General features: G+C 62.7%; 60 protein-coding genes (2 of these 60 only partly in view). 36 read left to right on the forward strand and 24 right to left on the reverse strand.

Translation table 11 applies throughout. The features are described from left to right. Both HHL25_RS16570 and HHL25_RS16575 read right to left on the reverse strand, forming a co-directional pair. Window positions 1–71: the beginning of a LysE family translocator gene (locus tag HHL25_RS16570; RefSeq protein ID WP_169593607.1), read on the reverse strand. 574 nt of this gene lie to the left of the window's left edge; 71 of the gene's 645 nt are visible here — the first part of the coding sequence; the start codon lies at window positions 69–71; the stop codon falls past the left edge of the window. A 129-nt stretch (window positions 72–200) separates the two neighbouring features. After that, window positions 201–1,115 (reverse strand): polyprenyl synthetase family protein, encoded by a 915-nt coding sequence (locus HHL25_RS16575; RefSeq protein WP_169593610.1) that lies wholly within the window; start codon window positions 1,113–1,115, stop codon window positions 201–203. A 172-nt stretch (window positions 1,116–1,287) separates the two neighbouring features. On the opposite strand from HHL25_RS16575, the gene mtgA reads away from it, so the two are divergent. The 4 genes from mtgA (at window position 1,288) to HHL25_RS16595 (ending at window position 3,611) form a co-directional block, all read left to right on the forward strand. After that, window positions 1,288–1,992, forward strand: a complete 705-nt coding sequence (gene mtgA / locus HHL25_RS16580) for a monofunctional biosynthetic peptidoglycan transglycosylase (RefSeq protein WP_390624521.1) — start codon at window positions 1,288–1,290, stop codon at window positions 1,990–1,992. A 76-nt stretch (window positions 1,993–2,068) separates the two neighbouring features. Next, window positions 2,069–2,716 carry a glutathione S-transferase family protein gene (locus HHL25_RS16585; protein WP_169593614.1) on the forward strand — a complete coding sequence of 216 codons (648 nt, stop codon included), beginning with the start codon at window positions 2,069–2,071 and terminating at the stop codon, window positions 2,714–2,716. 160 nt (window positions 2,717–2,876) lie between these two features. Next, entirely contained in the window at window positions 2,877–3,062 is a 186-nt protein-coding gene (gene rpmF, locus HHL25_RS16590) for a 50S ribosomal protein L32 (protein WP_169593616.1), read from the forward strand. 141 nt (window positions 3,063–3,203) lie between these two features. Further along, a complete protein-coding gene (locus HHL25_RS16595) occupies window positions 3,204–3,611 on the forward strand; it encodes a hypothetical protein (RefSeq protein WP_169593618.1) in 408 nt (135 codons plus the stop codon). A gap of 91 nt (window positions 3,612–3,702) precedes the next feature. Here the strand turns inward: HHL25_RS16595 and phaR are convergent, their stop codons facing one another. After that, a complete protein-coding gene (phaR, locus tag HHL25_RS16600) occupies window positions 3,703–4,278 on the reverse strand; it encodes a polyhydroxyalkanoate synthesis repressor PhaR (RefSeq protein WP_169593620.1) in 576 nt (191 codons plus the stop codon). Between the two features lie 228 nt (window positions 4,279–4,506). On the opposite strand from phaR, the gene HHL25_RS16605 reads away from it, so the two are divergent. Beyond that, on the forward strand, window positions 4,507–5,688 hold the full coding sequence (locus HHL25_RS16605; RefSeq protein WP_169593622.1) for an acetyl-CoA C-acetyltransferase: 1,182 nt from the start codon (window positions 4,507–4,509) through the stop codon (window positions 5,686–5,688). A gap of 142 nt (window positions 5,689–5,830) precedes the next feature. Then, window positions 5,831–6,556, forward strand: a complete 726-nt coding sequence (phbB, locus tag HHL25_RS16610) for a beta-ketoacyl-ACP reductase (RefSeq protein ID WP_169593624.1) — start codon at window positions 5,831–5,833, stop codon at window positions 6,554–6,556. A gap of 316 nt (window positions 6,557–6,872) precedes the next feature. Here phbB and HHL25_RS16615 read toward each other — a convergent pair whose 3' ends face one another. From HHL25_RS16615 to HHL25_RS16625, 3 genes are read right to left on the reverse strand one after another with little or no spacing between them, the layout of a single operon-like run. Continuing rightward, complete coding sequence (locus HHL25_RS16615; protein WP_169593626.1) at window positions 6,873–7,127, reverse strand: glycine zipper domain-containing protein; 255 nt, start codon at window positions 7,125–7,127, stop codon at window positions 6,873–6,875. Window positions 7,128–7,158: 31 nt separating this feature from the next. Further along, on the reverse strand, window positions 7,159–7,314 hold the full coding sequence (locus HHL25_RS16620; protein WP_115670414.1) for a DUF3309 family protein: 156 nt from the start codon (window positions 7,312–7,314) through the stop codon (window positions 7,159–7,161). Further along, a complete protein-coding gene (locus tag HHL25_RS16625) occupies window positions 7,244–8,323 on the reverse strand; it encodes an alpha/beta fold hydrolase (protein WP_169593628.1) in 1,080 nt (359 codons plus the stop codon). Before HHL25_RS16625 ends, HHL25_RS16620 begins: the two co-directional genes overlap by 71 nt. A 408-nt stretch (window positions 8,324–8,731) precedes the next feature. Here HHL25_RS16625 and HHL25_RS16630 point away from each other — a divergent pair, with 408 nt between their 5' ends. The 5 genes from HHL25_RS16630 (at window position 8,732) to HHL25_RS16650 (ending at window position 15,092) form a co-directional block, all read left to right on the forward strand. Further along, entirely contained in the window at window positions 8,732–11,764 is a 3,033-nt protein-coding gene (locus HHL25_RS16630; RefSeq protein WP_169594040.1) for a helicase-related protein, read from the forward strand. Between the two features lies 1 nt (window position 11,765). Then, a complete protein-coding gene (locus HHL25_RS16635; protein WP_169593630.1) occupies window positions 11,766–12,179 on the forward strand; it encodes an RNA-binding S4 domain-containing protein in 414 nt (137 codons plus the stop codon). 194 nt (window positions 12,180–12,373) lie between these two features. Next, a complete protein-coding gene (gene fdxA / locus HHL25_RS16640; RefSeq protein ID WP_169593632.1) occupies window positions 12,374–12,712 on the forward strand; it encodes a ferredoxin FdxA in 339 nt (112 codons plus the stop codon). Window positions 12,713–13,100: 388 nt separating this feature from the next. Next, the gene (locus tag HHL25_RS16645) at window positions 13,101–13,670 is read left to right on the forward strand and encodes a CarD family transcriptional regulator (RefSeq protein ID WP_169593634.1); all 570 of its coding nucleotides are present in this window, start codon (window positions 13,101–13,103) and stop codon (window positions 13,668–13,670) included. Between the two features lie 255 nt (window positions 13,671–13,925). Then, window positions 13,926–15,092, forward strand: a complete 1,167-nt coding sequence (locus HHL25_RS16650; protein WP_169593636.1) for a polysaccharide biosynthesis/export family protein — start codon at window positions 13,926–13,928, stop codon at window positions 15,090–15,092. Window positions 15,093–15,220: 128 nt separating this feature from the next. On the opposite strand, the gene HHL25_RS16655 is transcribed toward HHL25_RS16650, so the two are convergent. From HHL25_RS16655 to HHL25_RS16665, 3 genes are all read right to left on the reverse strand, one after another. Further along, a complete protein-coding gene (locus HHL25_RS16655) occupies window positions 15,221–15,964 on the reverse strand; it encodes a Bax inhibitor-1/YccA family protein (protein WP_169593638.1) in 744 nt (247 codons plus the stop codon). Window positions 15,965–16,155: 191 nt separating this feature from the next. Next, complete coding sequence (locus HHL25_RS16660; protein ID WP_169593640.1) at window positions 16,156–18,702, reverse strand: ABC transporter permease; 2,547 nt, start codon at window positions 18,700–18,702, stop codon at window positions 16,156–16,158. Further along, window positions 18,699–19,412 (reverse strand): ABC transporter ATP-binding protein, encoded by a 714-nt coding sequence (locus tag HHL25_RS16665; RefSeq protein ID WP_169593643.1) that lies wholly within the window; start codon window positions 19,410–19,412, stop codon window positions 18,699–18,701. Before HHL25_RS16665 ends, HHL25_RS16660 begins: the two co-directional genes overlap by 4 nt. Window positions 19,413–19,492: 80 nt before the next feature. Between HHL25_RS16665 and HHL25_RS16670 the strand changes: the two genes are divergently transcribed. Beyond that, entirely contained in the window at window positions 19,493–20,134 is a 642-nt protein-coding gene (locus tag HHL25_RS16670) for an arylesterase (RefSeq protein ID WP_169593645.1), read from the forward strand. Window positions 20,135–20,206: 72 nt separating this feature from the next. Next, window positions 20,207–20,794, forward strand: coding sequence for an RNA 2',3'-cyclic phosphodiesterase (gene thpR, locus HHL25_RS16675; protein ID WP_169593648.1), 588 nt, complete (start codon window positions 20,207–20,209; stop codon window positions 20,792–20,794). On the opposite strand, the gene HHL25_RS16680 is transcribed toward thpR, so the two are convergent. Then, on the reverse strand, window positions 20,707–21,207 hold the full coding sequence (locus HHL25_RS16680; RefSeq protein ID WP_169593650.1) for a low molecular weight protein-tyrosine-phosphatase: 501 nt from the start codon (window positions 21,205–21,207) through the stop codon (window positions 20,707–20,709). The two genes, thpR and HHL25_RS16680, sit on opposite strands and share 88 nt — an antisense overlap. A 32-nt stretch (window positions 21,208–21,239) precedes the next feature. Between HHL25_RS16680 and HHL25_RS16685 the strand changes: the two genes are divergently transcribed. The 7 genes from HHL25_RS16685 (at window position 21,240) to HHL25_RS16715 (ending at window position 27,173) form a co-directional block, all read left to right on the forward strand. Continuing rightward, window positions 21,240–21,542 (forward strand): 4a-hydroxytetrahydrobiopterin dehydratase, encoded by a 303-nt coding sequence (locus HHL25_RS16685; protein ID WP_169593652.1) that lies wholly within the window; start codon window positions 21,240–21,242, stop codon window positions 21,540–21,542. Between the two features lie 57 nt (window positions 21,543–21,599). Beyond that, window positions 21,600–21,986, forward strand: coding sequence for a YkvA family protein (locus tag HHL25_RS16690; RefSeq protein WP_169593655.1), 387 nt, complete (start codon window positions 21,600–21,602; stop codon window positions 21,984–21,986). 349 nt (window positions 21,987–22,335) lie between these two features. After that, on the forward strand, window positions 22,336–22,839 hold the full coding sequence (locus tag HHL25_RS16695) for an invasion associated locus B family protein (protein WP_169593658.1): 504 nt from the start codon (window positions 22,336–22,338) through the stop codon (window positions 22,837–22,839). Between the two features lie 252 nt (window positions 22,840–23,091). Beyond that, the gene (gene rlmN, locus HHL25_RS16700) at window positions 23,092–24,318 is read left to right on the forward strand and encodes a 23S rRNA (adenine(2503)-C(2))-methyltransferase RlmN (protein WP_205927904.1); all 1,227 of its coding nucleotides are present in this window, start codon (window positions 23,092–23,094) and stop codon (window positions 24,316–24,318) included. 128 nt (window positions 24,319–24,446) lie between these two features. Then, window positions 24,447–25,400, forward strand: a complete 954-nt coding sequence (locus HHL25_RS16705) for an ABC transporter substrate-binding protein (RefSeq protein WP_169593662.1) — start codon at window positions 24,447–24,449, stop codon at window positions 25,398–25,400. 100 nt (window positions 25,401–25,500) lie between these two features. Then, window positions 25,501–26,382 carry an ABC transporter permease gene (locus tag HHL25_RS16710; RefSeq protein WP_169593665.1) on the forward strand — a complete coding sequence of 294 codons (882 nt, stop codon included), beginning with the start codon at window positions 25,501–25,503 and terminating at the stop codon, window positions 26,380–26,382. After that, window positions 26,379–27,173 (forward strand): ABC transporter ATP-binding protein, encoded by a 795-nt coding sequence (locus HHL25_RS16715; protein WP_169593667.1) that lies wholly within the window; start codon window positions 26,379–26,381, stop codon window positions 27,171–27,173. The genes HHL25_RS16710 and HHL25_RS16715 overlap by 4 nt, the downstream gene beginning before the upstream one ends. A 75-nt stretch (window positions 27,174–27,248) precedes the next feature. On the opposite strand, the gene HHL25_RS16720 is transcribed toward HHL25_RS16715, so the two are convergent. Further along, complete coding sequence (locus HHL25_RS16720) at window positions 27,249–27,890, reverse strand: LysE family translocator (protein WP_169593670.1); 642 nt, start codon at window positions 27,888–27,890, stop codon at window positions 27,249–27,251. Between the two features lie 87 nt (window positions 27,891–27,977). After that, the gene (locus HHL25_RS16725; protein WP_169593672.1) at window positions 27,978–28,829 is read right to left on the reverse strand and encodes an SDR family NAD(P)-dependent oxidoreductase; all 852 of its coding nucleotides are present in this window, start codon (window positions 28,827–28,829) and stop codon (window positions 27,978–27,980) included. Between the two features lie 208 nt (window positions 28,830–29,037). Here HHL25_RS16725 and HHL25_RS16730 point away from each other — a divergent pair, with 208 nt between their 5' ends. After that, window positions 29,038–30,261: an argininosuccinate synthase gene (locus HHL25_RS16730; protein WP_169593675.1), complete on the forward strand. Its 1,224-nt coding sequence runs from the start codon at window positions 29,038–29,040 to the stop codon at window positions 30,259–30,261. 61 nt (window positions 30,262–30,322) lie between these two features. Here the strand turns inward: HHL25_RS16730 and HHL25_RS16735 are convergent, their stop codons facing one another. Beyond that, complete coding sequence (locus HHL25_RS16735) at window positions 30,323–31,516, reverse strand: multidrug effflux MFS transporter (RefSeq protein ID WP_246701856.1); 1,194 nt, start codon at window positions 31,514–31,516, stop codon at window positions 30,323–30,325. Between the two features lie 258 nt (window positions 31,517–31,774). On the opposite strand from HHL25_RS16735, the gene HHL25_RS16740 reads away from it, so the two are divergent. Continuing rightward, window positions 31,775–33,838 (forward strand): M3 family metallopeptidase, encoded by a 2,064-nt coding sequence (locus HHL25_RS16740; RefSeq protein WP_169593677.1) that lies wholly within the window; start codon window positions 31,775–31,777, stop codon window positions 33,836–33,838. A gap of 31 nt (window positions 33,839–33,869) precedes the next feature. Here the strand turns inward: HHL25_RS16740 and HHL25_RS16745 are convergent, their stop codons facing one another. Further along, window positions 33,870–34,340: a YiiD C-terminal domain-containing protein gene (locus HHL25_RS16745; protein WP_246701857.1), complete on the reverse strand. Its 471-nt coding sequence runs from the start codon at window positions 34,338–34,340 to the stop codon at window positions 33,870–33,872. 188 nt (window positions 34,341–34,528) lie between these two features. On the opposite strand from HHL25_RS16745, the gene typA reads away from it, so the two are divergent. Beyond that, complete coding sequence (gene typA / locus HHL25_RS16750) at window positions 34,529–36,361, forward strand: translational GTPase TypA (protein WP_169593679.1); 1,833 nt, start codon at window positions 34,529–34,531, stop codon at window positions 36,359–36,361. A gap of 203 nt (window positions 36,362–36,564) precedes the next feature. Further along, the gene (locus tag HHL25_RS16755; protein ID WP_169593682.1) at window positions 36,565–37,071 is read left to right on the forward strand and encodes a GNAT family N-acetyltransferase; all 507 of its coding nucleotides are present in this window, start codon (window positions 36,565–36,567) and stop codon (window positions 37,069–37,071) included. Window positions 37,072–37,098: 27 nt separating this feature from the next. Here HHL25_RS16755 and HHL25_RS16760 read toward each other — a convergent pair whose 3' ends face one another. Continuing rightward, window positions 37,099–37,725: a hypothetical protein gene (locus HHL25_RS16760; protein WP_246701858.1), complete on the reverse strand. Its 627-nt coding sequence runs from the start codon at window positions 37,723–37,725 to the stop codon at window positions 37,099–37,101. 185 nt (window positions 37,726–37,910) lie between these two features. Here HHL25_RS16760 and ppa point away from each other — a divergent pair, with 185 nt between their 5' ends. Further along, the gene (gene ppa, locus HHL25_RS16765) at window positions 37,911–38,444 is read left to right on the forward strand and encodes an inorganic diphosphatase (RefSeq protein WP_154720346.1); all 534 of its coding nucleotides are present in this window, start codon (window positions 37,911–37,913) and stop codon (window positions 38,442–38,444) included. 2 nt (window positions 38,445–38,446) lie between these two features. Here the strand turns inward: ppa and HHL25_RS16770 are convergent, their stop codons facing one another. Together HHL25_RS16770 and HHL25_RS16775 are read right to left on the reverse strand one after the other, a co-directional pair. Beyond that, entirely contained in the window at window positions 38,447–38,761 is a 315-nt protein-coding gene (locus HHL25_RS16770) for a DUF167 domain-containing protein (protein ID WP_169593685.1), read from the reverse strand. Then, window positions 38,758–39,078 (reverse strand): YggT family protein, encoded by a 321-nt coding sequence (locus HHL25_RS16775; RefSeq protein WP_169593687.1) that lies wholly within the window; start codon window positions 39,076–39,078, stop codon window positions 38,758–38,760. Before HHL25_RS16775 ends, HHL25_RS16770 begins: the two co-directional genes overlap by 4 nt. Window positions 39,079–39,192: 114 nt before the next feature. On the opposite strand from HHL25_RS16775, the gene HHL25_RS16780 reads away from it, so the two are divergent. Beyond that, the gene (locus tag HHL25_RS16780; RefSeq protein WP_169593690.1) at window positions 39,193–40,437 is read left to right on the forward strand and encodes an MFS transporter; all 1,245 of its coding nucleotides are present in this window, start codon (window positions 39,193–39,195) and stop codon (window positions 40,435–40,437) included. Here the strand turns inward: HHL25_RS16780 and HHL25_RS16785 are convergent. The 6 genes from HHL25_RS16785 to hemC all read right to left on the reverse strand — a co-directional run bounded on the left by HHL25_RS16785 (window position 40,425) and on the right by hemC (window position 46,250). Next, window positions 40,425–41,153 carry a glutamine amidotransferase gene (locus tag HHL25_RS16785; RefSeq protein ID WP_169593693.1) on the reverse strand — a complete coding sequence of 243 codons (729 nt, stop codon included), beginning with the start codon at window positions 41,151–41,153 and terminating at the stop codon, window positions 40,425–40,427. The two genes, HHL25_RS16780 and HHL25_RS16785, sit on opposite strands and share 13 nt — an antisense overlap. Next, entirely contained in the window at window positions 41,146–41,625 is a 480-nt protein-coding gene (locus HHL25_RS16790) for a tellurite resistance TerB family protein (RefSeq protein WP_169593695.1), read from the reverse strand. The genes HHL25_RS16785 and HHL25_RS16790 overlap by 8 nt, the downstream gene beginning before the upstream one ends. Window positions 41,626–41,635: 10 nt before the next feature. After that, a complete protein-coding gene (locus tag HHL25_RS16795) occupies window positions 41,636–43,234 on the reverse strand; it encodes a heme biosynthesis protein HemY (RefSeq protein ID WP_169593697.1) in 1,599 nt (532 codons plus the stop codon). Window positions 43,235–43,246: 12 nt separating this feature from the next. Beyond that, window positions 43,247–44,500 (reverse strand): COG4223 family protein, encoded by a 1,254-nt coding sequence (locus HHL25_RS16800; RefSeq protein WP_169593700.1) that lies wholly within the window; start codon window positions 44,498–44,500, stop codon window positions 43,247–43,249. A gap of 90 nt (window positions 44,501–44,590) precedes the next feature. Then, window positions 44,591–45,316, reverse strand: a complete 726-nt coding sequence (locus tag HHL25_RS16805) for a uroporphyrinogen-III synthase (protein ID WP_169593702.1) — start codon at window positions 45,314–45,316, stop codon at window positions 44,591–44,593. Between the two features lie 4 nt (window positions 45,317–45,320). Beyond that, window positions 45,321–46,250 (reverse strand): hydroxymethylbilane synthase, encoded by a 930-nt coding sequence (gene hemC, locus HHL25_RS16810; RefSeq protein WP_169593704.1) that lies wholly within the window; start codon window positions 46,248–46,250, stop codon window positions 45,321–45,323. 73 nt (window positions 46,251–46,323) lie between these two features. Here hemC and tsaD point away from each other — a divergent pair, with 73 nt between their 5' ends. The 5 genes from tsaD to HHL25_RS16835 are packed head-to-tail and all read left to right on the forward strand — an operon-like array spanning window position 46,324 to window position 49,826. Beyond that, window positions 46,324–47,421, forward strand: coding sequence for a tRNA (adenosine(37)-N6)-threonylcarbamoyltransferase complex transferase subunit TsaD (tsaD, locus tag HHL25_RS16815; RefSeq protein WP_169593707.1), 1,098 nt, complete (start codon window positions 46,324–46,326; stop codon window positions 47,419–47,421). Further along, window positions 47,418–48,407 carry an NAD(P)H-dependent glycerol-3-phosphate dehydrogenase gene (locus tag HHL25_RS16820; RefSeq protein ID WP_169593709.1) on the forward strand — a complete coding sequence of 330 codons (990 nt, stop codon included), beginning with the start codon at window positions 47,418–47,420 and terminating at the stop codon, window positions 48,405–48,407. The genes tsaD and HHL25_RS16820 overlap by 4 nt, the downstream gene beginning before the upstream one ends. Before the next feature lie 32 nt (window positions 48,408–48,439). Further along, a complete protein-coding gene (locus HHL25_RS16825) occupies window positions 48,440–48,733 on the forward strand; it encodes a YciI-like protein (protein ID WP_169593711.1) in 294 nt (97 codons plus the stop codon). Between the two features lie 7 nt (window positions 48,734–48,740). Further along, on the forward strand, window positions 48,741–49,172 hold the full coding sequence (locus HHL25_RS16830; protein ID WP_169593713.1) for an EVE domain-containing protein: 432 nt from the start codon (window positions 48,741–48,743) through the stop codon (window positions 49,170–49,172). A gap of 9 nt (window positions 49,173–49,181) precedes the next feature. Continuing rightward, the gene (locus HHL25_RS16835; protein WP_169593715.1) at window positions 49,182–49,826 is read left to right on the forward strand and encodes a class I SAM-dependent methyltransferase; all 645 of its coding nucleotides are present in this window, start codon (window positions 49,182–49,184) and stop codon (window positions 49,824–49,826) included. A gap of 9 nt (window positions 49,827–49,835) precedes the next feature. On the opposite strand, the gene HHL25_RS16840 is transcribed toward HHL25_RS16835, so the two are convergent. Further along, window positions 49,836–50,225 carry a hypothetical protein gene (locus HHL25_RS16840; protein ID WP_169593717.1) on the reverse strand — a complete coding sequence of 130 codons (390 nt, stop codon included), beginning with the start codon at window positions 50,223–50,225 and terminating at the stop codon, window positions 49,836–49,838. 298 nt (window positions 50,226–50,523) lie between these two features. Here HHL25_RS16840 and sdhC point away from each other — a divergent pair, with 298 nt between their 5' ends. The 5 genes from sdhC to HHL25_RS16865 all read left to right on the forward strand — a co-directional run. Next, window positions 50,524–50,919, forward strand: a complete 396-nt coding sequence (gene sdhC / locus HHL25_RS16845; protein WP_169593719.1) for a succinate dehydrogenase, cytochrome b556 subunit — start codon at window positions 50,524–50,526, stop codon at window positions 50,917–50,919. A 10-nt stretch (window positions 50,920–50,929) separates the two neighbouring features. Further along, entirely contained in the window at window positions 50,930–51,310 is a 381-nt protein-coding gene (gene sdhD, locus HHL25_RS16850; protein ID WP_169593720.1) for a succinate dehydrogenase, hydrophobic membrane anchor protein, read from the forward strand. Between the two features lie 6 nt (window positions 51,311–51,316). Then, window positions 51,317–53,158, forward strand: a complete 1,842-nt coding sequence (gene sdhA / locus HHL25_RS16855; RefSeq protein ID WP_169593722.1) for a succinate dehydrogenase flavoprotein subunit — start codon at window positions 51,317–51,319, stop codon at window positions 53,156–53,158. A gap of 18 nt (window positions 53,159–53,176) precedes the next feature. Further along, window positions 53,177–53,956, forward strand: coding sequence for a succinate dehydrogenase iron-sulfur subunit (locus HHL25_RS16860; RefSeq protein ID WP_169593724.1), 780 nt, complete (start codon window positions 53,177–53,179; stop codon window positions 53,954–53,956). A gap of 195 nt (window positions 53,957–54,151) precedes the next feature. After that, window positions 54,152–54,267, forward strand: partial view of a protease inhibitor Inh/omp19 family protein gene (locus HHL25_RS16865; RefSeq protein WP_169593726.1) — the 5' portion only. It continues 406 nt past the right edge of the window; only the first 116 of its 522 coding nucleotides appear in the window; it begins with the start codon at window positions 54,152–54,154; its stop codon lies off the right edge, out of view.

Here is a 54,267-nt window from a genome sequence, read left to right on the forward strand (position 1 = left end):
CTGATGACGGCGACCAGGTAGACGAGATAGGCCGCAACGATCTGCGGCAGATGTTGGGTGATGTCATTCATGGTCGGCGCCCCTCCTCGTTCGGTCGACGAGGAGCAAGACTAGCTCGACCAGGCTCTCCAAACACGTCAGTAGTTTTGATTGCGACCTATCGGCGATTGATGGGTTTGTCCCCCGACGCGTTCGGCCGTTCAGCTTTTGCGATTGGCGACGAAGCGGGCGGCTTCGGTCAGTGTCTGTGCCTTGTCGCCATAGACGGCGATCAGAGCCGTCGCCTCGCCAACCAGTCTGTCGAGTTCTTCTTCTGCCCAGGCTTGCCCTTTCAGCGCGACGAGCGTGCCTTTCCCGCGGGCTGCATCCTTGCCGGCCGCCTTGCCGAGGGTTGCCGCATCGGAGGTGAGGTCGAGCAGGTCGTCGGCAAGCTGGAATGCGCGGCCGACAATCTCCCCGAAGCGGCGCATGCGGTCGCGATCGGCAGCCGGTGCACCGGCGATGATGGTGCCGGCCTCGCAGGCGAACCGGATCAGGGCACCGGTCTTCATCGCCTGCAGTGTGATGATGCCGGCTTCATCTGGAGCCTGCTTTTCGGCCGCGAGATCGAAAGCCTGGCCGCCGGCCATTCCTCCGATGCCAGCGGCGCGCGAAAGGGCGAGCACGAGCTCGGTCTTGGCCCGGTCCGTCAGGTCGGTTTCCGGGTCGGCGATGATGTCGAAGGCATAGGTTAGCAAGCTGTCGCCGGCGAGGATCGCGGTCGCCTCGTCATAGGCGATGTGGACCGTCGGCTGGCCGCGCCTGAGGTCGTCGTCGTCCATGGCCGGCAGGTCGTCGTGAACGAGCGAATAGCTGTGCAGGCATTCGAGCGCGCAGCCGACGCGCAGTGCAGCCGCGCTGTCACCGCCGAAGAGTGCCGCGCTTTCGACGACGAGAAAGGGACGCAGGCGTTTTCCGCCGTTCAATGCTCCGTGGCGCATGGCGTCCAAGAGGCGTGCGGGCCTTGTGATTTCCTGCGGGCGTGGTTCGGCGGAGAGGAGCTCCATCAACAGCGTTCCGGTCTGTCGGGCCGATGCCAGGAGTTTCGTTTCGAAGGGAGTGACTTGCGCGTTCATGGCCGCTTTCTTGGCATGCGTCCGACAGGCTGGCAACGGTAAACTGGCTGGAAAAGCGGCTGTCCCGATCCGTGCGGTCTGGCTATCATTCATCAAGGCCGCTAAGAGAGACAAGCACTCGAAGAGACCGGACAGACCCTCCTTGGCGGAAGACAGCGATATCGGGAACGAAATCGAGGACGACGGGTCCGCAAGGCGGCGGCCGGTCGACCTGTTGCGCAAGCTGCTGCGCACAGCGCTCGTGCTGCTCGTTCTGCCCTATGCCCTGATCGTCGTCTATCGGATCGACTTCATTCATCCGGTCTCGACGCTGATGCTCGCCGATCTCGTCACCTTTCAGGGTTACGACAGGCGATGGGTCGATTTCGAAGATATCTCGCCCAATGTCGTGCGTGCCGTCATGATGTCGGAAGACGGCCAGTTCTGTTTCCATAGCGGGGTCGACTGGGAACAGATGAAGGGCGTGGTCGATGACGCGCTTTCCGGCCAGACGACCCGCGGTGCGAGCACCATTCCCATGCAGGCGGTCAAGAACCTCTATCTCTGGAATAGCCGGTCGATGGTTCGGAAGGGGTTGGAGCTCCCGCTCGCCATGGTCGCCGATGCGATCTGGCCAAAGGAACGGATGATGGAGATCTATCTCAACATCGCCGAATGGGGGCCGGGAATCTACGGGATCGAGGCCGCTGCGCGACATCATTTCAAGACCTCCGCGGCCAAGCTGACCTCTGCCCAGGCGGCGCTCCTTGCCGTTTCTCTTCCCAATCCGATCGAGCGTGTGGCGGGGAAGCCCGGCAAGGGCATGAAACGTCTTGCCAACGTCGTCGACCGACGCGCCAAGCGTTCGGGCGCATACATCAAATGCCTTTATGAATGACGTTTGAAAGTTTGGTTGGTGCGAAGGCCGATCGCCCCCTATCCTCGAGCAAGACGAGCCAATCGGGAGCGCGACGGTGGAACCTTTCATTCTCTATATCGGCAACAAGAATTACTCCTCGTGGTCATTCCGCCCTTGGGTGGCGCTGACCGGCTGCAACATCCCCTTCGAGGAAAGGCTCATTCCCTTCGATTTCGATGCGGGCAATCCAAAATTCCGGGAGATTTCGCCGACTGGCCGCGTGCCGGTGCTTCATCACGGCGGCTTGAGGGTCTGGGAATCGCTGGCGATCATCGAATACGCGGCGGAGTTGTTTCCGGAGGCCGGCCTGTGGCCGGAAGACATCGGCGACCGGGCCATGGCGCGGTCGATCTCGATGGAAATGCTCTCGGGTTTCCGCGCTCTGCGCGGCGCCTGCCCGATGAACATCCGGCGGGAGGTCCGCTCGATCGAGTTGCCCGACGGGGTGACGGACGACGTCGCCCGCATCGAAACCATCTGGCGCGACATGCGCAAGCGTTCGGGAGGGCCGTTCCTGTTCGGCGCCTTCTCCGCGGCAGACGCGATGTTCGCGCCGGTGGTCAACCGTTTCAGGGTCTATGATCTGGCGAAGTCCAATGATACGCTCGATTACATGGCGGCGATCGAGGCCCATCCTGCATGGATCGCCTGGCGCGAAGCCGCACTCGCCGAAACCTGGATCGTGCCGGAGGATGAGGCCTGAGCGGCGATGCGCCCGGCCGGGTCGGAAAAAAATGACTCAGGGACTGGTCAAAGCCCTGCAGGGCATGTATAAGCGCGCCAAATTCCGAGATCGAGACAGGTACTGTTCGGCCTCATCCGGCCGCGGAAACCTGTTTTGCCCGTCATGTGGAGTAAGTTAAATGGCTGTACCGAAAAGAAAAACAAGCCCGTCCAAGCGCGGTATGCGCCGTTCTGCTGACGCGCTGAAGGCTCCGACCTACGTCGAAGACAAGAATTCCGGCGAACTGCGCCGTCCGCACCATATCGACCTCAAGACCGGTATGTACCGCGGCCGTCAGGTTCTGACCGTCAAGGAAAACGCATAACATCCGAATTTTCGGATGACTTTTTTAAGGCCGGCATTTTGCCGGCCTTTATTTTTTCAAGGTATTTGAATTAAATCGCGACCTCGACCGCTTGCCCAACGGTAGGCGTCCCCCCACGCTCCGTCGATCGAGGACATGTCCATGCTTGCTGCCATTCCGTTGATGATCGTGCCACTGGTTCTCTACAACCTCGCCATGATCGGTGCCTTCGGCGGCGGGGGCGTCGCAGTCCTTTCCGACCAGCTCATGGCGCAGTCGATGTTGTCCGGTGCCGTCTGGACGCTGTCGGTCGGCGATGCGCTCATTCTTGCCGCGCTGGCGGTTCTGTTCGTCGAAATCCTCAAGGCGACCCGCAACAGCTCCGGTTCCTTGCTGAACCACATGCTGTCGATGCTGGTGTTCATCGCCTTCCTTGTCGAGTTCCTGCTGGTCAAGGGGGCTGCCACGCAGACCTTCTTCATCCTGATGACGATCGCGTTGATCGATGTGATCGGTGGTTTTGCTGTCTCGATACGATCGGCCGGGCGCGACGTTTCGATCGGTCTCTGAGCCTAGTCGGGCTCTGATCTGCAGATGTGAAAAAAAGGCAGGGTTTCCCCTGCCTGTCATGGTCGTGCGACGGGATGCGTTGACGGCGATCTCAAAGATTGTCGAGCTTGCTCTGCAGCGTGCGCAGCTGCTCCTTCAGCTCGTCGATGTCCTTGGCTTCGGCCTTCTTGCTTTCCTTGGCCGGCTGGGCGCCGAGGAAGGGCGAGAACATCTGCATGGCCTGGTGGAACATATCGGTGTTGCGCTTGACCTGTTCCTCCATCAGCTGGATCGGCATCTGCAGGTTCTTGCTCAGTGGCGTGTCCCCGAAGGCCTTGGTCATCTGCTCGCGCATCTGGACCTGCTGTTCGGTGAAGGCCTTCATCGAATGTTCGAGGAAGCTCGGCACGACCATCTGCATCTGGTCGCCATAATAACTGATCAGCTGGCGGAGGAAGGAAATCGGCAGCAGCGTGTTGCCGGTCTTCGACTCCTGCTCGAAAATAATCTGGGTCAATACGGAATGGGTGATGTCTTCTCCCGACTTCGCGTCCTGGACCGTGAACTCCTCACCCTTCTTGACCATCTTGGCCAGGTCTTCCAGCGTTACGTAGGTGCTGGTGCCCGTATTGTAGAGGCGTCGATTGGCATATTTCTTTATGACGATCTCGCCATCGGCTTTGGCCATTTTTGTCTCCTAACCCCGTTGTTTTTGTGGATTTTTGCTCTTCCCGCAGTGAGTGTAAACGCAAAAGAAGGCTGGTGACAATCTCTTTGTGCAATGCGGTACCCGCATTTGACGAAACTCAAGAAGATGCAACTAAGGAACGAAACATCAGTCGCTCTTCGTGTTTGACTCGGAGGGAAAGCTTTGCCAGTTTCATCACCAAAGCGAAAAATATCCGAGGAGACCTCCATGAGCAGTTCATCCATCGTCATCGCCAGCGCGGCCCGTACTGCGGTGGGGTCCTTCAACGGTGCCTTCGCCAATGTGCCGGCTCATGATCTCGGGGCAACGGCCATCAAGGGCGTGCTGTCGCGGGCCGGCGTCGACGCCAAGGAAGTGGATGAAGTCATCCTCGGCCAGGTGCTTTCCGCCGGCGCCGGACAGAATCCGGCGCGCCAGGCCGCGATGAAGGCCGGCATTCCGCAGGAAGCAACCGCCTGGGGCATGAACCAGCTTTGCGGCTCGGGGCTGCGCGCGGTCGCGCTCGGCATGCAGCAGATCGCCACCGGCGATGCAAAGATCATCGTCTCGGGCGGCCAGGAGTCGATGTCGATGGCCCCGCATTGTGCGCACTTGCGGGCGGGTACGAAGATGGGCGACCTGAAGATGGTCGACACGATGATCAAGGACGGCCTGACCGACGCCTTCTACGGTTATCACATGGGCGTCACCGCCGAGAACGTTGCGCGTCAGTTCCAGCTCACCCGCGACGAACAGGATGCGTTCGCGCTGGCGTCGCAGAACAAGGCGGAGGCGGCACAGGTTGCTGGCCGGTTCAAGGACGAGATCGTTCCGGTCGTCGTGCCGGGTCGAAAGGGCGATGTCACGATCGACGCCGACGAATACATCCGCATCGGCGCAACGCTCGACAGCATGACCAAGCTTCGTGCGGCCTTCGACAAGGAAGGCACGGTCACTGCCGGTAACGCGTCGGGCATCAACGACGGTGCGGCCGCAGCGCTGTTGATGAGCGAGGCCGAGGCGTCGCGCCGCGGTATCACTCCGCTCGTTCGCATTGCCTCCTGGGCCACGGCCGGCGTCGATCCGCAGATCATGGGTACCGGGCCGATCCCGGCCTCTCGCAAGGCCCTGGAAAAGGCCGGCTGGAAGATTTCCGATCTCGACCTGGTCGAGGCCAACGAAGCCTTCGCGGCCCAGGCCTGCGCGGTCAACAAGGATCTCGGCTGGGACACGTCGATCGTCAACGTCAATGGCGGTGCGATCGCCATCGGTCACCCGATCGGCGCCTCCGGCGCCCGCATCCTCAACACGCTGGTGTTCGAAATGAAGCGCCGCGGCGCAAAGAAGGGTCTTGCGACCCTCTGCATCGGCGGCGGCATGGGCATTGCCATGTGCCTCGAGGCGCTCTGAACGGGAAAAGACGGTCCGGAGGAGGGCGGTGGCAGTGCCACCGCGTCCGAGGCTGAACTGCATGTCATAAAACTGCACTACCAACGGCTCCGTCAGAAGAGCCGGTGGGCGGAGAAAGTTTACACTGAGGGGAGATCAGGACATGAGCAGAGTGGCATTGGTAACGGGAGGAACCCGGGGCATCGGAGCGGCGATCTCGACCGCGTTGAAAGCCGCGGGCTATCGGGTCGCGGCGAACTACGCCGGCAATGACGAAAAGGCGAAGGCCTTCGAGGCCGAGACGGGCATTCCCGTCTTCAAGTGGGATGTGTCCGACTACCAGGCCTGCGCAAGCGGCATTGCCAAGGTGGAGGCGGAGATCGGCCCGGTCGAGGTGCTGGTCAACAATGCGGGCATTACCCGGGATGCGATGTTCCACAAGATGACGCCCGAACAATGGAACGAGGTCATCAACACCAATCTTACCGGGGTGTTCAACATGACCCATCCGGTATGGTCCGGGATGCGCGACCGCAACTTCGGTCGCGTGATCACCATATCGTCGATCAACGGCCAGAAAGGCCAGATGGGTCAGGCGAACTATTCTGCAGCCAAGGCCGGCGATCTCGGCATCACCAAGGCGCTTGCCCAGGAAGGTGCGGCCAAGGGCATCACGGTCAATGCCGTCTGCCCGGGCTATATCGGTACCGAGATGGTGCGGGCGATCCCCGAAAAGGTGTTGAACGAGCGGATCATTCCCCAGATCCCAGTAGGGCGTCTCGGCGAACCGGAAGAGATCGCTCGCATCGTGGTTTTCCTCGCCTCGGACGATGCCGGCTTCATCACCGGTTCGACGATCTCTGCGAATGGTGGCCAGTTCTTCGTGTGACTTTCGCAGGCGGACGCGAGGTCATCAAAGGCCGGTCCTTCGGGGCCGGCCTTTTTTCATGCCGCCATGGCGAAGGTTAACATTCGTGCGGGCCTTGAGTGCCCGAAATCCTAATATCCACGGTTTCCTATGGTTAACAGATTGTTATTCCACAATATATGGTGATGAACAAAACGGGAAACATTGGCCGTAACCGATTCGTCGCCGATTCGTTCCGGCTTTGATCGAGGGGTTAACGGCAAGGCACTTTGCCGAACGTCAAAAGGCCGCCGGTGGGGGCATCCGGCGGCCTTCTGGGAGCATCGCTGCGGCGTGTTCAGCGGCAGCGTGCCTCATAGGTGCGTCCGTAGCGGTCGCGATAGACGCAGTAGCCGGACCGTTCCTGTGACTGGCCAATCAGGGCGCCTGCGGCTCCGCCGACAACGGCCCCGACGGCAGCGCCGCCGACCGAATTGGTGGCCACACCACCGATCACGGCGCCGGAGGCGGCACCGATGGAGGCACCTCGTTCGGTCGCCGTGCACGATGCCAGCGGAGCGATGAGGGCAAGTGCAAGAAGTGTCTTTTTCATCGTCGTTTTTCCTCTTCGGTTTCGACTACGCTCAGATCCGGCCCATGAGCAGCAGGATGACAAGAATAAGCACGACAAGCCCGAGGCCGCCGGACGGTCCATAGCCCCAGTTTCGGCTATAGCCCCAATTGGGCAGGGCGCCGATCAGCAACAGGATGACGATGACGATGAGAATTGTACTCAACATGGTGGCCCTCTCGATTGGTAAATTCGAATTCCGGTTTGCGTGATGCCTCAACGTCGGGCGCCGAGGTTTGTTCCATCGATGCCAGGCTCATTGTTCCGAGGTCGATGTCTTCTCCTGAGAGAAGAGGCTCGAAGTAACGAGACCAGCGGTCAATCAGGGCTGCGGCCGATGTCGCAGACGGGTCGATGAAGCTGCCGATGATCTTGTTCATTCGGTGCCTCTGTTCGACCATGACAAGATGACCGCAATCTCCGAACAGCACGGTCTGTGCCCTGGGCAGCAACTTCGACAGGCGCAACTGGTGGGAGGGAGGCACGATCGCGTCATGAACGCCGATCAGGTTAAGGACCGGGATCGAGATCTTCGGCAGGTCGGCGAGGATCGAGGTGCCCGACATGAATTGCACGCAGGCCGCAACGTCCTCCGGCCGTGTCTGCAGGAGGTGACCGCGGACCATTTCCATCGCGGCGGCGGCGCGATCATCCTCCCAGGGGCAGGACTTGTCGTAGACGCATTCTATCGAGCCCCAGCGAAACTGTTCGCTCGTCGAGATCCAACGCTTGAAGAAATGGCGGAACACATAAGGGCCAACCCGCGGGATCCGGAGTAAACGGGCCGCAAATCGCTCCTTCCCCTCGAAGCGGCCGCAGGCGAAGCCACCGAGGAGGACGACCGAGCGCACGAGATCCGGGCGGCGGACGGCAAGAAGGAGGGAGAGAAATCCGCCGGTCGAATGACCGATCAGGTCGACTTGCTCGCCGCCAAAATCTCGGCCAATTGCGTCTGCCATCGCATCCACGACCGCTTCCGGCGAGATGACCGCTCCTGGAACCGGCAGGTTCCACGGATGATGCCCGGGAAGGGGATAGGCTACGGCTCTGCCCTCGCGGGTGATTTCCGGGGCAAAGACCTTCCAGAACGCGGGTGCCATGACCATGCCGTGGATCAGAACGAAGTTCCGTCCAGGCTTGTTGCTGATCCATTCTGCAGGTGGCGGCGGGAGTGTCATCTTGGTCAACCTCGGCCCGGACAACGCGCCGTGAAGGCTTTCTGTTCCCCTTGTCCGAACCGTTTTTGCCACATCTCGGAATCATCTCGACAAGCCGTTGATCCGATTCAGCATTTTGTGGCCGACTCCGTGTTTCGCGTCGACATGTAGCCGTGAACAAATCCTGAATCACGAGGAGTCAGCGATTCGTCGCCGATTCGTTCGCAAACTGTTCCACGGTCCGACGGGACCAGTATTCCGGCATCTTTTCCGCTGAAACCTGGGGTCTGTAGCCGTCGAATACGCTCCGTAATGCCCGAGTGGCTTGCCTTTGGCGGCAATCGTCGCCATGTGTGGGGCGAGATCGCCGGTCGCCCTTCTTGATCGACGGTCCGTTGCAGCGCGGAGCGGTAATTGAATTCGCAACCCATGATCCTGAGCGGCCGCGGTGTCACTGCTGTGCTGGGGCCGACCAATACGGGTAAGACCCATTTCGCCATCGAGCGCATGGTCGCGCATGGCTCCGGGATCATTGGCCTGCCGCTTCGCCTGCTTGCACGCGAGGTCTATCAGCGGGTCGTGGAACGGGTGGGGGCGTCACAGGTGGCGCTCGTTACCGGCGAGGAGAAGATCGCTCCTGCCGGCGCGCGCTTTTCCGTCTGCACGGTGGAGGCCATGCCGCGAGAGACGAAGGCGGCCTTCGTGGCGATCGACGAGATCCAGCTTGCCGGAGACCTCGAGCGGGGCCATATCTTCACGGATCGCCTGCTTCACCTGCGTGGCCGCGATGAGACGTTGCTGCTCGGCTCGGCAACCATGAAGCCGATCCTGCAACAGGTTCTTCCCGGAATCACGATCGTGGAGCGTCCACGGCTGTCGCAGCTGTTCTACGCGGGCCAGAAGAAGATTACCCGGTTGCCCCAGAGAACGGCGATCGTCGCCTTTTCCGCGGACGAGGTCTATGCGATTGCCGAACTGATCCGTCGCCAGCGGGGTGGTGCTGCCGTGGTTCTGGGCGCGCTCAGCCCGCGGACCCGCAACGCGCAGGTCGGCCTCTATCAGGCGGGCGATGTCGAGTATCTGGTGGCGACCGATGCGATCGGCATGGGCCTCAACCTCGATGTCGATCACGTGGCCTTCGCCCAGGACCGCAAGTTCGACGGCTATCAGTTCCGCAACCTCAACCCCGGGGAGCTCGGACAGGTCGCCGGCCGTGCCGGGCGTCACCTGAAGGACGGAACCTTCGGCGTCACCGGCCGGGTCGATCCTTTCGACAACGAGCTGGTCGAGCGGCTGGAAAGCCATCAGTTCGATACCGTCAAAGTTCTGCAATGGCGAACGGCGAAATTCGATTTCTCGTCGATCGGCGCGCTGCAGCGCAGTCTCGAGGCCGCGCCGCGCGTCGAGGGGCTGACCCGCGCCTTGCCGGCCATCGACCAGCAGGCGCTCGATTTCCTGGCGCGCTATCCCGAAGTGACCGATCTGGCGAATACACCGGAAAGAGTCGAGAAGCTGTGGGAAGCCTGTGCGCTTCCCGACTATCGGCGCATCACGCCGGCCCAGCATGCGGACCTGATCCAGAGCCTGTTCTTCGACCTCGTCCGCCATGGTGCGGTCAACGAAGACTTCATGGCCGAGCAGGTTCGCCGTGCCGACCGGACCGACGGCGAAATCGATACCTTGTCGGCACGGATTGCCCAAATCCGCACATGGACTTATGTATCGAACCGGCCAGGTTGGCTTGCCGATCCGACACACTGGCAAGAAAAGACGCGGGAAATCGAAGACCGATTGTCCGATGCGCTACATGATAGGTTGACGAAACGCTTTGTTGATCGCAGGACATCTGTGCTCATGAAGCGCTTGAGAGAGAATGCGATGTTGGAAGCTGAAATCAGTGTGAACGGCGATGTCTTCGTGGAAGGACATCCCATGGGACAACTCGCCGGTTTCCGGTTCACGCCCATATCCGGTACGGAGGGTCCCGATGCCAAGGCCGTTGAGGCAGCTGCGCACAAGGCGCTCGCGCTGGAGTTCGAGGCGCGGGCGGCACGTCTGCACGCTTCGGGCAACAACGACCTTGCCATCAGCGCAGACGGTCTGGTGCGCTGGCTCGGCGATCCCGTCGCACGCCTCACGGGCAGCGATCACATGCTGCATCCGCGCGTCATCCTGCTGGCTGACGAACAGCTGACCGGCAATGCGCGCGATCATGTCGTCGCTCGTATCGAACGCTTCGTGAATCACCACATCTCGACGGTCCTGAAGCCGCTTGATGATCTTTCGCGCGCCGAAGACCTCCAGGGTCTCGCCAAGGGCCTGGCGTTCCAGCTTGTCGAGAACCTCGGTGTACTCTTCCGTCGCGATGTCTCCGACGACGTGAAGTCGCTCGACCAGGACGCGCGCGCCTCGATGCGCCGCTATGGCGTGCGCTTCGGTGCCTACCACATCTTCATGCCGGCGCTCTTGAAGCCGGCGCCGGCCGAGCTCATCACGCTCCTCTGGGCGCTGAAGAACGACGGCCTCGACAAGGCGGGTTACGGGGACCTGATCCCGGTTCTTGCCGCCGGTCGTACCTCCGTGGTCACCGATGCGGGCTACGAGCGCATGTTCTACAAACTGGCGGGGTTCCGTTTCCTCGGCAAGCGTGCGGTGCGCATCGACATCCTCGAGCGCCTTGCGGACCTTATCCGTCCGCTGCTGCAGTGGAAGCCGGGTGCGACGACGCGGCCGGACGGTGCCTATGACGGCCGTCGCTTCACCACCACCACCGCCATGCTGTCGATCCTCGGCGCCACGCCGGACGACATGGAAGAAATCCTGAAGGGCCTCGGTTACCGCGCAGACAGCGTAACGGCCGAAGAGGCCGAAGCGTTTCTTGCGTCGCAGACGGCATCTTCCGTCGTGCCGGGTGAAGAAAAGCCGGACGAGGATGCCGACGCGGCTGCTGAGCATGCGGACGTCGATGCAGGCACCGAAGAGGCGACTGAAGCCGCTCAGCCGGTTGTCGAAGCGGTTGCCGATGCTGCTGCCGTCGAAGCGGCTTCCGCGGAGGAAGCTGCCGTTCCCGCCGAGCCGAAGCCGGTCCTCCTGTGGCGCCCCGGTGGCCGCAGCGACAACCAGCGTGGTGCGCGCCCGGCGGGAGACCGTCAGCGCCATGGCGGCAATCGCGGCCCGAACCGCGGTGCGACCGAAGGCCAGGCCGAGGGTCGGCGCGATGAGCGCCGTCGTGACGGCGAAGGCGGCAAGGGACGCGACCGGGACAGCGGACGTGGCGGGTTCGGCCAGAAGGGCGACCGTCAGGAGCGTGGTGATCGCAAGGATCGCGGTCCGCGTCCGGACCGCGACGCAAAGTCGCAGCCCGCGCGCTTCGAGGCTAAGCCGCCGCGCAAGGAGAAGCCGGTCGATCCGGATTCGCCCTTCGCCAAGCTCGCTGCGCTCAAGGAACAGATGAAGAAGTGAGATGGACGGGAAGAAGCCACAAAGCGGTTCGCGCCAGCGTATCGACAAGTGGCTCTTCTTCGCGCGCATCCTGAAAACGCGCACGCTGGCCCAGGAACGCGTTTCCGCCGGTCACGTGCGGGTCAACGGCCAAGTTGTCCGCCAACCCAGCCATCTTGTCGGTCCAGGCGACCGTCTGGAGGTCGCCCTTGAGCGGCGTGACCTCATTCTCGTGGTCACAAATGCCGGCGAGCGGCGCGGGCCGTATGAAGAGGCGCGGCTCCTCTATGAAGACCTGACGCCTCCGCCGAGCGAGGCGGAGCGCTTCGGACCTCTCGAGCAGGCGACGCGCCTGCCCGGTGCGGGGAGGCCGACGAAGAAGGAGCGTCGTGCCATTGATCGCCTCCAGCCCGGCGAACCATGGTCGGACGATTAGAAAAACTCTCGGCATTCTCGGCTATTTTCAGGATCGTTTATCCTTGCTATAGGCCGGATAACACAGTAGCTGACGTCCCTGTCCAGCCGCACCTCGCGTCGGTCCATCAATCACTCGGTTTGTGGTCCTGACCATTCGCCCGCGAGGCAGGCTCGAACGTCGCCTGCGCCGAAACGAGATCCTGGAGTGCCCGCATGACTTATATAGTCACCGACAACTGTATCCGCTGCAAGTACACCGATTGCGTCGAGGTCTGCCCGGTCGATTGTTTCTACGAAGGCGAGAATTTCCTCGTCATCCATCCCGACGAATGCATCGATTGTGGCGTCTGCGAACCGGAATGTCCGGCCGAGGCGATCAAGCCGGATACTGAGCCGGGCCTCGACAAATGGCTGCAGATCAATACAGAATATGCGAAGATCTGGCCGAACATCACGGTCAAGCGGGATCCGCTGCCGGAAGCCAAGGAAATGGACGGCGTCGAAGGCAAGTACGAATTGTACTTTTCCACGAAGCCGGGTTCCGGCGATTGAGCGTCATCGGGCTGCCGCGGCGTGGCCGCGGCCACCGTCTGGCCTGAATCATCTCGAATCACGCCTCATTGGGGCGTGACAAGCCCCTTTGTGGCGCCGCAGCAGTAAAATATTGATTTCCTCAGATTTTTGTGATAGGGTCACAAGACTGTTCCACTTCGCGGCATTTGGTGTGCCCTGAACCATCACGAAAGCAAACTCATCGTTCAACGCTGTTACCGTGGCACTGCGACTTCGTCTGTCGCGTTGCTGTTGCGACGATAGGGATGTTTTGCGTGGCGGGCCGGACCAGCATGGAGTGACCCGACGGTTTCCCCCGTCTCATCCGGGCCTGACCGACCCGGCACCGGCGTGATGCCGGGAGCATAACAGGGAGTTTTTGAAACGAATGACGACCCAGCAGAAAAAATCCCCGACGCGCCAGGGCTTCAAGACCGGCGAGTCGATCGTTTACCCGGCACATGGTGTCGGTATCATCACGGCAATCGAAGAGCAAGAAGTCGCCGGCATGAAGCTCGAGCTTTTCGTGATCGACTTCGAGAAGGACAAGATGCGTCTCAAGGTGCCGGTCGGCAAGGCCGTCAGCATCGGCATGCGCAAGCTCTCCGAAACGGATTTCGTCGAACGCGCCCTCAAGGTCGTCCAGGGCAAGGCACGCGTGAAGCGCACCATGTGGTCGCGCCGTGCGCAGGAGTATGATGCGAAGATCAATTCCGGCGATCTGATCTCGATCGCGGAAGTCGTTCGCGACCTGTATCGTGCAGAAAACCAGCCTGAGCAGTCCTATTCCGAGCGTCAGCTTTATGAAGCCGCCCTCGATCGCATGGCGCGCGAAATCGCTGCCGTGAACAAGATGTCCGAAACCGAGGCTGTTCGCCTGGTGGAGGTCAATCTGGCCAAGGGCCCGAAGCGCGGCAAGGGCATCGAGGAAGACGACACCCAGGAAGAGGCCGCGTAAGCGTCCTTCCGCATTGGTGGTTCTTAGAAAGCCTCCGGTCGAAAGATCGGGGGCTTTTTTCATGATTGGACGGCGGATGGCGAACCGCTATGCGGGGCATGCGGTGGTTCCGCCACGATCGAGTTCTTCGAGACGCCTTTCGCGGCTGAGTACTCCATTTGGTGAAAATTCTACCTCTGGATGTTGCGTGTTGTTTCGTGCTACAAAACTTATAGGGGAATTATTTTAAATCCGGTTGTGTTGGGGAATACGGATTTGAAACGCTTTGTCACCGTCGCCTTGTGCATTTTTGTCGTTGGTTGCAAGGCGGTTCCTGGAGCAGGTCCCCTCGCGTCAGATATCAATGACCGGGCCGGCAGGCCGGCGGAGGAGGCCGAGCGCGGCCATCGAACGGTCTTCGAGATTGTCGACGTCGATGCGAAGACGGCGCGAACCGTCTCCGATTTTTCGATCGGCATGCTCCAGCGGCGTTTCGGCATCGGCGGTGCGGTTCGTAGTGCCGTGATCGGGATCGGCGACCGGCTCGTCGTGACGATCTTCGAGGCGGGATCGGACGGGCTCTTCTCGACGCAGGATTCCAAAAAGACCGAGATCGAGGTGACGGTTCAGCCGGATGGCAAGGCCGCGGTCCCTTATGTGGGGCAGGTCCGCTTCGCCGGCCGAACACTCGAACAGGCTCGGCAGGCCATACTGGCCGAGCTGGTGAACAAGGCGGTCGAGCCGGACGTCATCGTCAGCAGCGCGGCAACATCATCACGGAACGTCACGGTGTCGGGTGCAGTCGGCAAACCTTCGATGGTTTCGCTCGGCCTCTCCGGTGAAACGATCATGGAAGTGATCGCCATGGCCGGCGGCCCGACGAAGGCACCCTATGAATCCTATGTCACGCTGGCCCGTGGTCGCAGAACCGGCACCGTCCTTTTGCAGTCGATCGTCGAGAACCCGTCGGAAAATATCCATGTCGAGCCGAAGGACCAGGTCTTCGTCACCCATGATCCGCGGACTTTCACCGCCCTCGGCGAGGTGTGGAAGAACGACCGGATCCCCTTTGGTTCGAACGACGTCAACCTCCTGGAGGCGATCGCGCTGGCGGGCGGCGGGGCGGATGAGCGGATCGATGCGCGGGGCTATTTCGTCTTCCGCTACGAGGAGCCGGAGATCGTCGCGGACCTGTTGACGCCGGAACGTTTCCACGAACTCCAGGCGAACGGCCTCAGGCCAGACAAGGACGGCCGTTACCCGATCGTCTACCGGTTCGACATGTCGGCCGCCGACAGCCTCATCACGGGGCAACGCTTTCCGATCAAGAACCGCGACGTGGTTTATGCGTCGCGCCATCCGGCGGTCGATATCGCGAAGTTTGTCCGGCTGGTGGCCGCACCCCTCCACGCGGCCCGGGCAACGCAGCAACTGATCGACTGAGGCGGCGCCGGCGGCGCCGCGAAGCCGCGAGGCGACAGAAAGGTTTCAACAAAAAACCCGCCGTCTCCGGCGGGTTCTTCGTTTCGCGAAGAAGGCGAATGACCGTCTTCGCGATGGTCTGGATCCTGTTAGTCGCGGTTTCCGAGGAAGCGCAGGAGGAACAGGAAGAGGTTGATGAAGTCGAGGTAGAGCTGCAGGGCGCCCATGATGGCCTTGCGGCCGGCGACGTCTGCGCCATCGGCTTCGTAGTAGGATTCCTTGATGTTCTGCGTGTCATAGGCGGTCAGGCCGGCGAACAGCAGGACGCCGATGACGGAAATTGCGAATTCAAGCGCGGACGACGCCAGGAAGATGTTGACGAGCGAGGCGATGATCAGGCCGAAGAGGCCCATGATCAGGAACGAACCCATCGCCGACAGGTCACGCTTCGTGGTGTAGCCGTAGAGCGAAAGGGCACCGAACGACGCTGCCGTCACGAAGAAGGTCTGGACGATGCTCGCGCCCGTATAGACCATGAAGATGGACGAAAGCGACAGGCCCATCAGCGCGGCATAGACCCAGAAGGTCGTTTGCGCGGCAGAGACGCTCATCGAGTGAATCCGGAAGCTCATGAAGAACACCAAGGCGACCGGAGCGAAGATGACAACCCACTTCAGCGGGCTCAGATAGATCGCCTGGCCGAATGCCGTCAGCTGACCGTCGCTGATCGCCATCTGTGCGGTGACGAACGCGGCAATACCGGTGATCGCCAAGCCGAGCGCCATCAGGTTGTAAACCTTCAGCATATAGGCGCGCAGGCCTTCATCGATCATCGTCGCCGACTGGGCGTTACCCTGGCCCATGCGACTCTGGTAGTTGCGAAGTTCAGACATTGTTTCCTCTTTTCAAGCTCCGGAATGGTTACGGTGTCGGGTTTCATACCCAGGCGCCGCTGCGGAGCTCCAGCATGCCTTGCTCCAATATGAGGTTTCCGGGCCTGCGGGACAAGACCTGCACACCTCAAAATGCCGTTATCACGGCCGGCGGGCCGATGCCCGGCGTTGGTGGATCGTTGCCGGTGCCGTCAGAGCTCGCGAAGGACGGGGGCAGCCTTCTGTCCAAGGATGCGCCAGGTACCCGTCAAGCCGATGCCGATGGTCGTGACGAGGGCGATCGCGATGGTGGCGATCGCGACGTCGGGCAGGAAGCTGGAGGGAAGCCGCATGATCTGGCTCAGCACGTACCAGGCGACGGCGCCGCCGGCCAGCAAGGCAAAGCAGGCGGTCGCGGCGCCGAGCAGGAAGTACTCATAGGTGAAGGCGCGGATCAGCATCGAGCGTGTCGCACCCAGCGTCTTCAGGACCACCGCGTCATGCGTGCGGGCGCGATTGCCGGCCGCCAGCGCGCCAGAGAGGACGAGTATGGAGGCGATCAGGGCTATGGCGGCGGCGGCGCGGATGGCGGTCGCCAGCTGACCGACGAGCCGGTCCACCACGTCAAGCGCATCCTTGACGCGCACACTGGTGATCGTCGGAAAGGCCTGGGTGAGGGCCCTGAGGACAGCCGCTTCGTCCGCGCCGGTCGCTTTGGGGTCGGTGAGGGTCGCGAGCCAGGCATGGGGTGCGCCGGCAAAAGTGTTCGGCGAGAAGACCATGACGAAGTTGATCGAAAGGCTCTCCCACTCGACCTTGCGGAAATTGGCGATCTTCGCGGTGATGTTGCGTCCGAGCACGTTGACGGTGACCGTGTCGCCGATCTTGAGGCCGAGTTCGCGGGCTTCTTCCGACGAGAAGGAAACAAGCGGTTCGCCGGCATAACCGGGCTCCCACCACTTGCCTTCGACGATCGAGGCATTCTCCGGCACGTTTTCGGAATAGGTGATGCCGCGGTCGCCGCGCAGCACCCAGCGGCCTTCGGGCGGGACGTCCATCTTGGTCACGTCGTTGCCGTTGAAGGCCAGGATCCGGCCGCGCAGCATGGGAACTTCAACGAGGCTGCCCTCCGGCGCCTTGTCCTTTACAACGGCGCGGAAGCCGTCGATCTCCGCCTTCTGGATATCGATGAAGAAGAAGTTGGGTGCGCGCTCGGGCAGGTTGCCGGTGAGTTCGCGCCGGAGATTTCCGTCAATCAGGGCGAGGGCGACCAATAGGCTGAGGCCAAGCCCCAGCGACAGGGTGACGGCCGGCGTCAGGGCGCCTGGACGGTGGATGTTGCCGATCGCCAGTCTGAGAGCCGCCGATGGCGGGTGCGGCACGCGTCGTGCCACGTAGGCAATCAGCATCGCGACCAGGCGCAGGAGCAGGAAGCCTGCAGCCATCGCCACCAGGAAGATGGTCGCGATTCGGCGCTCCTCGGCGGTGACGATGGCAAGAGCGGCGAGGGCAGATAGCGCAATCGCGGTCGCGGCGACATAGGGCCAGGCGGGCAGGCCGCGCGGCTCGAAACCCTGTTCGCGAAAGAGGGCTGTTGCCGGAACCTGGCGTGAATGACCGAGCGGCAGGATGGCGAAGGCAAGCGTCACCAGCATGCCGAAGACGGCGGCCAGCAGCAGGGCTCCGGGATAAAGCGTCGGTTCGGTCGAGATCGGCAGGAAGCCGGCCAAGTAATAGGCGGCGACCAGCGGTGCGATCGCGCCGAGCACGAGGCCCGCGACGATGCCGATCGAGGCGACGATGGCGATCTGGAAAAGATAAACCATGACCACGACGGAGGCCGGGGCGCCGAGGCATTTCAGGGTGGCGATCACCGTGCGCTTCGAATCGAGAAAGGCGCGCACCGCGTTGGCAACGCCCACGCCGCCGACGACGAGGGCCGTCAGTCCGACAAGCGTCAGGAACTGGGAGAAGCGTTCGATGTTCTCGGTGAGCGAAGGAGCCGCACGATCGCTCGTGCGGATCGACCATCCGGCATTCGGCAACTCGTTCTGCGCCCTCTGCCGGATCGCCTCGGCCGTGGGCGCGGGGTCGGCAAGGCGGATCTTGTAGGCATGTTCGACTAGGCTGCCGGTGTCGACAAGGCCGCTCGCCTTCAGTGCGTCTCGGCTCGTCAGGAGGCGCGGGGCAAAGCCGAAGCCGTCGGAAATCGCGTCCGGCTCGTTGACGATCGTGCCGGTGATGATGAAGCGTGCCTTGCCGATCAGGATCTCGCCACCGACAGCCAGGCCGAGGCGTTCGAGCAGGAGCGGCGCGGCGATCGCGCCATAACGGGGGCCGTCCGGTGCGACGAGGTCGACGAGCGGCCGGTCCGGTTCCGCCTTGAACGTTCCGTAGAGCGGGTAGGCGCCGTCTACGGCCTTCACCTCGACCAATGACTGGTCCGCCCCGTCGGGAAGACGCGCCATCGAGCGGAGCACGGTGGAGGCCGAGACCTTTCCGAGCCCCTCAAGGAAGCTTAGCTCGGCCGGTCCCGCCTCGCGATTGGTGAGTTCGAAGCGCACGTCACCGGCCAGCAGGGTGCGGCCCTCCGAGGCGATCGAGCCGGTGATCGCGGTCGCGACCGAGTTCACCGCGGCGATGGCCGCCGTGCCGAGCGCAATGCAGGCGAGGAAGATGTAGAAGCCCTTGAGGCCGCCGCGCAGTTCGCGAAGGGCAATGCGAAAGGCGATCGACAGTCGGGTGGGAAGGGTTCTCATGCCGGCTGGTTTTCCGGATGGCGCGCGCTCGCGGTGGCGTCTGCGGCGATCCGGCCGGAGGCGACGCGCACCTGGCGCGAGCAGCGGGAGGCGAGTGCCAAATCATGAGTGACCAGCACCAGCGTCATGCCGCGTTCTGCCTGCTGGGCGAACAGCAGATCGGCGATCTGCCGCCCGGTCTCGCTGTCGAGGTTGCCGGTCGGCTCGTCCGCGATCAGCACGGCCGGCGACGGGGCGAGGGCGCGGGCGATCGCGACGCGCTGCTGTTCACCGCCCGAAAGCTGGCCGGGATAGTGGCGCAGGCGCTCGCCGAGCCCCACCGCTTCAAGTTCTTTGCGGGCGATGTCGAAGGGGTTGCGGACATTGGCCAGTTCGAGCGGAATCGCGACGTTTTCCAGCGCCGTCATGTTGGCAATCAGGTGGAAGGACTGGAAGACGATGCCGATGTTCTTGCCGCGGAAATCGGCGAGCGCGTCTTCGCCGAGCCGGTGCAACGGGGCGCCGTTGACATGGATTTCGCCACTGTCGAGCCTTTCCAGTCCGGCAAGCACCATCAGCAGCGTCGATTTGCCCGAACCGGAGGGACCGACGATGCCCACCGCCTCGCCCTGGGCAATTTCCAGGTCGATGTCCTTCAGCACGTGGACGGATGCGGCCGCATTGCCGAGCGTCAGATCGGCCCTCTTCAGTTCGATGATGGTTTTTCTCACGCGCCCTCGCCCTATATAGATACGCGAAGAAACCTTCACGCGCCGCGACTTGCGGCACCCGCCAATTTAGGAAAGGCCCCATGAGATTTAAAGCAGCCCTGCTTCATTTCGCCGTGATCGTCGGCGGGCTTCTCGGTGCCGTGCCAGTCGCGACCGCCGAGCCGTTGCAACTGGTCGGCTTCGGCGACAGCCTGATGGCGGGCTACCAGCTGCCGCCGGACGATGCGCTGCCGGTCAAGCTCCAGAAGGCGCTCATTGCGGAAGGCGTTGACGTCGTCATCACCAATGCCGGCGTGTCTGGCGATACGACGACGAGTGGGCTGGCGCGTGTCGACTGGTCGGTGCCTGACGGAACGGACGGGGTGATCCTCGAACTCGGCGCCAACGACGCCCTGCGGGGCATAGCGCCCGAGGAAACGCGAAAGAACCTCGAAGCCATCCTCGACCGGCTGAAGGCGCGCGGGATCCCTGTGTTGATCCTAGGCATGCTGGCGCCGCCGAACATGGGGGGAGATTATGGTGATCGCTTCAACCCGATCTACCCGGAGCTTGCGGCGAAATACGCGCTGCCCTTCCATCCTTTCGTGCTCGACGGGGTGGTCACGCATCCGGATCTTCAGCTGGAGGATGGAATGCATCCGAATGCGAAGGGGGTCGATGTGATGGTGGAGCGCATGCTTCCGGTTGTACGGGGCTTCGTGAAAACCATCGGGGATCGCTGAAATATTAGCTTGCACGGCTGAGCGTTGCGTGATTCGCTGTGTGCATATGCAAAAAGATTCGGGGAGCTCGCGATGCCGAGATTATTCACTGCCCTCGAAATTCCGCGTAGCGCGGCTTTGAGCCTCTCCCTTTTGCGCGGCGGTATCCCCGGAGCACGATGGATCGATGTGGAGAACTACCACATCACCCTGCGTTTCATCGGAGACGTCGACGGCCGGACCGCCGACGAGATCGTCGATCGACTGGACCGCATCGACCGTCCCGAGTTCAATCTCAGCCTGTCGGGCATCGGGTCCTTCGGTTCGAAGAAACCCCATTCGATCTGGGCCGGGGTCACACCGACCCCGGAAATGTATGCGCTCCAGGCGGAGATCGAACGGATCTGCCAGCGCATCGGCTTGCCGTCCGATCCGCGCAAATTCATGCCTCATGTGACGCTGGCGCGGCTCAAGTCCTGCCGCGTCGACGACGTGGTGCACTATCTCGCCGGTCGTGGCGACTTCCATACATCGCCGTTCACAGTCACCCGCTTCGTGCTTTTGTCATCCAAGGAGTCGGTGGGCGGCGGCCCTTACCTCACCGAAGAGGTGTTCCCGCTCCACGAGCCGCTTTCTAGCTTCTCGACAAGGGACGTGCAGCCGGCAAAGAGCATGGTGTAGACGGCCTGAAAGCCGTCGATCCCACCGTAATAGGGATCCGGGACGTCGGCTTCCGTGCCTGTCGCGAATGCCGAGAATGAGGCCAGCCGGGCCGTCGTGTCCGGCGGCGCCATTTTTTCGAGGTTGCGCAGATTGTCGTGATCCATCGCGAGGATCAGCCCAAAGCGCCTGAAGTCCTCGGGAGCCACGCGTCGGGCACGCAGGCCTGCAATGTCGATGCCGTTCATTCGTGCGACCTCAATCGACCGCCGGTCGGGCGCATGGCCGATGTGCCAGCCGCCGGTGCCGGCGGAGTCGGTCGGATAGCGTTCCTCCTGGCCACCAAGTGCGGTCAGGTGGCGGAATATGCCTTCGGCCAGCGGCGAGCGGCAGATGTTGCCGAGGCAGACGAACAGGACGGGGAACGGGGACATCGGTGGGTTCCGCAGGAAGGAGCGCTGACGCCATGAAATACGAGAAACTCGACAAGGCCGCAATTGCTGACCGGTTGCAGACCGCATCCGGCTGGACGTTGTCGGAGGACGGTTCGGCCATTGCCCGGCATTTCGTCTTCACCGACTTCGGCGAGGCCTTTGCGTTCATGACCCGCTCGGCGCTGGCTGCCGAACGTTTGGACCACCATCCGGAATGGTCGAATGTCTATCGGCATGTGGATGTGAAGCTAACCACCCATGCGGCCCAGGGATTGACTGATCTGGATTTCCGTCTCGCGGCGGCGATGGACCGTGCGGCGGGCGGGCGTGATTGATTTCATCCTCGCGATCACCATATTTTGATCGGGTCCAAACACGAGGGTCGAAAGACGATGGACGATATCAAGATCGGCGAAATCCTCTTGCCGGGTGACGAAGAGACGCAGAAACGCCAGGAGACCAATGTCCGGGCAAAATTCTGGCCGACCATGAAAAAGGCGATGCGGCAGGTTCCGTTTTCGCGCGATGTCATTGCCGCCTTCTATTGTGCCACCGATCGACAGACGCCGCTGCGCGTGCGCGGAGTGTTGCTGGCTGCCCTCGGCTACTTCGTCCTGCCGCTGGATGCGGTCCCCGACATGTTCGCGCTGATCGGCTTCACCGACGATATCGCCGTGCTCACCACCGCAATCGCGCTGATCAACGGGCATATCAAGGACCGACATTACGAATCGGCAGACAGAATGCTCGCCGATGCGCCCGAGGAGGGTGCGGCCTGACGACGACGGCAGGCCGGCGACGAAACAGCGCATCCGTCGTGATTGAGGCGGCGATCGATGCTTGCCTTCTCTTCCCTAGCGGAAAAGAGGTCCAGGGAAATCTCCTCAAGCCCAACTCTCGCCAGATTTCTTCATTTTAGATCATTTTTCATGGGGAGGCTGCTCTTGGTCGCATTGATGTCGCGAAACAAGGCGTGTTTTTCCCGCGGAATATGGTTTGCGACCCGGAATCGTCTCGCTGTTGACGGTTTGGTAACGTAAATTAAGTCATACTGAATCAAGTTTTGACGATGGAATGTCCGGCTTACCTCGGCCGGGCGGTGGATGGACAAGCAACCGGCAGGAAGACATGTTCGTAAGAAGTAGCGTAACCGCAGTGGCAATCATTCTCGCAAGCAGCGCTCTGGCTGCAGCGCAGTCGCCCACGCGTATCGAGCAGTTCAAGGCATGGGGCGCCTATTCCTACAAGTCGAACGGGGGGACTGTCTGCTATGTCCTGTCCGTGCCGACGGCCAAGGAGCCGCCGGCAGTCAATCACGGGGATATTTTCTTCGTCGTGTCGCAGCGTCCCGGCCAGAACATCTCCTACGAACCGCAGGCGATGATGGGTTATCCGCTCAAAGAGGCTTCGAAGGTCAATGTCACGATCGACGCCAAGAATTTCGTGATGTTCGTGAAGGATACCTCGGCCTGGGTCGAGAACGCGGCTGAAGAGCCGGCGCTCGTCGCGGCCATGAAGACGGGCTCGTCGATGACGGTCAAGGCGACCTCGGCGCGCGGCACCGGCACGTCCTACAGCTACTCGCTGTCGGGTATTTCGGCGGCGCTCAAGAAGATCGAGAACTGCAAGTAGGATCCACGACGATCCGGATTTTCGAAGAGGTCGGCATTTGCCGGCCTCTTTGCGTTTCCGGCGGTAGCCGCGGTGAACCATATTCGGCGTGACGAATGCCGAAAAAACTGCTAGAGCGCCGGAAAAGCCGGAAAATGCGTCCTTCAGCATGGGTTCCGGCGCGATTTCTAGGTTCATGCCGGTCGGGTGCCGTCGTCGCGTCAGCGGCGATCGGGGTGCGTTTGATCGAAGAGGTGTATGCGAATGGCTGTCATGGAAAGTGTGATGGGGCGTGAGACTGTCCGCGGCGCGCCGGCCGGCGCGACCATCGCGGAGAAGCCGACGCTGATCGGTGCCGATCGCGAGGAGCTTGGCGCGATGCTCAGGGAAAAGGGCGTTCCCGAGCGGCAGATCAAGATGCGCGTCAGCCAGCTGTGGAACTGGCTCTATGTCCGTGGCGTCTCGGACTTCGACGCCATGGCGAATGTCTCGAAGGACATGCGCGAAATGCTGAAGGGCAATTTCAGCATTGCCCGGCCCGAGATCGTCGAGGAGCAGGTGTCGAACGACGGCACCCGCAAGTGGCTGCTGCGTTATCCGCCACGCGGAGCGGGCCGCCCCGTAGAAGTCGAAACCGTGTACATCCCCGAGGAAGGCCGCGGCACGCTTTGCATTTCGAGCCAGGTCGGCTGTTCGCTGACCTGCTCGTTCTGCCATACCGGCACGCAACGGCTGGTGCGCAACCTGACGGCCGAGGAAATCCTTTCCCAGCTGCTTCTGGCCCGCGACCGGCTTGGCGACTTTCCCGACCGTGACGTGCCGCAGGGCGCGATGATCCCGTCGAGCGACCGCAAGATCACCAACATCGTGATGATGGGCATGGGCGAGCCGCTCTACAATTTCGAGGAAGTGAAGAAGGCGCTGCTGATCGCGTCGGACGGCGACGGCCTGTCGCTGTCGAAGCGCCGCATCACCCTTTCGACCTCGGGCGTCGTACCGGAAATCTACCGGACCGGCGAAGAGATCGGCGTCATGCTGGCAATCTCGCTGCATGCGGTTCGTGACGAACTGCGTGATATGCTTGTGCCGATCAACAAGAAGTATCCGCTCAAGGAACTCATCGAGGCCTGCCGCGCCTATCCGGGCCTTTCAAACGCACGCCGCATCACGTTCGAATATGTGATGCTGAAGGATGTCAACGACAGCCTTGAGGACGCCAAGGGGCTCATCCAGCTGTTGAAGGGCGTGCCGGCCAAGATCAACCTCATCCCGTTCAATCCGTGGCCGGGCACCAACTACCAGTGCTCGGACTGGGAGCAGATAGAGAAGTTCGCCGACTTCATCAACCAGGCCGGCTATGCTTCGCCGATCCGCACGCCGCGTGGCCGTGACATTCTCGCTGCCTGCGGCCAGCTGAAGTCGGAATCGGAGCGCATGCGCAAGACCGAGCGCCTGGCATTCGAGGCCATGATGATTGCCAATCACGGCGAGGACGACTGAGGAAACCGGGTCGCGGGTGCGACAATCCATCACGAGAAATCATCGTCCCCATCGGGGTGGGCGAATTGATTTCAAGCGACCGCTTACCTAAGACGATCGACGGCATACCCAACAATTGGAGGCATTCAATGCGCGCCACGCTACTCGCACTTTTCGCTGCTACCGCCCTCATCCTGCCGGCCAAGGCCGAAGAGGTCACCGTCGCCGTCACCGCCATTGTCGAACACCCGGCCCTCGATGCCGCCCGTGACGGCGTCAAGGAAGCGCTTGCGGCCGCTGGTTTCAAGGAAGGCGAAAACCTGAAGTTCGTTTACGAGTCCGCCCAGGGCAATCCGGGCACGGCTGCGCAGATCGCGCGTCAGTTTGTCGGCGATGCACCGAATGTCATCGTCCCGATTTCGACTCCGTCTGCCCAGGCCGTCGTTTCCGCGACGCGCGACATTCCGATCGTCTTCACGGCCGTTTCCGACCCGCTCGGTGCCGAGCTCGTCAAGGACATGCAGAAGCCGGGCGGCAATGTCACCGGCCTTTCCGATATGTCTCCGGTCGCCGACCACGTCGCGCTGATCAAGGAGATCACGCCGAACGCCAAGTCGATCGGCTTCATCTACAACACTGCCGAAGCCAATTCGGTCTCGACGCTCGCGGCCCTCAAGGCTGAAGCCGAGAAGGCCGGCCTTTCGGTCGTTGAATCGGTCGCCACCAAGTCGGCTGAGGTTCAGGGTGCTGCCCGTGCGCTCGTCGGCCGCGCCGACGTGATCTACGTCCCGACCGACAACACGATCGTGTCGGCGTTCGAAGCGGCCGTCGGCGTCGCCGAAGAAGCGAAGATCCCGCTCTATGCTGGTGACACGGATTCGGTGAACCGCGGTGCCCTTGCCGCACTCGGCTTCAACTATTTCGATGTCGGCAAGCAGACCGGCGAGATCGTCGCGCGTGTGCTCAAGGGCGAAAAGCCGGGTGACATCCCGGTCACGGTCGCCGCCGGCACCGACCTCGTGATCAACAAGAAGGCTGCGGCCAAGATGGGCGTAACCTTCCCCGAAAGCATCACCAGCCGCGCCACTAAGACCATCGAGTAACTTTCGACAACCGGGGCCGTGTTTTGCGCGGCCCCGCCAACTGCCTGCGTATCACGCCGCGGCGAAACGGCGGTGCGTGGCGTACAAGGACTTTTCCACCGTGAGCCAAATCGCCTTCTGGGGTGCCGTTGAGCTGGGTCTGGTCTTCGCCTTCGTGGCGATCGGCGTCTATCTCGCGTTTCGCGTGCTCGACTTTCCCGACCTGACCGTCGACGGATCCTTTCCGCTCGGTGCTGCCGTCGCCGCCGTTCTCATCATTGCCGGGCTGAACGCCTGGGTCGCCACAGGCATTGCCATGCTGGCCGGCTCGGCCGCGGGCCTTGTCACGGCGGTTCTCAATGTCCGCTTCCGCATCCTGAACCTGCTCGCCTCGATCCTGACGATGATCGCGCTGTTTTCGGTTAACCTCAGGGTGATGGGAAAGCCGAACGTGGCGCTGCTCAACCAGGACACGATGCTGACCCCTTTCTACGGCCAGGGAGTTCCCGAGTATCTCGTGCGGCCTATGTTCGTCTTTCTGCTGGTGGCCGCGGTCGTCTTCCTCGTCTGGCGCTTCCTTGAAAGCGATGCAGGCCTTGCGATGCGGGCAACCGGTGCCAACGCGCGCATGGCGCGCGCGCAGGGCGTGCAGACCGACAACCAGATCTATCTCGGCATTGCGCTTTCCAACGCGCTGGTCGCCCTCGGCGGCGCGCTTTTCGCCCAGACCAACGGTTTTGCCGATGTCACCTCCGGCGTCGGCACCATCGTCGTCGGCCTGGCCGCGGTCATCATCGGCGAAACGCTGTTCGGCAAGCGCGGCCTGCTGATCGCGCTCATCGGCTGTGTCTTCGGCTCGATCGCCTATCGCCTTGCAATCCAGCTGGCGCTGTCGAGCGACGTGCTTGGGCTCAAGGCCTCTGATCTCAACTTCGTGACCGCCGTGCTGGTCGCGGTCGCGCTCGTCCTTCCGAGGCTGCGCCGTGGAGGAGCTTCCTCATGATTTCGCTCGAGAACATCGAAGTCGTCTTCGGCCGTGGAACGCCGCTGCAGAAGCAGGCGCTGAAGAACGTCAACCTGGCCATCGAGACCGGCTCGTTCGTGACCGTGATCGGTTCCAACGGGGCCGGCAAGTCGACCCTGCTCGGCGTGCTTGCGGGTGACGTCTTGCCGACCTCGGGCCGGGTCTCGATCGGGGCTGCCGACGTCTCGCGCAAGGCCACCGCGACGCGGGCCGGGCTCGTCGCCCGCGTCTTCCAGGATCCGCTTGCCGGAAGCTGTGGCGCGTTGTCCATCGAAGAGAACCTTGCGCTCGCCTCGCAGCGCGGCAAGCGCCGCGGGCTTGCTTCAGCGCTCGGCGGTTCCCGCCGCGGCGAGTTCCGCGATCGTATCGCCTCGCTCAACCTCGGCCTTGAAAATCGCATGGCCGACCGTATGGACCTCCTGTCCGGTGGCCAGCGCCAGGCCGTGTCTCTGGTGATGGCAACGCTCGCCGGTTCCGACGTGCTGCTGCTCGATGAACATACGGCAGCGCTCGACCCGGGCATGGCGGAATTCATCATGGGGCTCACCCAGTCGATCGTCTCCGAACGCAAGCTGACGACGCTGATGGTCACCCATTCAATGCGTCAGGCGCTCGACTACGGCAGCCGGACGATCATGTTGCATGGCGGCGAGATCGTGCTGGATGTTGCAGGGGACAATCGGAAGGACCTGCAGGTCGAAGACCTGATCGACATGTTCCGCCGCATCCGCGGCCAGACGCTCGACGACGACGAGCTGCTGATCGGCTGATCGCGCCGAGTGGAGAACGCGATAAAGGCGCCGGCCCCGTCAGGGTCAGGCGCCTTTATCGTTTGTGCAGAAAGGTCAGCGAGCCTGGGTGAAGAGGATCTTGACCGCAAAGATCGAGAAGACGCCGGCGAAGGTGTAGTCGATGGCGCGCAGAACCTTCCGGTTCGCCTGCAGCCAGGAGGACAGGACGTCTGCCAAGAAGATGATAGCAAGGCCGATCGGCAGCGACAGGATGATCGACCAGATGCCGAGGAAGATCAGCTTGCCGGTGACGTGCGGGTCGCTGGCGCTGACGAATTGAGGCAGGAAGGTCATGAAGAAGATGATGACCTTGGGGTTGAGCAGATTGACCCACAGGCCGTTGAGGAAGGCCTTGGAGGCGGAAGCCTGACGCTGCCCCTCGGCCTTGATCACGAAGTTCGAGCCGTGGCGGATCGCCTGGATGGCGAGCCAGAGCAGGTAGCCGGCGCCCCCGGTCTTCAGGACCAGGAAGGCGGTCGGCGAGGCGACGATCAGTGCCGAGATGCCGAAGGCGACCAGCATCGTATGGATCGAAATGCCGAAGCTCGTGCCCGCCAGCACCATGAGGCCGCTTCCACGGCCGTCGCGCAACGAGCGGCTGATCCAGAGCGTCATGTCCGGTCCCGGGGTGATTGCGAGCAGAAGGATTGCGAGGCTGAAGGCAAGGAAGGTGGGCAGGCTCGGAATGAATTCCATGGATCGGTTCCACACTAGAAAGAAGCCCGGCACGGGCGATTTTTTCGCATCCTCCATACCGGGCTGCCGTGCGCTTGCCAATCGGCCTTATTGACCGTTGAGATAAGCCCTGAACTTTCCGCCGTAGTCCGGATGCCAGCGCGATAGCGGCGGCCGGTTTTCGACGATGTCGCCGGCCGCCCAGAGAATGCGCTTCTCGTCGGTGGCGCGATTTACTTCATTGTCGGGGCAGAGAATGTAGAAGTCGCCGCGCCCGATGCTCTCAAGCATGAAGTCGACGGTTTTTTCCGGGGTCCACGCCCCCTCGGGCTTTTCCGTGCGCCCGTTGGCCGTCAGCGCCGTGAAGACGAAGCCAGGGATCATCAGGTGGGCGGTCACCCTGCAATCGGGCGTATTGCGCAGCTCATGCTGAAGCGCTTCCGTAAACGCCTTCACGCCCGCCTTCGAGACGTTATAGGCCGGATCTCCGGGCGGCGTTGTGATGCCCTGCTTGGAGCCCGTGTTGATGATGAGTGCGGGCTCGCCGTGGCCGATCATGTGAGGCCCGAAGGTGCGCGTGCCGTTGATGACACCCAACAGGTTGACGCCAAGCACGTTGTCCCAATTGGCCTGCGGTCCGAAAAGGCTGCTGCCCGGCTGGATGCCGGCATTGTTCATCAGCACATGCACGCGACCGAAGCGCTGGATGACGGCGCGTTCGAGCGCCTCCAGTTCGTCGAGCTTTGCGACGTCCGTCTCGATGGCGACGATGTCGGTGTCGGGATGGGCAGAAAGTTCGGCGACCTGTGCGCAGGCGTTCGCCAGGCGGTCGCCACCGAGATCGGCAAGCACGACGCACATGCCGTTTCTGGCGAAGGCCTTGGCGGCGGCGAGTCCAATCCCGGATGCTGCGCCCGTCACGACGGCGACCTTGCCTTCGGCGATAGCTGGATGTTGCATGTCGGTGTCCCTCTTCGTTTGTCTCGAACACCGCTGGATATGGGTCGCGTGGCGGCTCCGGTCAAACAGTGTCGGGATGCCGGGCTTTTTGCCGCGCGCCGGCGACCCATTGTCCCTTCCCCTTGCGCGGCGCGATAATCTCGCTAAAAGTGCCGCAAACCAAGGGCCCTGGTCCATGCGGCTCAATGCTCACGAACGGACTTTCATCATGGCATCGCATAAAGACGTGAAGAAGGTCGTCCTCGCCTATTCGGGCGGGCTCGACACCTCGATCATTCTGAAATGGCTTCAGACGGAACTCAACGCCGAAGTTGTGACCTTCACTGCCGATCTCGGCCAGGGCGAAGAGCTCGAGCCGGCGCGCCGCAAGGCGGAAATGCTCGGCATCAAGGAGATCTTCATCGAGGACGTCCGCGAGGAATTCGTCCGCGACTTCGTCTTCCCGATGTTCCGTGCCAATGCCGTCTATGAAGGCGTCTACCTGCTCGGCACCTCGATCGCCCGTCCGCTGATCTCCAAGCACCTGATCGACATTGCCAAGAAGACCGGTGCCGACGCGATCGCGCACGGCGCAACGGGCAAGGGCAACGACCAGGTCCGTTTCGAGCTTTCGGCCTATGCGCTGAACCCCGATATCAAGATCATCGCTCCGTGGCGCGACTGGTCGTTCAAGAGCCGTACCGACCTTCTGGAGTTCGCCGAACAGCACCAGATCCCGGTTGCCAAGGACAAGAAGGGCGAGGCTCCCTTCTCGGTCGACGCCAACCTTCTGCACTCTTCGTCCGAAGGCAAGGTCCTCGAAGACCCGTCGATGGAAGCTCCGGAATACGTGCATATGCGCACGATCTCGCCGGAAGCCGCTCCCGACAAGGCAACGATCATCAAGATCGGCTTCGAAAAGGGTGATGCGGTCTCGATCAACGGCGTTCGCATGAGCCCGGCCACCATCCTCGCCCAGCTCAACGACTACGGCCGCGACAACGGCATCGGCCGTATCGATCTCGTCGAGAACCGTTTCGTCGGCATGAAGTCGCGCGGCGTCTATGAGACCCCCGGCGGCACCATCCTGCTCGCGGCCCACCGCGCCATCGAATCGATCACGCTTGACCGGGGTGCGGGCCACCTCAAGGACGAGCTAATGCCGCGCTATGCCGAGCTCATCTACTACGGCTTCTGGTTCTCGCCGGAACGCGAGATGCTGCAGGCTGCGATCGATCTCAGCCAGCGCCATGTCGAGGGCGAAGTCACCCTGAAGCTCTACAAGGGCAATGTCATGGTCATCGGCCGCGAGAGCGAGAAGTCGCTCTATTCGGACAAGCTGGTGACCTTCGAGGACGACCAGGGCGCCTATGACCAGAAGGATGCGGCCGGCTTCATCAAGCTGAACGCGCTGCGCCTTCGCACACTGGCAAAGCGTAACCTGAAGGGCTGATCAGCCCATTCGATCAGGAATTCGAAGCCCGCCGCTGCAGCCCGCAGCTGCGGGCTTTTTGTCATCCTGCGCGCCGCCGCGCCCAGAGGAAGGCGAGATAGGCGGTGATCGACAGGAATTCCATCGCGGGGATGACGGTGCCGAAAGCTGTCAGGGGATCGCCGATCATGGCCGCAGCAACGCCGCCGAGGAAGCCGGAAGCCATCTGTATGAAGCCGATGAGCGCGGCAGCCGACCCGGCAATCTCGGGATGGGGTGCAAGTCCGGCAGTGGTGATATAGGGGCTGACGAAGGCGATCCCGAATGAACAGACGGCGACGGGTCCCATGATCGACAGGAAACTCGGTTCGACGAATTCGACGGAAAGGGCGATCGCCGCGCCGCCGATGCCGACCAGGAGCAGGCCGACCAGCAGTGCGCCGCGCTCGCCCAGCCGCCGTGCGAGGAGCCGCAGGGCGACCGAGCCGGAAAAGAAGAAGCCGGATTGCATCAACATGCCGAAGCCGAACTGGCTGGGCGTCAGGCCGACATGGTTGATCAGCACGAACGGCAGCATGGTGGATTGGGCATAAAGCGCGCCGATGCAGCCTCCGAGTACCAGTGCCGAGAACAGCACGCGCGGATCCGAGATCAGCGTCGCATAGGCCCGGGCGAGGCGATCCGGTCGAATGAGGGCCCGATCCGGCGTGGTCGTCTCGGCCATCAGAAGGCTGATCGTCAGGCTGGTGCCGATGCCGAACACGACCATCAGGAAGAAGATCGCCTGCCAGCCGGAAAGCGCGAGCGCCAGGCCGCCCAGCGTCGGGCCGGCGGCAGGGCCGACCGCCAGCATGATGCCGATCATGTTGAGGATCCGGGCCGCTTCCGCGCCGTTGAACTGGTCGCGAACGATCGCGCGGGAAACCGTGACGCCAACCGATGCGCCGATCCCCTGGATGAGGCGTCCGGCAAGCAGGAAATCGACGGTCGGGGCAAAGGCGGCAATCAGGCTGCCGAGGATGTAGATCGTCAGGAAAACGAGCGTCGCCTTGCGGCGTCCGAATGCATCAGAGACCGGACCGGCAAGAAGCTGGGCGACGGCAAATCCGCCGAAATAAATGGAGAGGCTGAGCTTGATGGCGCTGTCGGTCGTCTCGAAGGCCTTGACCAGTTGCGGCATGGCGGGGGTGTAGACGGCCATGGAAACCGGGCCGATGGTGGTGAGGAGGGCGCCGATCAGCGAGGTCCGGCGCTCGCTCATGCGAGCCTTTGTCATGCAATTCCGTTCTTGCGATTTTTAAGGGCGCCGAGCCGAACCTGCTGTGTCGTCGCCGAGGAATGACTGCGGACCATAGGCCCGGCAGGCCGATTTGGCGATAGGAAGAATACGACATTCATCGCGTTGCCTTGGCGCCTGAGGGTAAGAAATTTTGTCGGTCTCGGGCTCCGCGCTTGCCAAGTTCGCACCACGAATACCATATCGCATGTCAGTAGCCTGCTTCGCGGGCGTCCGTCAGGCCAAGGGGAAATCGTCATGAGCAAAACGTCGTCCGTCAATCCTGCCGTCTTCGAATGGAACGGGCCGAACACTCTGCCACGCTTCGAGGCGGTTTCCGATGGCGACTACGCTCCGGCTTTCGAGGCGGCCTTTGCTCTCCACGACGCGGAGATCGATGCGATCGCCGGCAACGCCGAGGCACCGACATTTGCCAATACCATCATCGCGCTCGAAACCGCCGGTGACGAGCTGTCGCGCGTCTCGGCGCTGTTCTGGAACAAGGCGGGCGCTCACAGCAACGATACGATCCAGGCTCTGGAGCGTGACATTGCCCCGAAGATGTCGCGCCACTACTCGAAGATCGGCATGAATGCCGATCTCTTCCGGCGGATCGACACGCTCTGGGAGGCGCGCGCCGGCCTTGGCTTGACGACCGAAGAGCTTCGCGTGCTCGAGCGCCACTGGAAGGGCTTCGTCAAGTCCGGCGCCAAGCTCGAACGAAAGAGCCAGGAACGGCTCGCTGCCATCAACGAGCGCCTGGCAGGCCTCGGCGCGCAGTTCGGCCAGAACGTGCTCGCCGACGAGAAATCCTGGTGCCTGCCGCTCAAGGGCGGCGAGGATCTCGCCGGCATTCCCGACTTCCTCAAGGAGGCGATGGCGGCGGTGGCCGAGGCCCGAGGCGAAGGCCATGCGTATGTCGTCACGCTCTCCCGCTCGATCATCGAACCGTTCCTGACCTTCTCGACCCGCCGCGATTTGCGCGAGCAGGCCTTCCGCGCCTGGGTGGCACGCGGCATGAACGGCGGCGAGAGCGACAACCGCGCCATCGTCAAGGAGACGCTGGCATTTCGCGCTGAAAAGGCCGGCCTGCTGGGCTATGCCAATTACGCCGCCTACAAGCTCGACGACACCATGGCCAAGACACCCGAAGCGGTGAACGCACTGCTGATGAAGGTCTGGGAGAAGGCCGTCGACCAGGCAAAGGCAGAGGAACGCGAACTGGGCGCGCTCGTGGCGGAAGAAGGCAAGAACCACGAGGTCATGCCCTGGGACTGGCGCCACTATGCCGAAAAGCTTCGGGCGCGGAAGTTCGATTTTTCCGAAACGGAGCTGAAGCCCTACCTGCAGCTCGAGAAGATCATCGAAGCCTGTTTCGATGTCGCCGGCAGATTGTTCGGCATCACGGCGGTGCCGCTGAAGAATGTGGTCGGCTATCATCCTGACGTGCGGGTCTTCGAGATCCGGGACCGCAACGGCAAGCTGGTGGCCATGTTCCTTGGAGACTATTTCGCCCGGCCGTCGAAGCGCTCGGGCGCCTGGATGAGTTCGTTCCAGTCGCAGCACAAACTGCCCCTGAAGAATGGCGCTGTCGGCGAGATCCCGATCATCTACAATGTCTGCAACTTCGCCAAGCCCGAGGAAGGGCGCCCGGCGCTCCTGTCGCTCGACGATGCGCGCACACTCTTCCACGAGTTCGGCCACGCGGCGCATGGGATGTTGTCGAACGTCACTTATCCCTCTGTGTCGGGAACCGGCGTGTCGCGTGACTTCGTCGAGCTGCCGTCGCAGCTTTATGAGCACTGGTTGACGGTTCCGGAAATCCTCAAGACCTACGCGGTCCACTACGAAACCGGGCAGCCGATGCCGCAAGCGCTCCTCGACAAGGTGCTGGCCGCCCGGACTTTCAATGCCGGCTTCGCGGCCGTCGAGTTCACGTCGTCGGCCCTCGTCGACATGGCCTTCCATACCGGCGGTGCAGTCGAGGATCCGATGGCCCTGCAGGCGGAGGTGCTGGAGAAGATCGGCCTGCCGAAGTCGCTCGTCATGCGCCATGCCACGCCGCACTTCCAGCACGTCTTCGCGGGCGACGGCTACTCGGCCGGCTACTATTCCTACATGTGGTCCGAAGTGCTCGATGCGGATGCTTTCTCGGCCTTCGAGGAAACCGGCAACGCCTTCGATCCGGCAATGGCGGAGAAGCTCAAGGCGAACATCTACTCGGTCGGGGGCTCGGTCGATCCGGAGGTGGCCTATACGTCCTTCCGCGGCCGTCTTCCGAGCGCGGACGCGATGCTGAAGAAGAAGGGGCTGGCGGCCTGAGGGCGGTCCAGCCTCGACAAAGGCCGGCGGGTCAAGGCAGTCTGGTGTTCACGAAGGCCACGAACTCGCCTTCGAGGCGGCCGGCGATGATGCCGTCCGTCTCCAGTACGGCGCCGACCAGAATGCGCGCCCGTCCGCGCCGGGCCAGCAGCCGTGTGAACGAGGCCCAGGAATTCGGATCGACGAGGTAGGACCGCGCCGTGAAGTCGTCGGTTATCGGTGCGAGGTAGTCCATCGTGTTGTGCTGGATGACCACGCGGCTTTCCAACCCTTCCGATTTCAGCCGCAGGTGCAGAAGCGACCACGCCGAGAGGATCGCCACGGCTGAAGCGCTGCCGCCGAACACCGTTTCCCGGTGATTGATATTCGGCGCGAGTGGTGCCGCCAGCGTGATGCTCTTCTCGTCCGTTGCGGCGACGCGGACATGCATGGCGGCCGAGATCGGGATGTGGTCATGCAGATAGGACTGTAGATCCGCGGGTGTCATTATCGGGCTGGCCAAAATGGGTATTCCTCCTCAAGGGGTGCCTTGTTATGCCGAATTTAGGAAGGCCGTAGCCGGCCCGGAAGCCCCGTTTGACGGGGCAGAAGCTCTTACCCCTTTCGCAAACGCAAAAAACAGGGTATGAGCGCGCCAAAGAAACAAGGCGCCGCACCCCGTCTCGCGCCCCAGCCATCAGAGATCTTTTCATGAAGCTTCGCAATATCGCGATCATCGCGCACGTCGACCATGGGAAAACGACCCTCGTCGACGAGCTCCTCAAGCAGTCCGGCTCGTTCCGCGAAAACCAGCGCGTTGCAGAACGCGTCATGGATTCGAACGATCTCGAAAAGGAACGCGGCATCACCATTCTCGCCAAGGCGACCTCGGTGGAGTGGAAGGGCGTCCGCATCAACATCGTCGACACCCCCGGCCACGCCGACTTCGGCGGTGAGGTCGAGCGTATCCTGTCGATGGTCGACGGCGCGATCGTTCTCGTCGACTCGTCCGAAGGCCCGATGCCACAGACCAAGTTCGTGGTCGGCAAGGCGCTGAAGGTCGGTCTTCGCCCGATCGTCGCGATCAACAAGATCGACCGTCCGGACGGTCGCCATGAGGAAGTCATTAACGAGGTCTTCGACCTGTTCGCCAATCTCGACGCCACCGACGAGCAGCTCGACTTCCCGATCCTCTACGGTTCGGGCCGTGACGGCTGGATGAACGTCAATCCCGAAGGTCCGAAGGATCAGGGCCTCGCGCCCCTGCTCGACCTCGTGCTGGAACATGTTCCGGAGCCGAGCGTCGGCGACGAAGACGGCGCCTTCCGCATGATCGGCACGATCCTTGAAGCCAACCCCTTCCTGGGCCGCATCATCACCGGCCGTATTCACTCCGGCTCGATCAAGCCGAACCAGGCCGTCAAGGTTCTCGGCCAGGATGGCAAGCTGATCGAAAACGGCCGTATTTCGAAGATCCTGGCTTTCCGCGGTATCGAGCGCACGGCGATCGACGAAGCCCATGCGGGTGACATCGTCGCGATCGCCGGTTTGTCAAAGGGCACTGTTGCCGACACGTTCTGCGATCCTTCGGTCACCGAGGCGCTGACCGCCCAGCCGATCGACCCGCCGACCGTCACCATGTCCTTCATCGTCAACGACAGCCCGCTTGCCGGCACGGAAGGCGACAAGGTTACCAGCCGCGTCATCCGCGACCGCCTGTTCAAGGAGGCCGAAGGCAATGTCGCGCTGAAGATCGAGGAAGCCGAGGGCAAGGATTCGTTCTTCGTCTCGGGCCGCGGTGAACTTCAGCTCGCCGTTCTGATCGAGACCATGCGCCGCGAAGGCTTTGAGCTGGCCGTGTCGCGTCCGCGCGTTGTCATGCATAATGACGCGACGACCGGCCAGTTGATGGAACCGATCGAGGAAGTCGTGATCGACGTGGACGAGGAACATTCCGGCGTCGTCGTCCAGAAGATGTCGGAGCGCAAGGCCGAGATGGTCGAGCTTCGTCCGTCGGGCGGAAACCGCGTCCGCCTGGTCTTCTTTGCGCCGACCCGTGGCCTGATCGGCTATCAGTCGGAGCTCCTGACCGACACCCGCGGCACCGCGATCATGAACCGCCTGTTCCACGACTATCAGCCCTACAAGGGTCCGATCTCCGGTCGTATCAACGGCGTTCTCCTCTCCAACGGTTCGGGCGAGGCGGTTGCCTATGCGATGTTCAACTTGGAAGACCGTGGTCCGATGATCATCGAGCCGGGTGAAAAGGTCTATCAGGGCATGATCATCGGCATCCACAGCCGTGACAACGACCTTGAGGTCAACGTTCTCAAGGGCAAGCAGCTCACCAATATCCGCGCCGCCGGCAAGGACGAGGCAGTCAAGCTTACCCCGCCGATCCGCATGACGCTCGACCGCGCACTTTCCTGGATCCAGGACGACGAACTGATGGAAGTCACGCCGAAGTCGATCCGTCTTCGCAAGATGTATCTCGACCCGAACGATCGCAAGCGCATGGAAAAGGCCAAGGCCGCACAGGGCTGATTGGCGGACGACGTCTCTCCTTTGTAACCCCGGTCCTCGCGGCCGGGGTTTTTGTTTGTGCATACGGCGGCCATCGGGCTTGCGGCGGGCGTTAAGATTGCGTTAAATTTCTATCTAATGGTCCAGTTGATGGTTCCGGAGAGGATGTTTGCGGCGGCATGAGGTCGTCGCTCGAGTGTCTCCGGTCCGGCGAAAGTGGCGTTATGAAGACGTTGTCGATCGATGTGCGTCCTGCGGAGCCGCAGGATGCCGCTTCCATAGCGGAGGCGCACCGCTGCTCGTGGCAGCACACCTATGCCGGCCTGATCCCGCATCGCCCCCTGGTCAAGATGATCGAGCGCCGCGGTGAAACCTGGTGGCGCAAGGCAACCCGCGGACCGGCAACCATTCTCGTCGTCGACGTTGCCGGAACCATCGCCGGCTATACGACGCTCGGTCTCAACCGGGCACGCGCCCTTCCGCAGGAAGGGGAGATCTACGAGATCTACATGCGCCCCGAATACCAGGGTATCGGGCTCGGCCACACGCTTTTCGGCGAGGCGAGGCGTCTCCTGAAATCGCTGGGCTGCAACGGCATGGCCGTCTGGTGCCTGGAAGACAGCCAGCATGCGGTCGACTTCTTCCGCTCCAATGGCGGCGTGGATGCCGTCGAAGGCATGGAAGACTTCGACGACGTCCAGTTGAAGAAGCTCGGCTTCATCTGGAACTGAGCATTTCGGCTCCGTTACTCCAAGGCGTCACTCTTGTGCCAGCCCCTCCGGCCAGACATGAGTCGGATCGCTGGTCTTGTCACCACGCTTGCCCGTCCACATGCTCTCCTGATAGCCGCAGGCAAAGTCTCGGGCCTCATTGTCGGCGATCTGCCGCGCGAGTTCGTTGGCGTTCGGATTCGATAGAGCGTCGACATAGCCGACGACGCAGCTCAACCCATCGTCAGGCTGCGCCACCCGCGAGATAACGAGCACCTGTCCCTCGGCCTCCTTGGTCGGTGAGCCGGTGTCGCCGATGTTCTCGATGAACCAGCGCAGGATCGCGGCGAACGGCTTTCCGGAGGCGTCGAGGCGCCACTCGACCTTGGTGTTGACGTGGTTGAAGGGTTCGAAGGATTCGAACGCGCCTTCAATGAGCTCTTTCCTGACAGGGCCGTAAAGCATGCTCTGGCGCAGATCGCCTTCGAGGAAGTGAATGTCGTAGCCCTTGAGGCCCTTGCACTTCATGATCGCGCCCATGTCGTCCGAGGCGATCGTCTTGCACTTGTCCAGATCGAGATCCGTGTAGGTGCTGTCGGCGGCCGTCACCGGGCCGGTCAGAGCCAGCATGGCGAAAATGGCAATCGCAGTCGTCAGTCTTGCGTCAGTCGTCATCGAATATCCCCCTCGTGCGGCACTCGTCCTGAGCGCAGATAAGATCGATCCTATTGCGCGAAGAGGGAGGAGAAAAGGTCGATTTTCGCAGTCGTTGGGCGACGGTCTTCGCCCAAAGCTGTGTTGCATTGCATCGGAATTCCCATTAGGAAACGCGGGATTTCAACACTCCCATGGGGATGAAAATGCGTATAGATGCAATCAAGATCGGCAAGAACCCGCCGGATGACGTGAACGTCATTGTTGAAGTGCCGGTCGGCGGCCACCCGATCAAGTACGAGATGGACAAGGAAGCTGGCGCGCTGATCGTCGACCGCTTCCTCTACACGCCGATGACCTATCCGGGCAATTACGGCTTCGTTCCGCACACCCTGTCGGAAGACGGCGACCCGATCGACGTCCTGATCTGCAACACGCGTCCCCTCGTTCCGGGTTGCGTCATCAATGTGCGCCCGATCGGCGTCATGGTCATGGAAGACGACGGTGGCAAGGACGAGAAGATCATCGCCGTTCCGTCGCACAAGCTGACCCAGCGCTACGACAAGATCGAAAACTACACCGACATGCCGGAGATCACGCTGAAGCAGATCGAACACTTCTTCGAGCACTACAAGGATCTGGAACCCGGCAAGTGGGTGAAGATTGCGGGCTGGCAGGACGTCAGCGTCGCGAAGAAGCTGATCGTCGAAGCGATCGACCGCTTCAAGGCACAGAAGTAAGATCAGAGGGCGACAAGCTCGTCTATCCGTCTTGCCAAGTCCTCCGGGTCGCCATCGATCCGGAGGATTTTTTGTCTGGCGGTGTCGCCGGACACAAGGGAAATCGAGGACTTCGGTACGCCCAGCCGCTTGGCGATGAGGACGATGAGGGCCTGGTTGGCCTTGCCCTTTTCCGGAACGCAGCTCACGCGGGCCTTCAGGTGGGCCTCGCCGTCGCCATTGGGCTCAATGCCGTCGATCGCGTCACGCCCGCCATTCGGGGTCAGGCGAACGGCGAGCCGCAAGTGGTCAGCAAAGAGCTTGTAGGGCCTGCTCAAGCAAAGAGCGGATAGAGGCTGTTCCACATGAAGGAACGGACGAAGAAGATGATGAGCAGCACGACGATCGGCGAGATGTCGATACCGCCGAGATCCGGCAGGATGCGGCGCAGCGGACGCAGGACCGGCTCGGTCACGTTGTAGAGGAAGGTGCCCAGCGAGTTGACGAACCGGTTGCTCGAATTGATCACGTTGAACGCATAGAGCCAGGAGAAGATGGCACTTGCGATAAGCACCCAGGTATAGAGGTTCAATGCCAGATCGATCGTCTGAAACAGCGCGAGCATGCAGGTCTCCATTTCTCGGTTGACAGACATGTAGACATTGGCGACTAAACCGGCAAGTACTGCGGCCCGGCGGAAGACGAATCATGTTTAACGGGCGAACCGGCCGTTTCCGTTGCGCTTTCGCCCGACTGGAAAGTTTCCTCGATGTCTGCAGCTCAGTCCGCCGATCGCTTCGCGGCATTCCGGCACACTTCCTATCTCCGCTTCTTCATCTCGCGCTTCCTCGGTGCGTTCGCCACGCAGATCCTCTCGGTCGCCGTGGGCTGGCAGATGTATGACGAGACCGGCAGCGCCTTCTTTCTCGGGATGATCGGCCTGGTGCAGTTCCTGCCGTCGCTGCTGCTGATCCTGGTGACGGGTTCGGTGGCGGACCGATACAATCGCCGTGCGATCGTGGCGAGCTGCATGGTGGTCAGTGCGCTTTGTGGGGGCGCACTGCTGCTGCTCACACTGTTTAATGCCTTCGAACCTGTCCTCGTCTTCGCCATCCTCGTGGTGTTCGGGATCGAGCGCGCCTTCAATGCGCCCGCCGTCCAGTCGCTGGCGCCGAACCTCGTTCCGCCGGAAGATCTCGGCAATGCGGTTGCCTGGAACTCGTCCTCCTGGCAGACCGCCTCGATCGTCGGGCCGGTGGTCGGCGGCCTGCTTTACGGTGTCAGCGCCTCGCTTGCCTATACCGTCTCCTTCGTGTTCTTCATCGGGGCGGCGGTTCTGGTGTTCATGGTTGCGAAGCCCGCCCAGCGCAGTCCCTCAAAGGCCGTGTCCTGGGACACCATCCTCGCCGGCTTCCGCTTCATTTTCGGCGAGAAGGTGGTTCTCGGGGCGATTTCGCTCGACCTCTTCGCGGTGCTGCTCGGCGGCGCCATCGCGCTCATGCCGGTGTTCGCCCGGGACATCCTGACACTTGGGCCGCTCGGTCTCGGCCTGCTGCGCGCGGCGCCGGGAGTCGGTGCCATTCTCGTCGCGATTGCGCTCGCGAGCTTCCCGGTCCGGCACAATGCGGGCGTCTTCATGTTCATCGGCGTCGCGTTGTTCGGCGCCGGCACGATCGTCTTCGGCCTGTCCGAGACGGCCTGGCTTTCAATCGCTGCGCTGATGCTGATGGGGGCGGCCGACATGGCGTCCGTCTATGTTCGCGAGACACTGATTGCGCTGTGGACGCCGGACGAAGTGCGTGGCCGCGTGAATGCCGTGAACATGGTTTTCGTCGGAGCGTCGAATGAACTCGGCGAATTCCGTGCCGGCACGATGGCGCATCTCGTCGGGCCGGTGGCGGCGGTCGTGATTGGCGGTGCTGGAACGCTGGCGGTTGCCGTGGTCTGGGCCCTGGGTTTCCCGCAGTTGCGCAAGATCGACAGTCTGGAAGCTCCCAACACTCAGGCGAAGTGAGGGTTCTTCACGAAGACGAGGTCGAGGAACTCCGACAGCCAGGCACGAAGCGGAGCATCGAAGATCATGCGGCCTTCGAGATGCTCGCGTCCCTGCTGGGCGTTCGGCATGATGAAACGATGTGCTCCATGCACGACCCATCGCTGCATCATGGCGCGGGTCAGTTCGGCATGAAACTGCAGGCCCCAGGCCTGCTGGCCATAGCGGAAGGCCTGGTTGCGGTAGACATCGCCCTCGGCCAGGAGCTGGCAGCCGTGAGGCAGGTCGAAGCCTTCCCGGTGAAAGTGATAGACCATCTGGGGCCAGCGCATCAGCAGACGACCGTGTTCGGTCGGACGGATCGGGTACCAGCCGATTTCGACGCGGCCATCTCTGTCTGCCTCGACCTTTCCGCCGAGATGGCGGACCAGCATTTGCGCGCCGAGGCAGATGCCGAGGAACGGCTTTTTTTCCTTGAGAGGCACGGCCAGCCAATCGGTCTCTGCGCGCACGAAGCTGTCGGGATCGTTGGCGCTCATCGGGCCGCCAAAGACGACGGCACCGGAATGCGCTTCAAGGGTCTGCGGCAGGGGCTCTCCCAGAACCGGGCGGCGGATGTCGAGCGGAAAGCCCTTTTCCTCCAGCATCTGGCCGACGCGTCCGGCGCTCGACCGTTCCTGATGCAGCACGATCAGCACCGGGGCGCGGCCCTTTGAGCGTGCCGGAACGTCAAGCATCATCATTTCCCGTCAGGCCGGAGCGCGACTTGGCGCCCTGCCGTGCGTGCACGCGATCGCGACCCGAGACGCCGAGAAGCTCGGCGACGCGCCAGATCGCATGGTCTTCCATTTCACTCCGGGTGCCGTCGGCATAGACGATGTCCCAGAGAATGCCGATCAACTGCTGGCGCTGTTCGTCATTGAGGGCGCGCTTCAGATCAGATGTGAAGCGGTAATAGTCCACCGCCTCGCTTTCGGCGCGCGCACCCTCTTCCAGGAGAGCGTTGAGGGACGGTTCGTCGAGCTGGTATTGCTCGCGCAGGATCGACCGGAGCTTTTCGCGTTCGGCAGCATGTATTACGCCGTCCGCGTCCATCACCTGGAGGCAGAGGCCCGCGACCGCGATGCGGATGTCGTCCGGTGCGAACGAGGGCCTCTGGTCCCGGTTCTGGGTCAGGCTCTGGAAGAAGGCTTGCAGTTGTTCCAGCATGCGTTCGCCCTCAAAACAGCTTCATGCGGCTCTTCTGTTCCGCTTCCGACCGACGCTCGTCCTTGCGGACGCCCGGATCATCGGGCGCATGGCCGAAGAATGGTTCCGGTTCCTTGGCCGGCGCGGCGGCAGTGCGGTCGCCGGCCTGCTTCGCGGTCGTCCTGGCCGGTGCCGGTTCCACTTCCTTGAGCACGGTGGTCGCCTCGACGACCGGCGTCGGTTTCTGGGCCTCGACCTCGATCTCCGTCGTCTTGACCGGAGGAAGGGTCTCAAGAGCCAGTGCCGCGGCGCCGAGCGAGCTTTCCTCGACCGGGCCTTCGAGCTGGTCGAAGGGGACCTTCCATTCGAAGGCGTCGAGCCTGCCGGTCACGGGGGATACCGGCAGCCATTTGTCGGATACGTGGCCGTCGGCCACCCAGGCCGGATCGCGGCCGGCTTTCAGCGCCTGGGCCATCCAGTGGCGGATACGGCCCTGGTCGCCGGTTTCTGCCTCCTCGATGTCGGCCAGCAGCAGGTAGACGCGTTCGCGCGATTCCATGCGGGCGGCGGCTTCGGCCTTGGCGCGCGCCTTCTCGAATTCCTGCGCGTCCAGCGCCGCTTCGGCGACGATCAGCAGGGATTCCGTGTTGTTGGTCCGCAGCGCCTCAAGCCGTTCGGCACGCTTCAGCCGATCGACGGCGCTGTCGCCGCTGCGTGCCCGCAGATAGGTCCGAGCGATCTCGGGATGCGGGTTTAGCTTCCAGACCTGTTCGAGCACGTTGGAGGCCCGGCGCAGGTTGTCTTCCCGGAGATAGGCCTTGGCGGCGACGATGGCGGCCGGCACCAGGTCTTTCGCCAGCTTCAGCGCCTGAAGCGCATTGTCGCGGGCGGCGGAAGGCTGGCCTTCAAGGTGGTCCTCGGCCTTTGCCGTCAGCAGTACGGCCTTCAGGCGGTCCGCCTCGGCGCGGTTCAGCACATGGGCCACGCGCTGCTGGTCCAGCAGGCGAATGGCGTCGTCCCAGTGACCGGCGCGGCAGCGATGTTCCAGCGTCGCCTTGGCGGCCCAGGGAAGGTAGGGGGCCGCTTCGGCTGCGGTCTCGGCATACTGGCGGGCGGCTTCGTGGGCTGCCAGACGGTCAGCCTCGACATAGAGACCACGGAGGCCGAGCTCGCGGGTTTCCGGATCTTCGGTCATCTGCTGAAAAAGCTGGCGGGCCTCGTCGTGGCGTCCTTCGATGACGGCGGCCTGGGCATCGAGTACGAGGATCAGCGGTTCCTGGTCGGCGCGCAGCAGGCCGCGCGCCCGGGCACTCATCTTGCGGGCGAGCGCGGCATTGCCGGCGCCGGCCGCGATCAGGCCGGTCGAAAGCGCCTGATAGCCACGATCGCGCGTGCGGGCACGGAAGTAGCGCCTGACGGAATGGGGCGAGGTCCAAACGGTTCGGATGAACCACCAGCCGAGCATAAATACGGCGACAATCAGCAGGACGATCGAGGCGGCAACCATCAGGCTCATCTCGATCAGCTGGCCCTGCCAGAGGATCGACAGCGAACCGGGGCGATCGGCAAGCCAGCCGAAGCCAAAGCCGAGAGCCAGAACGGCGAGAATGAAGAACAGGATCCTGGTCATCGGTTTCGTTCCTCAGCCCTTCTTGCCGCTGACGGTGGCGGCCAGTGCGTCGCCGACCAGCGTCTCGATCTCGATCCGGGTCTTGAGTGTCGAGACGAAGGTCGCCGACACGGTCTTGCCTGTCTCCGGAAGACCTTCCCATTCGATCGTGGCGCCCTTCAGGTCGCCATTCTGCAGCTTGTCTTCCATGCGGGCGATGATCGCCTCGGGTGTTGCACCCTCGACATTGCCGACCGGGCGAACCTTGACCACCGAGAGCGCACTCGACAGCAGGCGCTCGCCGATGCCCTGGTTCGGATCAGGCTGATGGATCGCCGCGAGAATCGCATCCGCCACACCGCCGAACTGGCGGGTGAGCTCGGCGCGGGAAGGAATGCCGGTCGCCGCGTGCGGGCGAAGGCCTTCGATCGCCGGCTCTTCCGGTGCGATGGCCGCAAGCGCATCAAGCTCGGCCATATAGGGGCCGCCGCGTTCGGTGGCGGACTTCAGCGCCGTCAAGGCAATGGCCTTGGCCATCTCGACGTCGGAACGTGGCGCGTCGATCTTCTTCTCGGCCTCGGCGAGGCGTGCGTTGAGGCGGGTCTCGGTCTCGCCCAGAGCGCTGGCATTGCCGGCGATCTCGGTCTTCAGCGCGTCCAGCGCGGCGGTCGTTTCGGACAGGCGCTGGCGGAGTTCCTCGATCGCTGCGGTGTCCGGCGGCGCTGTCGTCTGATTGGCTATTGCGGCCTCCAGGGCGGCAAGGCGTTCCTCGGCGCGCGGATCCGTCGCCGTGGTGGGCGTGCTTGCGAGATTGGCGACCTCAGCCTTCAACGCGGCGATCTGATCCGCCAGCGCGGACGTGTCCGCAGGTGATTTCGTTTGGGGCGAAACGGCCGGGAGATAGCCTGCATATTGCATGCTGCCGGCGCCGGCCAGTGCCACGAGGCCACCGAAGATGCCGGCGGCGACAAGCGCGGAGAGAGCCGGGCTGGACTTCGCCGGGCGCGCCTCGCGCAGTTCCCCGGCTGCGGTCGAGGTCGATGCCTGGGCGGCCTGGCCGGTTTCGGAAACGGCTTCGCTCGGTGAATCCGCCTGCTCGCTGAAGCTTGCCGTTTCGGCATTTCCAAGGGTGAAGGCAGCGGACGGCTCATTTGCCTCCGGTGCCGGGTCGGCGCTGCCGTTGGCCACGCCCGTCGCGGTCTCGGACGGCGTTTCCTCGGCGGTCAGGTCGATGGTGACCGGGTCGTCTGGCGACTTCGAGCGACGGGGCGGCTTTCCGGAAACCATGGCAACCTCTTCATTTCCTTGCGGTGCAAATAAAACTAGTCAGTCGGACCCGCGAAAGAAAGGGCGAAGATCAATTTTGGTTCCTCGACCTTAGAGTAGGGTCAGCAGCGATGCTTCGTTTGGTGCCGTCGCCGCCCGGGCTTTCAGGCGATGCGGCTCGGGCACCGAGCATGCGATCTTTTCGCTCAGGCACAATATGCGCGTTTCGGCGAACTGGCCGGGGCGAGACGTCGTCAGTTCGAGTTCAAAGAAGCGCCGTGCCCCTTCGCTCGAATAAAGGAGGAGGGCATCGACCGGGTGCGATCCGACAATCCGGTCGACCTCTTCTTTCGAATGGGCAAGCGGGCGCATCCGGTAACATAGGCAGGTCTCGACCGGTATCTTGAGGGCGGCAAGCTCGGTCTCGAAGCCCGGGGATCTGGGCTCGCCAGCGAGATAGAGGAGCGGGCGTGCCGCGTCGACCGTCCTGTCGAGCCTTTGCCCGACCAGTCGGGCGAGACCGACACCGTCGTTGACTCCTGAATGAACGTCATGAAAACCGAGCGCTTTTGCCGCGTGGGCGGTCCTGTCGCCGACCGCAAACAGTGGCGTGTCGAAGGAGCGGCCGGTTTCTCCGCCGAGGGCCGCAAGCACGCGGACCGCCTCGGCGCTGGTGACGGCGAGCGCCGCATGGGGGCGGCCAAGGGCCGCCCGCGTCGATTCGATGTCGTGTTCAGCCGTGAAAAGCGGGAGCAGGAGCGGTTCGTGCCCCTGACGTCTCAGTTCGGCGGCGGTGATACTCGCCGCCGGTTCCGGTCGGGTCACGAGAACCCGCATGTCCCTAGCTCCAGCTGTCGAAGAAGCCAGTGCCGGCTTCGGCGCGGATTGCTTCGCCGGCCTCGCGGCCGATGGCGGGGGCTTCGGTGCGGTCACCTTCGCGGTGAATCTCGTGGAAGCGGGAGCCGTCGGGCGTGAGGATCATCCCGGAAAACGTGATACGGTCGCCCTCGCACCGGGCGTAGCCGGCGATAGGAGTACGGCACGAGCCGTCGAGGGCCGCAAGGAAGGCCCGTTCGCAGCTGACGGCATCGAAGGTTGCGTGATCGTTGATCGTCTCGAGTAGCGAATTCACCCGGTCGTCGCCGATGCGGCTTTCGATGCAGATGGCTCCCTGCGCCGGAGCAGGTGGAAAATCCTTCGGGTCGAGCAATTCGGTCGGCACGTCCTGCTTGCCGAGGCGGCGGAGGCCGGCATAGGCAAGCAGCGTGGCATCGACCTGGCCTTCGGCGAGCTTGCGTAGGCGCGTGTCGACCAGGCCGCGGAAGGTGATGACCTTGAGATCCGGACGCAGGCGCCGGATCAGCGCCTGGCGGCGGAGCGACGAGGATCCGACCGTCGCACCCTGTGGAAGATCGACGAGGCGCGACGAAGCGGCGCCGATGAAGGCGTCGCGGACATCTTCGCGCGGCAGGTAGGCAGACAGGAACAGGCCCTCCGGCAGAACGGTCGGCATGTCCTTCGACGAGTGCACGGCGAAGTCGAGATCGCCGGACAGCAGCTGCTCTTCCAGTTCCTCGGTGAACAGGCCCTTGCCGCCGATCTCGGAGAGAGAACGATCGGTGATGCGGTCACCCTTGGTCGACAGGACGACGATCTCGAACATGTCTTCGGCAAGTCCGTGGGCCGCCATCAGCCGGTCGCGGGTCTCATAGGCCTGGGCGAGCGCCAGCGGGCTGCCGCGCGTGCCGATGCGGAAAGGTTTTGTTTGCATCCGATCTGATCCGTTGTTACCGGAAGTTCTCGTAGACCGGTTTCCGGGTGATCGCAATCAACGAACAGGGCAAATGAGCGCCAAACTACGCATTCTCGGCATCGAGACGAGTTGTGACGAAACGGCCGCAGCGGTCGTTTCGCGCTTCGAGGACGGCACGGGCCGCATCGAGGCCGACGTGGTGCTCAGCCAGCTCGACGAGCACAGCGCCTATGGCGGCGTCGTGCCGGAGATTGCCGCACGCGCGCATGTCGAGGCTCTGGATAGCCTGATCGAGGAAGCCCTTGTCCGGTCCGGGACGACGCTTGACGAGATCGATGCGATCGCCGCGACCGCAGGGCCGGGGCTGATCGGCGGACTGATCGTCGGGTTGATGACCGGCAAGGCGATCGCGCATGCGACGGGCAAGCCGCTCTATGCCGTCAATCATCTCGAGGGTCATGCGCTCACCGCGCGGCTGACGGACGGGCTTTCCTTTCCCTACCTGATGCTGCTGGTTTCCGGCGGGCATACGCAGCTGGTTCTGGTTCGCGGCGTGGGTGACTACGAGCGGTGGGGCACGACCATCGACGATGCGCTGGGCGAGGCCTTCGACAAGACGGCGAAGCTTCTTGGACTGCCTTATCCGGGTGGACCGGCTGTCGAGAAGGCGGCGGCCAGCGGCGATGCGAAGCGTTTCAACTTTCCGCGGCCGCTGGTCGGCGAGGCGCGACTCGATTTCTCCTTTTCCGGCCTGAAGACGGCCGTGCGGCAGGCTGCCGAAGGCATAGCGCCGGTCACGGACCAGGATATTTCCGATATCTGCGCCTCCTTCCAGAGGGCGATTTCCCGCACCCTCGACGACCGGATCGGTCGTGGACTGCAACGGTTCCTTGCCGAATTTCCGGATCGCGAAGGCATGCCGGCCCTCGTGGTCGCCGGCGGGGTGGCGGCGAACCAGGAGCTGCGCCGCACGCTGCAGTCGCTCTGCGACCGCCACGGCTTCCGCTTCGTCGCGCCGCCGCACCATCTGTGCACCGACAACGCCGTGATGATCGCCTGGGCGGGGCTCGAGCGGATGGGAACGGGCCTGCCTTCGGACACGCTCGACGTCCAGCCACGTTCCCGCTGGCCGCTCGATGCGGGGGCACAGGCCGTGATCGGCCACGGCAAACGTGGAGCGAAGGCATGAGTGGAAGAGAAACGATCGCCGTGGTCGGCGCGGGCGCCTTCGGAACGGCCCTGGCCGCCGTGATCGCCCTTGAAGGAAAGGCCGACGTGACGCTGGTCGGACGCGATCCCTCGCTGATGGCCGACCTGCGGAACGACGGCGTGCACGATGCGGCTCTTCCCGGCATCCGCCTGCCGGATGCCCTGAACTACTCGCACGAGCCGGAAGTGCTCTCCGCAGCCGAAACCGTGCTGTTCGCCATGCCGTCCCAAGCCCAGGTTGACGCGGCAATGGCCTATGGCCCTTATCTGAAGGACGGCGCGACCGTCGTCACATGCGCCAAGGGGATCGACCGCGCGACGTCGCGGCTTCTCTCCGACGTGCTGGAAGAGGCCTTGCCCCACCATTCCATCGCCGCCCTTTCCGGGCCGGGTTTTGCCGCCGACATCGCAAGCGGTCTGCCGACCGCCATGGTGATCGCGGCTGCGTCGCTCGGCGAGGCCGAAGGTCTGGCCAAGGCGATCTCCGGGCGCACGTTCCGTCTTTATGCCTCCGACGACCGCATCGGCGTGCAGCTCGGTGGCGCGTTGAAGAACGTGCTCGCGATCGCCTGCGGCGTCGTCGAGGGCATGGGGCTCGGTGATTCGGCACGCGCGGCCCTGATCGCGCGCGGCCTTGCGGAAATGTCCCGGCTGATCGCTGCGATGGGCGGTAAGGCGGATACCGTGCGTGGGCTATCGGGCCTCGGCGACCTCGTGCTCACCGCGACCAGCCACCAGTCGCGCAACCTGCGTTTCGGGATTTCGCTCGGCCGGGGCGAACCGATCGACTTCTCACGCGGCCAGCTGGTCGAGGGGGCATTCGCCGCGGCGGTGGCCTCGCGGCTTGCCGAGGGGCTGGCGGTCAGCCTGCCGATCACCGATGCGGTGACTGCGATCATCGAGGGTAGCCTCGATATTCCGACTGCGATCGAACAACTGATGTCGCGGCCGATCACCACCGAGTGACGGGCGCCAAGGAAACAAGGAGAGACCAAGTCATGCTGTTTGCCGTGATCTGCGCCGACAAGCCCGCCCATCTCAACCTGCGCATGGAGACCCGTCCGGCCCATGTCGAATGGCTGAACGGCCTGAATGCCGCCGGCACGCTGAAGATCGGCGGCCCCTTCCTCGACTCCGACGGCAAGCCCTGCGGCTCGATGCTGCTGATCGCCGCTGAAGATATCGAAGGCGCCAAGGCGATCGCGTCGGAGGACCCGTATGCCAAGGTCGGTCTGTTCGCCAATGTCGAGATCAAACCCTACAACTGGGTCTTCAATAATCCGGAGGCTTGAGGGCGACATGGCATTCTGGCTCTACAAGTCCGAACCCTTCAAGTGGTCGTGGCAGATGCAGAAGGACGCAGGGGCCGCCGGCACCGAGTGGACGGGCGTGCGCAACTATCTCGCGCGCAACAACATGCGGGCCATGACGATCGGCGACAAGGGCTTCTTCTATCATTCGAACGAGGGATTGGAGATCGTCGGCATCACCGAGGTCTGTGCGCTTTCGCATCCGGATTCGACGGCCGAAGGCGACGCCCGTTGGGATTGCGTCGACATCCGCGCCGTGATGGACATGCCGAAGCCGGTGTCGCTCAAGGACATTAAGGCGAACGAAAAGCTCGCCGCGATGTCGCTCGTGACCTCGATGCGGCTTTCCGTCCAGCCGGTCACGGAAGACGAATATCTTGAAGTCTGCCGGATGGGCGGGCTCGACAATCCGCCGCGCTGAGGGGGTGGCTTGTACACCGATCCTGAACTCTTCATCCGTGCCAATACCAGCCTGACGGCGCCGCCACATGTGCCGGAAATCCGGCTTCGACTAGCGAGCGAGGTCCATGATCTCTGGCTGAAGACGGAGGAAGACCTTCAGGAGATAGGCCTTCCGCCGCCGTTCTGGGCCTTTGCCTGGGCCGGCGGGCAGGGGCTTGCCCGTTACATTCTCGACCATCCCGAAGAAGTGCGCGGCAAGCGGGTGCTGGATTTCGCAAGCGGCTCGGGTCTCGTCGCGATCGCGGCGAGGCTGGCCGGTGCCAGCGAAGTCGTCGCCGCCGACATCGATCCATGGGCGGAGACGGCCATCCGCCTGAATGCCGTGGAAAACGGCGTCGAAATCGGCTTTGTCGGAGAAGACCTGATCGGCCGCCCCCTCGATGCGGACGTGCTGCTCGCGGGCGACGTCTTCTACGATCGTGACTTCGCCAATGCGCTGGTCTCTTGGTTCGGTACGATCGCCGCCGAGGGAAAACGCGTGCTGGTCGGCGATCCGGGGCGCAGCTACCGGCCGACCGAAAGGCTGGAGGCGCTCGCGACCTACGAGGTGCCGGTCACGCGCGTGCTCGAAGACAGCGAAGTCAAGAAGACGACCGTCTGGCGTTTTCGCTGACTGTGGTGATCAGTTTCGGGGCCGGATGACGCAGACGCCGGCTTCATAGGCGCAGGCGGCATCCTCCATCTCGGCCTCGATCTCGATGATCTTGGCCGGTGGCGGCCGATAGCCCACCACGTCGCTCTTCGATCCTTCAACCGCAAAATAGATGCCCGATCCCCGAACACGTACGGCAGAGATGGAGCCCGCAAAGGTGCCGATGCCCGGCACGACCGAGGGAAGGCCGGCGCCGCCGATGACGGCGTCGCCGTGGTTCTGATGATGCTGGCTACGTTCATGATGCAGACGCGGGCGCGGCCCATGGCCGTAGTCGCCCGCCGCCAGCGGCAGAGAGGAAATTGCGAGGAATGTCGCTGTTGCGACGATCAGCCCGGTGCGGGCAAGACGCGTGACCATGGATGCCTCTCCGTCGGGATCGGTTGCGGTTAACAAATCGTTAACGGCACCATGTCGGATTTTTTCGGGAAAGTCATTGGAACGCAGGATTTTTTAGGAGAATAGGCTTAACGTCGGCCCTTGGCATAAAGTTGTATTCATCCCAATCGATTAAATTGGAATCGGCGGGTGAATGGGCTTGTCGTCCGTCATTTCGGCGATTAAACGTCGCGAATGATGCAATGCACCCGCTCGGGTTTCAGTCATTGCCCGCAATTGTCCGAGAATTCGGATCGCATCGAAACGCCGCGAGGTTCTGATGGCGAATGTGACAAACAATCGGCCTTTGTCGCCGCACCTGCAAATCTACAAGCTGATCCCCACCATGGTCATGTCGATCCTGCATCGCATCACCGGCGGTGCGCTCTATTTCGGCACGATCCTCGTCGCCTGGTGGCTCATCGCCGCGTCGACGGGTGCCGCCTATTTCGAATGGGTCACCTGGTTCATGGGCACCATCATCGGTCGCCTCATCCTCCTGGGATATACCTGGGCCCTGCTGCATCACATGCTCGGCGGCCTGCGCCACCTCATGTGGGATGCCGGCTACGGCTTCGACAAGCACTTCTCCACCAAGCTCGCCAAGGCGAACATCATCGGTTCGGTGGTGCTGACCCTTCTCGTGTGGGCAATCGCCTACGCCGTCCGCTCCTGAGGTCACGAACATGGATATGCGCACTCCGCTCGGCAAGGTACGGGGCCTCGGCTCGGCAAAGGAAGGCACGGAGCACTTCTGGCGCCAGCGCCTGACGGCCGTTGCCAACATCCCGCTCATCATCTTCTTCGTCGGCTTCCTGGTCTGCTACGGCGGCGCTCCCTATACGGAAGTCGTCGGCGCTCTGGCCAACCCGGTCGTCGCCGTGATCATGGGCCTCGTGGTCGTCTCCGGCGTCGTTCACATGAAGCTCGGCATGCAGGTCGTCATCGAGGACTACATCCACGTCGAACTGACCAAGCTTCTGCTGCTGATGCTCAACACGTTCTTCGCAATCCTGGTCGGCGGGCTCTGTCTTTTCGCCGTTCTGAAGATCGCATTCGTAGGATAAACCATCATGGCATCGAACAGTTCAGCCGCTCAGAACGGCAAGGCATACAAGTACGTCGACCATTCCTATGACGTCGTCGTCGTCGGTGCCGGTGGCGCCGGTCTGCGCGCCACGCTCGGCATGGCCGAGCAGGGCTTCAAGACCGCCTGCATCACCAAGGTCTTCCCGACCCGCTCGCACACCGTTGCCGCCCAAGGCGGTATCGCTGCCTCGCTCACCAACATGACGCCGGACTGCTGGCAGTGGCACCTCTACGACACCGTCAAGGGGTCCGACTGGCTCGGCGACGTGGACGCCATGCAGTATCTCGCCATGGAAGCCCCGAAGGCCGTCTATGAGCTCGAGCACTACGGCGTTCCCTTCTCGCGCAACGAGGAAGGCAAGATCTACCAGCGCCCGTTCGGCGGTCACATGCAGAACTACGGCGAAGGCCCGCCGGTACAGCGTACCTGCGCTGCCGCCGACCGTACCGGCCACGCCATCCTGCACACGCTCTATGGCCAGTCGCTGCGCAACAACGCCGAATTCTTCATCGAGTATTTCGCGCTCGACCTGATCATGGCGCCCGATGGCCGCTGCACCGGTGTCGTCGCCTGGAACCTTGATGACGGCACGATCCATCGCTTCGCTGCCAAGATGGTGGTGCTGGCGACCGGCGGTTACGGCCGCGCCTACTTCTCGGCCACGTCGGCGCACACCTGCACCGGCGACGGCGGGGGCATGATCGCACGCGCCGGCCTGCCGCTCCAGGACATGGAGTTCGTGCAGTTCCACCCGACCGGCATCTACGGCGCAGGCTGTCTGATCACCGAAGGCGCTCGCGGCGAAGGCGGCTATCTCGTCAACTCCGAAGGCGAGCGTTTCATGGAGCGTTACGCTCCTTCCGCGAAGGATCTCGCCTCGCGCGACGTCGTCTCGCGCTGCATGACGATGGAAATCCGGGAAGGCCGCGGCGTTGGCAAGAACAAGGATCACATCTTCCTGCATCTCGATCATCTCGATCCGGCGGTTCTGCATGAGCGCCTGCCGGGCATCTCGGAATCGGCGAAGATCTTTGCCGGCGTCGACGTGACGCGCGAACCGATCCCGGTTCTGCCGACCGTCCACTACAACATGGGCGGCATTCCGACGAACTACTGGGGCGAAGTGCTGAACGCCGACGCCCAGAACCCGGAACGCATCGCGCCCGGCCTGATGGCGGTCGGCGAAGCCGGCTGCGCGTCGGTCCATGGTGCCAACCGCCTCGGCTCCAACTCGCTGATCGACCTCGTCGTCTTCGGTCGTGCCGCCGCGATCCGCGCCGGCCAGGTCATAGACAAGTCCGAGCCTGTTCCGGCGCTTGACGTTGCCGCTTGCGACCGGATCATGGATCGTTTCGACACCCTGCGTCATGCTTCGGGTTCGACGCCGACCGCCGTGCTCCGCGACAAGATGCAGCGCGCCATGCAGGAAGACGCCGCCGTGTTCCGGACGCAGGAAGCGCTCGAAAGCGGCTGCCGCCGCATCTCGGCGATCTGGAAGGAACTGCCGGACGTCAAGGTCACCGACCGGTCGATGGTCTGGAACTCCGACCTTGTGGAAACGCTGGAATTGCACAACCTGATGGCAAACGCCATCACCACGGTCTATGGCGCGGAAGCACGCAAGGAAAGCCGTGGTTCGCATGCTCGCGAGGACTATACCAGCGGCCCGTTCGCCGGTCGTGACGACGAGAACTGGCGCAAGCACACGCTCGCCTGGGTCTCCGAGGCTGGCGACGTGAAGCTCGACTATCGTCCGGTTCACACCGACCTGATCGCCGACGGCATCGATCCTTACAAGATCGCGCCGAAGGCCCGCGTCTACTGATCTCGAGAGGAACTGGATATGGTTGAACTCGCTCTTCCGAAGAACTCGCAGATCAGTGAAGGCAAGGTCTGGCCGAAGCCGGCCGGCGCCAAGAATGTTCGCGAATACCGGATCTATCGCTGGAATCCGGATGACGGCCAGACACCGCGTATCGATACCTATTACATCGATATCGACGATTGCGGCCCGATGGTTCTCGATGGTCTCTTGTACATCAAGAACAACATCGACCCGACGCTGACGCTGCGCCGCTCCTGCCGCGAAGGTATCTGCGGTTCGTGCGCGATGAACATCGACGGCACCAACACGCTCGCCTGCACCAAGGGCATGGACGAGATCAACGGTACCGTTAAGGTCTATCCGCTGCCGCACATGCCGGTGGTGAAGGACCTCGTGCCGGATCTTACCAACTTCTATGCCCAGCACCGTTCGATCGAGCCGTGGCTGAAGACTGTTTCGCCGCCGCCGGCCAAGGAATGGAAGCAGAGCCACGAAGACCGCCTGAAGCTCGACGGTCTCTACGAGTGCATCCTCTGCGCCTGCTGCTCGACCTCCTGTCCGAGCTACTGGTGGAACGGCGACCGCTATCTCGGTCCGGCCGTGCTGCTGCAGGCCTATCGCTGGCTCATCGACAGCCGCGACGAAGCCAAGGGCGAGCGCCTCGACAACCTGGAAGATCCCTTCCGTCTCTATCGCTGCCACACCATCATGAACTGCGCGCAGACCTGCCCGAAGGGTCTGAACCCGGCCAAGGCCATCGCGGAGATCAAGAAGATGATGGTCGAACGCCGCTTCTGATCGGCGTCCATGCTGAATGCGGGTTGCCTTCCCCGGATGGTGATCCATTTAATCAATCGACCCGGCGCGGGCCTCCTTTCGAGGCCCCGCCGGTTCGTTTATTGCTAGCGTCTTGATTCGCTCGTCCCTTTCGCGATAATTCCGCCTTGTTTCGGGACGACAACCGGCCAAATGCGGTCAACCGGGAGTGTGGTGATGAAGTTGAAATATGCGGCAACGGGCGTCGCGGTCCTTCTGTCTCTGGCAGGCTGCCAGCGGACGTCCTTCAGTGGCGCCGATTCCGGCGCATCCTCACTTCCGCCGCTCGAAGC

The sequence above is a fragment of the Rhizobium terricola genome (assembly GCF_012927355.1).
In the GTDB taxonomy this organism is placed as follows: Bacteria; Pseudomonadota; Alphaproteobacteria; order Rhizobiales; family Rhizobiaceae; genus Allorhizobium; species Allorhizobium terricola.

What these genes read in the sequence shown, in the direction of transcription:
- HHL25_RS16575 (WP_169593610.1), bottom strand. Translation starts at nt 1,115, where the DNA reads ATGAACGCGCAAGTCACTCCCTTCGAAACGAAACTCCTGGCATCGGCC.
- rpmF (WP_169593616.1), top strand. Translation starts at nt 2,877, where the DNA reads ATGGCTGTACCGAAAAGAAAAACAAGCCCGTCCAAGCGCGGTATGCGC.
- HHL25_RS16595 (WP_169593618.1), top strand. Translation starts at nt 3,204, where the DNA reads ATGCTTGCTGCCATTCCGTTGATGATCGTGCCACTGGTTCTCTACAAC.
- phaR (WP_169593620.1), bottom strand. Translation starts at nt 4,278, where the DNA reads ATGGCCAAAGCCGATGGCGAGATCGTCATAAAGAAATATGCCAATCGA.
- HHL25_RS16605 (WP_169593622.1), top strand. Translation starts at nt 4,507, where the DNA reads ATGAGCAGTTCATCCATCGTCATCGCCAGCGCGGCCCGTACTGCGGTG.
- phbB (WP_169593624.1), top strand. Translation starts at nt 5,831, where the DNA reads ATGAGCAGAGTGGCATTGGTAACGGGAGGAACCCGGGGCATCGGAGCG.
- HHL25_RS16615 (WP_169593626.1), bottom strand. Translation starts at nt 7,127, where the DNA reads ATGAAAAAGACACTTCTTGCACTTGCCCTCATCGCTCCGCTGGCATCG.
- HHL25_RS16620 (WP_115670414.1), bottom strand. Translation starts at nt 7,314, where the DNA reads ATGTTGAGTACAATTCTCATCGTCATCGTCATCCTGTTGCTGATCGGC.
- HHL25_RS16625 (WP_169593628.1), bottom strand. Translation starts at nt 8,323, where the DNA reads ATGACACTCCCGCCGCCACCTGCAGAATGGATCAGCAACAAGCCTGGA.
- HHL25_RS16630 (WP_169594040.1), top strand. Translation starts at nt 8,732, where the DNA reads ATGATCCTGAGCGGCCGCGGTGTCACTGCTGTGCTGGGGCCGACCAAT.
- HHL25_RS16635 (WP_169593630.1), top strand. Translation starts at nt 11,766, where the DNA reads ATGGACGGGAAGAAGCCACAAAGCGGTTCGCGCCAGCGTATCGACAAG.
- fdxA (WP_169593632.1), top strand. Translation starts at nt 12,374, where the DNA reads ATGACTTATATAGTCACCGACAACTGTATCCGCTGCAAGTACACCGAT.
- HHL25_RS16645 (WP_169593634.1), top strand. Translation starts at nt 13,101, where the DNA reads ATGACGACCCAGCAGAAAAAATCCCCGACGCGCCAGGGCTTCAAGACC.
- HHL25_RS16655 (WP_169593638.1), bottom strand. Translation starts at nt 15,964, where the DNA reads ATGTCTGAACTTCGCAACTACCAGAGTCGCATGGGCCAGGGTAACGCC.
- HHL25_RS16660 (WP_169593640.1), bottom strand. Translation starts at nt 18,702, where the DNA reads ATGAGAACCCTTCCCACCCGACTGTCGATCGCCTTTCGCATTGCCCTT.
- HHL25_RS16670 (WP_169593645.1), top strand. Translation starts at nt 19,493, where the DNA reads ATGAGATTTAAAGCAGCCCTGCTTCATTTCGCCGTGATCGTCGGCGGG.
- thpR (WP_169593648.1), top strand. Translation starts at nt 20,207, where the DNA reads ATGCCGAGATTATTCACTGCCCTCGAAATTCCGCGTAGCGCGGCTTTG.
- HHL25_RS16680 (WP_169593650.1), bottom strand. Translation starts at nt 21,207, where the DNA reads ATGTCCCCGTTCCCCGTCCTGTTCGTCTGCCTCGGCAACATCTGCCGC.
- HHL25_RS16685 (WP_169593652.1), top strand. Translation starts at nt 21,240, where the DNA reads ATGAAATACGAGAAACTCGACAAGGCCGCAATTGCTGACCGGTTGCAG.
- HHL25_RS16690 (WP_169593655.1), top strand. Translation starts at nt 21,600, where the DNA reads ATGGACGATATCAAGATCGGCGAAATCCTCTTGCCGGGTGACGAAGAG.
- HHL25_RS16695 (WP_169593658.1), top strand. Translation starts at nt 22,336, where the DNA reads ATGTTCGTAAGAAGTAGCGTAACCGCAGTGGCAATCATTCTCGCAAGC.
- rlmN (WP_205927904.1), top strand. Translation starts at nt 23,092, where the DNA reads ATGGAAAGTGTGATGGGGCGTGAGACTGTCCGCGGCGCGCCGGCCGGC.
- HHL25_RS16705 (WP_169593662.1), top strand. Translation starts at nt 24,447, where the DNA reads ATGCGCGCCACGCTACTCGCACTTTTCGCTGCTACCGCCCTCATCCTG.
- HHL25_RS16715 (WP_169593667.1), top strand. Translation starts at nt 26,379, where the DNA reads ATGATTTCGCTCGAGAACATCGAAGTCGTCTTCGGCCGTGGAACGCCG.
- HHL25_RS16720 (WP_169593670.1), bottom strand. Translation starts at nt 27,890, where the DNA reads ATGGAATTCATTCCGAGCCTGCCCACCTTCCTTGCCTTCAGCCTCGCA.
- HHL25_RS16725 (WP_169593672.1), bottom strand. Translation starts at nt 28,829, where the DNA reads ATGCAACATCCAGCTATCGCCGAAGGCAAGGTCGCCGTCGTGACGGGC.
- HHL25_RS16730 (WP_169593675.1), top strand. Translation starts at nt 29,038, where the DNA reads ATGGCATCGCATAAAGACGTGAAGAAGGTCGTCCTCGCCTATTCGGGC.
- HHL25_RS16735 (WP_246701856.1), bottom strand. Translation starts at nt 31,516, where the DNA reads ATGACAAAGGCTCGCATGAGCGAGCGCCGGACCTCGCTGATCGGCGCC.
- HHL25_RS16740 (WP_169593677.1), top strand. Translation starts at nt 31,775, where the DNA reads ATGAGCAAAACGTCGTCCGTCAATCCTGCCGTCTTCGAATGGAACGGG.
- typA (WP_169593679.1), top strand. Translation starts at nt 34,529, where the DNA reads ATGAAGCTTCGCAATATCGCGATCATCGCGCACGTCGACCATGGGAAA.
- HHL25_RS16755 (WP_169593682.1), top strand. Translation starts at nt 36,565, where the DNA reads ATGAAGACGTTGTCGATCGATGTGCGTCCTGCGGAGCCGCAGGATGCC.
- HHL25_RS16760 (WP_246701858.1), bottom strand. Translation starts at nt 37,725, where the DNA reads ATGACGACTGACGCAAGACTGACGACTGCGATTGCCATTTTCGCCATG.
- ppa (WP_154720346.1), top strand. Translation starts at nt 37,911, where the DNA reads ATGCGTATAGATGCAATCAAGATCGGCAAGAACCCGCCGGATGACGTG.
- HHL25_RS16775 (WP_169593687.1), bottom strand. Translation starts at nt 39,078, where the DNA reads ATGTCTGTCAACCGAGAAATGGAGACCTGCATGCTCGCGCTGTTTCAG.
- HHL25_RS16780 (WP_169593690.1), top strand. Translation starts at nt 39,193, where the DNA reads ATGTCTGCAGCTCAGTCCGCCGATCGCTTCGCGGCATTCCGGCACACT.
- HHL25_RS16785 (WP_169593693.1), bottom strand. Translation starts at nt 41,153, where the DNA reads ATGCTTGACGTTCCGGCACGCTCAAAGGGCCGCGCCCCGGTGCTGATC.
- HHL25_RS16790 (WP_169593695.1), bottom strand. Translation starts at nt 41,625, where the DNA reads ATGCTGGAACAACTGCAAGCCTTCTTCCAGAGCCTGACCCAGAACCGG.
- HHL25_RS16795 (WP_169593697.1), bottom strand. Translation starts at nt 43,234, where the DNA reads ATGACCAGGATCCTGTTCTTCATTCTCGCCGTTCTGGCTCTCGGCTTT.
- HHL25_RS16800 (WP_169593700.1), bottom strand. Translation starts at nt 44,500, where the DNA reads ATGGTTTCCGGAAAGCCGCCCCGTCGCTCGAAGTCGCCAGACGACCCG.
- HHL25_RS16805 (WP_169593702.1), bottom strand. Translation starts at nt 45,316, where the DNA reads ATGCGGGTTCTCGTGACCCGACCGGAACCGGCGGCGAGTATCACCGCC.
- hemC (WP_169593704.1), bottom strand. Translation starts at nt 46,250, where the DNA reads ATGCAAACAAAACCTTTCCGCATCGGCACGCGCGGCAGCCCGCTGGCG.
- tsaD (WP_169593707.1), top strand. Translation starts at nt 46,324, where the DNA reads ATGAGCGCCAAACTACGCATTCTCGGCATCGAGACGAGTTGTGACGAA.
- HHL25_RS16820 (WP_169593709.1), top strand. Translation starts at nt 47,418, where the DNA reads ATGAGTGGAAGAGAAACGATCGCCGTGGTCGGCGCGGGCGCCTTCGGA.
- HHL25_RS16825 (WP_169593711.1), top strand. Translation starts at nt 48,440, where the DNA reads ATGCTGTTTGCCGTGATCTGCGCCGACAAGCCCGCCCATCTCAACCTG.
- HHL25_RS16830 (WP_169593713.1), top strand. Translation starts at nt 48,741, where the DNA reads ATGGCATTCTGGCTCTACAAGTCCGAACCCTTCAAGTGGTCGTGGCAG.
- HHL25_RS16840 (WP_169593717.1), bottom strand. Translation starts at nt 50,225, where the DNA reads ATGGTCACGCGTCTTGCCCGCACCGGGCTGATCGTCGCAACAGCGACA.
- sdhC (WP_169593719.1), top strand. Translation starts at nt 50,524, where the DNA reads ATGGCGAATGTGACAAACAATCGGCCTTTGTCGCCGCACCTGCAAATC.
- sdhD (WP_169593720.1), top strand. Translation starts at nt 50,930, where the DNA reads ATGGATATGCGCACTCCGCTCGGCAAGGTACGGGGCCTCGGCTCGGCA.
- sdhA (WP_169593722.1), top strand. Translation starts at nt 51,317, where the DNA reads ATGGCATCGAACAGTTCAGCCGCTCAGAACGGCAAGGCATACAAGTAC.
- HHL25_RS16860 (WP_169593724.1), top strand. Translation starts at nt 53,177, where the DNA reads ATGGTTGAACTCGCTCTTCCGAAGAACTCGCAGATCAGTGAAGGCAAG.